The organism is Streptomyces sp. URMC 123 (genome assembly GCF_051386515.1).
Taxonomy (GTDB): domain Bacteria; phylum Actinomycetota; class Actinomycetes; order Streptomycetales; family Streptomycetaceae; genus Streptomyces.
This window is the reverse complement of record NZ_JBPQTV010000001.1, coordinates 1-55568: the sequence shown is the minus strand read 5'-3', so window position 1 is coordinate 55568 and position 55568 is coordinate 1. Positions and strand designations below refer to the sequence as shown.

Below are 55568 nucleotides of genomic sequence, written 5' to 3'. Positions count from 1 at the left end.
ACGGCCGACGCCACCGGGGTCGGAGATCTGCTGGAGATCGAGCGGCTGGGCCGCCGGGCGCCCCGGGCGCACCCCGGTCTGAATGTGACGGTGGTCAGGCCCGCCATCCTGGTCGGCGGCACGGACACGGCCCTGACCCGTTACTTCGAGTCGCCGCGACTGCTGGTGGTCGCCGGCTCCCGCCCCACGTGGCAGTTCTGTCATGTGGAGGACCTGGCCGCAGCACTGGAGTACGCCGCCCTGGAGAAGGTGGAGGGCGAGCTCGCGGTCGGCTGCGACGGCTGGCTGGAGCAGGAGGAGGTCGAGGAGCTCACGGGCATCCGCCGGATGGAGCTCCCGTCCTCGGTGGCCCTGGGCGCCGCCTCGCGGCTGCACCGGCTGGGCCTCACGCCCTCCCCGGCGGGCGACCTGGCCTACACGATGCACCCGTGGGTGGTCAGCGGCAGCCGGCTGCACGACGCCGGCTGGCGGCCGAAGTGGACCAACGAGGAGGTGCTCGCGGAGCTCCTGGAGGAGGTCGCGGGCCGGCACACGGTCGCCGGGCGCCGGCTGGGCCGCAAGGACGCCACGACGCTGGGCGCGGCGGGCGCGACGGTCGCGCTGGTCGGCACGGCGGCGCTGGTGCGCAGGGCCCGCAAGGCGCGGCGCAGGCTCTGAGGCTCGGCGCAGGCTCCGAGGCCCGGCGCAGGCGCTGACGGCCGCGGGCCGGGCCGCGCCGTACGGGGCCCGTGGGGGCGTGCGAGCCGGATCATTGTTCCCCGCCGGGTGCCTGGGGCACGATGGTCCGCATGGTAGGCACGTACGATCATCAGGGGGCGCGGGCGCACCCCGATCCGATCCGGCTGCTGGCGGTCCGCGAGGCGCCCCTGTCGGTGGACGAGGTCTTCGCCGCCGTCGGCGACGACGCCGCGGGCGGTACGGCGCTCTTCGTCGGTACGGTGCGCGACCACGACGGTGGCGCGGGGGTCACCGCGCTGGGGTACTCCGCGCACCCGACCGCCGAGGCGGAGCTGCGCCGGGTGGCGGAGAAGGTGGCCGCGGACTTTCCCGTTCGGGCGATGGCGGCCGTGCACCGTGTCGGTGATCTTGTCGTGGGGGATCTGGCGGTGGTCGTGGCCGTCTCCTGCCCGCACCGCGCCGAGGCGTTCGCCGCGTGCCGCCGGCTGATCGACGACCTCAAGCGCGAGGTCCCCATCTGGAAGCACCAGTCCTTCACGGACGGCACAGAGGAGTGGGTCGGCGCGTAGCGCCTCCGTGTGGGGTGGTGGTCGGGCGACGGGTGGGCGCGTAGCAGAAGCGCTATGCACCCACTCCAGGGGGCGCACGGAGCACATCCGCGCCGTCACGCGCGCGCAACGCGCCGCCCCGTACTCCAATACGCCCGTCACCGTGGCTCTTCCGGCTCTCTCGCCTGCTCCTTCCGGATGGTTCCCTGTTGTGTGACTCCACCCCCGAGGGAAGCGTTCATCGTGCGGATGGTTAATCTGCTCATCGGTCAGTCGTGATTGTTTGGGGTCGGGAGGCCGGCATGGCGGCGCTCGCTTGGTTGCTCATTCCGGTGGCGGCGGCGCTCATCGCCGCCCTGTGGGCGAGCTGGGCCGCCCGGAACCGCAGGATCGGCGACGTGGCCGAGCTGGCCGGTTACGCCCGTTTCCGGGAAGCGATGGAACGTTCCCGCTCGGGTTCGGACGCCGCCTGAGCCTCGTGGCCCCCGCGTGTCGCCCGTAGGCCTGTCCCGCACCGGCCCGGCGGGCGCGCTGTCGGACCCGTCCCGTACTGTCGTTCCATGCCGCGCCGCACCGTGACGATGCTCGCCTCCACCCTGATGTTGATCGCGCTGCTGTGTGTCGGGGTGCTGATTCCCGTGCCGTATTCGGAGATGTCCCCGGGCCCCACGGTGAACACCCTGGGTGACCACGGCGGCGAGCCGGTGCTGCAGATCTCGGGTCACGAGACCTACCCCGCGACGGGCCACCTCAATATGACGACGGTCCGCGTGACCGGCGCCGAGTACCGGATGAACCTCCTGGAGGCGGTCTACGGCTGGCTGTCGCACGACGACGCCGTCGTGCCGCACGACACCCTCTACCCCCGCGGCCAGACGGCCGAGCAGGCCAACCAGGAGAACGCCGAGGAGTTCAGCCAGTCGCAGGAGAGCGCCAAGGCGGCCGCCCTGCGCCAGTTGAAGATCCCGGTGGGCTCCCGCGTGGTGGTCGCCTCCGTCGTCAAGGACAGCCCCGCCCAGGGCGCGCTGCACGCCGGGGACGTCATCAAGGCCGTGGACGGCGAGCCGGTCGAGGCCCCTGGCGATGTCGTCAAGCTGGTCACCAAGCACAAGCCCGGCGAGAAGGTCGACTTCTCCGTGATCCCGGCCCAGGACGCCGCCGCGGCGGAGAAGGCGCGCAAGGAGCCCGGGGGCGCCCGTACGGTCACGATCACCACGGACAGAGCTCCGGACGGCGACCGCGCCATCGTCGGCATCAAGGCCGACACCGACCACACGTTCCCCTTCGAGATCGACATCAAGCTGGCCGATGTGGGCGGCCCCAGCGCCGGCCTGATGTTCGCCCTCGGGATTGTCGACAAACTGACCCCCGGCAACCTCACCGGCGGGAAGTTCGTGGCCGGCACCGGCACGATCGACGACAAGGGCAAGGTCGGTCCCATCGGGGGCATCCAGATGAAGACCGTCGGCGCCCGGGCCAAGGGCGCGGAGTACTTCCTGACCCCCAAGGACAACTGCGCGGCCGCCGCCAAGGACGTGCCCGAGGGTCTCACCCTGGTGAAGGTGGACACCATCGAGGACGCCGTGACGTCCCTGGAGCGCATCAGCGCCGGCAGCACCGAGGGGCTGCCGCGCTGCACGGCGAGCTGAGCGGCACGCCACGAGCGGCCCGAGGCGCGTACGACGTCCCTGGACCGTACGACGCCACGGCCCGGGTCGTACGACGGCCCGGGTCGTACGACGCGACGGGCCGGGCCGGGACCGTACGGCGGCCGACCGGGGCCGTCAGTCCGCGAAGGTCGCGGCGAGCGCCTCGGCCAGGCCCGGAACCAGATCGGACCCGGTGAGCACCTCGGTGGGCGAGTCCTTCTCGCGCAGCCGGATCGCGGACTCCCGCGCGCCGTCCCGCAGCACCGCCACGGTCATCCGGACCTCGCGCCGCTCCGGGTGGGAGGCGACCCACGCGGCCAGCTTCTTCTCGCTCAGCCCCTTGGGAACGGTGCCCTCCGCCGACGGCGGCAGCATCAGCCGCTCCACGGTCAGGGCGCACCCCGTCACCGCGTCCGGCCAGGCGATCGTGGCGAGGAACTCGTCGAGCGCCGCGCCGGCCGGCAGCTCGTCCTGCTCGATGGGGGTCAGCGAGCCGGCCGCGGCCTCCTCGTCGAGCCCGAGCTGAGCGGCGAGCTCCGGCTCCCGGCCGCGCAGCCGCGCCGTGTCGACCAGGGCGAAGAGCCGGGCGGGCTGGTCCCAGCCGAGGCCCGAGGCGTATTCGTCGATCTCCAGCACGGCTCGGGTGAGCGGGCTGGCGGCCATCGGGGTCGAGGGAACGGGCGACTGGGGGTCCGGAGTGCCGGGGGAAAGGTTGGGCATGTGAATATCCTGCCTCCTTCGCCCCCCGAAATGGGAACTGGGTAAAGCTTGAGTAAGTTGCATGAGTGGGCCTCTACTATCGCGGGGCCCGCTCATACGACAGCGAAACTTCGAGGTGCGCACCTTGGCTTTCCAGATGCCGGACCGCGGCGGAGGCCCTACAGGGCCGCGGATCAGAGTCGGCCGACCGTCCCGGCGGGTCCGGACCCTGCTCATGACATTGGGCGTGCTGGCCGTGCTGGCCATGCTCTTCGTCATGTTCGCCGGGTTCTGGACGGACTGGCTCTGGTATCGCTCGGTCCACTACTCATCGGTCTTCACCACCACCCTGTGGACCAAGATCGGCCTGTTCTCCGTCTTCGGTCTGCTGATGGCCGTCGCCGTGGGATTCAACATCTGGCTGGCGCACCGGCTGCGGCCGCCGTTGAGCGCGATGTCGCTGGAGCAGCAGAGCCTCGACCGGTATCGCATGGGCATCGCGCCCTACAAGAAGTGGGTGCTGATCGCCGTCACGGCGCTGGTCGGCCTCATCGCCGGTGCCGCGGCCTCCGGTCAGTGGCGGACCTGGCTGCTGTGGGTGAACGGTGTGCCCTTCGGCGAGAAGGACGCCCACTTCCAGAAGGACGTGGCGTTCTACGCCTTCGACCTGCCCTGGTACCGCTTCCTGCTGAGCTTCGGCTTCGCGGCCGCGGTGCTCTGTCTGGTCGCCGCCGCGCTGGTGCACTACCTGTACGGCGGGCTGCGCATCACGAGCCCCGGCTCGCGCGCCACCGCCGCCGCCACCGGCCACCTCTCGGTGCTGCTCGGCATCTTCGTCTCGCTCAAGGCGGTCGCCTACTGGCTCGACCGCTATGGGCTGGCCGTCAAGTCCAGTGACCTCAAGTCCACGCACGGGTGGACCGGTCTGCGCTTCGTCGACGCCAACGCGTACCTCCCGGCGAAGACCATTCTGTTCTGCATCGCCGTGATCTGCGCGGTGCTGTTCTTCGCCACCCTGTGGCGGCGCACCTGGCAGCTGCCGGTCATCGGCTTCGGCCTGATGGTGCTGTCCGCGATCCTGATCGGCGGCCTCTACCCCGCGATCGTGCAGAAGTTCCAGGTCCAGCCCAATGAGCAGGCCAAGGAAGCGCAGTACATCGCGAAGAACATCGAGGCCACGCGCGCGGCGTACGGCATCGACAAGGCGCAGGTCACCGACTACCCCGGGATCAGCGACACCAAGGACGACAAGCAGCTGCGGGCCGATGTGGACGCCACCGCCAGCATGCGGCTGCTCGACCCCAACATCGTGTCGCCGACGTACCAGCAGCTCCAGCAGGTGCGTGGCTACTACGGCTTCCCCAGCACCCTGGACGTCGACCGCTACAAGGGCCAGGACGGCAAGGACCAGGACACGGTCATCGGTCTGCGCGAGCTGAACATCAACGGCATTCCCGAGCGCAACTGGATCAACGACCACTTCAAGTACACCCACGGTTTCGGCGTCGTGGCGGCCAAGGGCACCACGACCCAGAGCGGCGGTGCCCCGGAGTTCACCGAGTCCGAACTGCCGGCCAAGGGCAGCCTCAGCCCCTACGAGCAGCGGGTGTACTACGGCGAGAAGACCACGCAGTACTCCATCGTGGGCGGTCCGCAGAAGGAGCTGGACTACTCCGACGACAGTGGCGAGAAGCCGTACAGCTACACCGGCAAGAGCGGGGTGAGCCTCTCCAGCCCCGTCAACCGGGCCGCGTACGCCGTCGCGTTCGGCGAGCCGCAGATCCTCTACTCGGGAGCGATCGGCAAGGACTCGCGGATTCTCTACAACCGCACGCCCAAGGAGCGCGTCGAGTCCGTCGCGCCGTGGCTGACCATCGACGGCGACGCCTATCCCGCGGTCGTCAACAACCGCATCCAGTGGATCGTGGACGCCTACACCACGTCCAACGGCTACCCGTACTCCTCGCGTACGACGCTGGGTGACACCACGGCCGACTCGCTGACCAACGGGCAGCGCGCCGTGGTGGCACAGCAGAACCAGGTCAATTACATCCGCAACTCGGTGAAGGCCACCGTGGACGCCTTCGACGGCACGGTGAAGCTCTACGAGTGGGACACCGAGGACCCGGTGCTCAAGACCTGGAAGAAGGCGTTCCCGGGCACGGTCGAGCCCAAGAGCGCCATCGACCCGGAGCTGATGCGCCATCTGCGCTACCCGCAGGACCTGTTCAAGGTCCAGCGGGAGCTGCTCACCCGCTACCACGTGACCAGCCCCGCGCAGTTCTACAGCGGCAGCGAGGTGTGGCAGGTGCCGGACGACCCGACGCAGAAGTCGGGCAACGCCGTGCCGCCGTACTACCTCAGCATGCGGATGCCGGACCAGAAGGCCCAGACGTTCTCGCTGACCACGACGTTCACGCCCAACCGGCGGGAAAACCTCGGCGCCTTCATGTCCGTGGACGCCGACGCCACCAGCGGCGAGTACGGCAAGATCAGAATTCTGAAGCTGCCGTCGAACAGTCCGGTGTCGGGACCGCAGCAGGTGCAGGCGAAGTTCAACTCCGAGACCGAGATCGCCAATGAGATCAACATTCTCAAGAGGGGCGACTCCGAGGTCGAGTACGGCAACCTGCTCACGGTGCCGCTCAGGGGAGGCCTGCTGTACGTCGAACCGGTGTACGTCCGGGGCGCGGGGGCCAACTATCCGCTGCTGAAGAAGGTGCTGGTGTCGTACGGCGACAAGACCGCGTTCCGGAACACCCTCGGGGAGGCGCTGGACGAGGTCTTCGGCACCAAGGGGCCGGAGCCCACGAAGCCGCCGGCCGAGGGCACCACGCCGCCGCCGGTCACCGACCCGACGGTGAAGCAGGCGGTGGAGGACGCCCAGAAGGCGTTCGACGCGGGACAGAAGGCGCTGGAGCAGAAGAACTGGGCCGACTACGGCAAGGCCCAGGACGACCTGAAGACGGCTCTGAAGCGCATCGCGGAGGCGGAGCAGAGGGCGGCGCAGCGGAGTGGCGGCGGCTTGCGGCTCGGCGGTCAGCAGTCCGGCGGCTAACCCCGAGCGGCTGACTCGCCGAAGTCGCACCCGGTCGGCCGGTCGGCGCACCGCCGCCGGCCGGCCCGGCCGGGACGGGGCCGAATGCCCCCGCCGTCCGGCCGGTGAGGGCATCACCCCACGTCGTGGTACGGTTGAGACACAACGACGCGGGGTGGAGCAGCTCGGTAGCTCGCTGGGCTCATAACCCAGAGGTCGCAGGTTCAAATCCTGTCCCCGCTACTGGAGAAAGGCCCGGAGTCAATCTGACTCCGGGCCTTTCGCTTGTGTGGGGGACACCGTGGCTCAGGCGTTTGGTGAGTTGTCGTGTCGGGAAGTCGACAAAACGCCGAAGTGACTTCACTGGCTGCGGTATACCAGGTGTACGCGGGTTGCAGGTGGTGCGACGATGGCCCTTATGGGGGACAAGGCAGAACTGTTGGGCTTCGCCTCCGATTGGGTGGTGAAGAGCGAAGGCGGAGCGGCGGCGGACACGGAACGGCCGGTGGACGACCCCGGCCGGGTGACCGCCTACGAGTCGCCGGTCACCACTTCGCGCTGCCCCGAACCCCGCTCCGCCGACGCCCTCACCACGGACGCCGAGGAGGAGACCCGCCACCGCCTGGCCGCCGAGCTCGGCGACACCGCCTCCATGAGCGTGCTGGGCGCCCTGCTGCTGCGCCGCGGCGACCTCGACGGCGCGGAACCCCATCTGCGGGCCGCCACCACCGCCGGTGACCGCGCCGCCGCCAACAACCTCGGGGTCCTGCTCCATCAGCGCGGACGTGCCGAGGAGGCCGCGGGCTGGTGGCGGATCGCCGCCGTCGCCGGTTCTGCGGCGGCCGCCCACGCCCTCGGCCGGCACTACCGCGAGCGCGGCGACGAGCCGGCGGCCGAGTATTGGCTGCGCCAGTCGGCGGAGTCCGGCCACGCCCTGGGCGCGTACGCCCTCGCCGACCTGCTGGAGCACCGCAGCGACGTCGGCGCCGAGCGCTGGTTCCGCGCCGCCGCCGAGCACGGCCACCGCGAGGCGGCGTACCGCCTGGCCCGCATCCTCGACCAGCGCGCCCACGAGCAGCGCCTGCAGGAGCAGGGCCTGGACGAGCCCGCCGGCCCCCACACCCTCGGAGGCCGCGCCTCCCAGTGCGGCCCCGGCACGCTGGGCGGCCGGGCCTCCCGCGGCGCGTCCGACGCCTCCCCGGCCGCCGACGGCCGGCCGGCCGGCCCGGGGGAGTCCGAGGCCGAGCAGTGGTACCGGCAGGCCGCCGCCCGCGGTCACCGGAGGGCCGCCCTCCACCTCGGCACGCTGCTGGAGGAGCGCGGCGACATCCAGGAGGCCGGCCGCTGGTATCTGACCTCCGCCAAGGACGGCGAGCCGCGGGCCGCCTGCGCGCTGGGCTTCCTGCTGCGGGACGCCGGTGACACCGACAGCGCCGCCGTGTGGTGGCGCCGCGCGGCGCAGCAGGGCGACGGCAACGCCGCCAACGCGCTCGGCGCCCTGCACGCCGACCGCGGCGAGCCGCAGACCGCCGAGCGGTGGTACCGCGTCGCCCTCGACGCCGGGGACATCAACGGCGCGTACAACCTCGGGCTGCTCTGCGCCGAGCAGGGCCGCGGCGCGCAGGCCGAGCAGTGGTACCGCCGCGCCGCCTACGCCGGCCACCGGGAGGCCGCCAACGCCCTCGCCATCCTGCTGCTCCAGCGGGGGGACGCGGCGGGGGCCGAGCCCTGGTTCTCCAAGGCCGCCGAGGCGGGCAGCGTGGACGCCGCGTTCAACCTCGGCATCCTCTACGCCTCGCGCGACGACGACCGTACGGCGCGGCAGTGGTACGAGCGCGCGGCCGCGGCCGGGCACACCGAGGCCGCCCTCCAGGTCGCCATGGCCCTGCTGCTCGAGGGCGAGGAGCGGGACGCGGAGCGCCATCTGCGCCTCGCCGCCGACGGCGGCAGCGCGGAGGCCGCGTTCCGGCTCGGCACCCTCCTGGAGGAGCAGGACCGCCGCTCGGCGGCCGGCGGCGACGCGGCCGACGCCTGGGCCGAGGCCGCCGCGGACGGCGGCGGCCCCGCCGAGTGTGAGGAGTGGTACGAGCGGGCGGCGCGCCAGGGGCACCGGCGCGCCCAGGTGCGCGTCGGCATGCTGGCCGCCGCGCGCGGCGACGTGGCCGAGGCGGCCCACTGGTACCGCATGGCGGCGGAGGCCGGGAGCCGCAACGGCGCCTTCAACCTGGGGCTGCTGCTCGCCCGCGAGGGCAGCGAGTCCGAAGCGGCCTTGTGGTGGACCCACGCGGCGAACGCGGGGCACGGGCGCGCCGCCCTGCGCCTGGCGCTGCTGGCCGCGCGCCGCGGGGCGCTGGCGGAGGGCCAGCGGTGGTGTGCCCGCGCGGTGGAGCTCGGGCCGGCCGAGGTCGCGGAGCGGGCGGCGCGGCTGCGCGACGCCCTCCAGCAGGAACTGTCGGCCTGAGCGTGTCGCCCTGGCCGACCCCTCGCGCGGTCCCCGGCCCGCCGGGGCTCCGGCCGCCCGGCCCTGCGTCGGAGGGCCCCTCCGTATGGGATTTGCGCTGGTCGCAAAGGTGCGGTTATAGTTGAGACACAACGACGCGGGGTGGAGCAGCTCGGTAGCTCGCTGGGCTCATAACCCAGAGGTCGCAGGTTCAAATCCTGTCCCCGCTACGAGAGCCAAGGCCCGAATCCTTCAGGATTCGGGCCTTTGGCCTATGTATGGCCCGCGCCTGCGCGGCCCCGCGCACGGCGTTGTCGATACGGCCCGCCCCACCAGGGCTTCTACCGCGAACCCGCGCGTGTCGCGATCTCGACCTGACATGGTCCGGAAAGATCGTCGCGCCCGTCCGGCCCCACCTGCCAGCATGATCCCGTGACCCCGTCGCGGGGCGGCCCGGCCGGCCGCGCGACGGCCAGGATCGGGCCGCGGGAGGCGCGGGTGGGGGAGCCGGAACAGCCGGGGAAGCCGGTCGTGCGCCGCCGCTGGTCGCCGTCAGGCGGCCGGGGAGCAGGACGGGCACAGCCCCCGGTAGGTGACCTCCACGTCGGAGACCGTGAAGCCGAAGCGCTCGGCGTCCGGCAGATCCGCCAGCGGGTTGCCGCGGGGGTGCACATCGCGCACGGTGCCGCAGCGGGCGCACACCAGATGGTGGTGCGGCCGGTGGGCGTTGGGGTCGTACCGCATCGCCCGTCGATCCGTACTGACTTCGATCACCTCGCCCAGCGAGACCAGCTCGCCGAGCGTGTTGTAGACGGTCGCGCGGGAGATCTCGGGCAGCCGCTCCGCGGCGCGGGCGTGCACCTCGTCGGCGGTGAGGTGGACGTGGTCCCCGTCGAGAACCTCGGCCACGACCCGTCGCTGCGCCGTCAGCCGCCAGCCGCGTGCTCGAAGTCGTTCCAGCAGGTCACTCATGACATTCAGCCTAACAGCGAGAGGGCGTACCCCGAACAGGTACGGTCTTTGTTCTCATCTTGACTTGGACTGAGTCCAATGTAGGATCTGTTTTGACGCAAGCCAAGTGGCAGGACGCAACGCAGGAGGCACAGGTGACGGTGCAGGACTATGCAGCGGAATCGACGGGGCCGCTGACCACGGAGTCCGGTGCTCCGGTAGCGGACAACCAGAACAGCGAGACCGCCGGTCCCGGCGGCCCGGTCCTGGTCCAGGATCAGCTCCTGCTCGAGAAGCTGGCGCACTTCAACCGCGAGCGGATTCCGGAGCGCGTGGTGCACGCCCGGGGCGCCGGCGCGTACGGCACGTTCACCGTGACGGCCGATGTCTCGCGCTACACCCGGGCGAAGTTCCTGTCCCAGGTGGGCAAGGAGACCGAGGTCTTCCTCCGCTTCTCGACGGTCGCCGGCAACCTCGGCGCGCCGGACGCGGTGCGCGACCCGCGGGGCTTCGCGGTGAAGTTCTACACCGAGGAGGGCAACTACGACCTCGTCGGCAACAACACCCCGGTGTTCTTCATCAAGGACGCCATCAAGTTCCCGGACTTCATCCACACCCAGAAGCGCGACCCGTACACCGGCTCGCAGGAGGCGGACAACGTCTGGGACTTCTGGGGCCTGTCGCCCGAGTCCACGCACCAGGTGACCTGGCTCTTCGGTGACCGCGGCATCCCGGCGAGCTACCGCCACATGGACGGCTTCGGCTCGCACACGTTCCAGTGGAACAACGAGGCCGGCGAGGTCTTCTGGGTCAAGTACCACTTCAAGACCGACCAGGGCATCAAGTGCCTGACGCAGGACGAGGCCAACAAGCTCGCCGGTGAGGACCCGGACTCCCACCAGCGCGACCTGCGCGAGGCCATCGAGCGCGGGGACTACCCGACCTGGACCGTCGGTGTGCAGATCATGCCCGCCGCCGAGGCCGCGACGTACCGCTTCAACCCGTTCGACCTCACCAAGGTGTGGCCGCACGCGGACTACCCGGTCATCGAGATCGGCAAGCTGGAGCTCAACCGCAACCCGCAGAACATCTTCGCCGAGGTCGAGCAGTCGATCTTCTCCCCGGCGCACTTCGTGCCCGGCATCGGCCCCTCGCCCGACAAGATGCTCCAGGGCCGCCTCTTCGCCTACGGCGACGCCCACCGCTACCGCGTCGGCGTCAACGCCGACCACCTGCCGGTGAACCGGCCGCACGCCACGGAGGCCCGTACGCACAGCCGTGACGGCTTCCTGTACGACGGCCGCCACCAGGGCGCGAAGAACTACGAGCCCAACAGCTTCGGCGGCCCGAATCAGACCGGCCGGCCGCTGTGGCAGGCGGTCCCCGTCACCGGGGTGACGGGCGACCACGAGGCGCCCGTGCACGCCGAGGACAACGACTTCGTTCAGGCGGGCAACCTCTACCGCCTGATGACGGAGGAGGAGAAGGAGCGCCTGATCGCCAACCTGGCGGGCTTCATCGCCAAGGTCTCGCGCGACGACATCGCCGAGCGCGCGATCAACAACTTCCGCCAGGCGGACGCTGACTACGGCAAGCGGCTGGAGGCCGCTGTCCAGGCCCTGCGAGGCTGACGGACCGCTTGCCGTATCCGGGGGCCCACTGGCGGATGATGTCGCGGACGGACACGATGCCCACGGGCTCGCCGCCGTCCATGACGATCAGATGCCGGAAGCCGCCGTGGGCCATGGCGTCGGCAGCGTCCTCCAGGGTCCACTCCGGCGCGGCGAAGACGACGTCGGTCGTGGTGTGGTCGTGGGCGAGCTCGCGGTCCGGGTCCTCGCCGAGGCCCACGGAGTTGAGGATGTCGCGTTCGGTGAGGATGCCCAGACCGCAGGTGTCGGGGTCGAGGACGACGGCCGCTCCGATGCGGCGCGCGGACATCAGAGCCGCCGCCTGACGGAGCGTATGCGTGGGTCCGATGGTGAGAACCACCGAGCTCATGGCGTCACGGACGAGCATGGACGTCAGCCACCTCCTTCGCGAAGCCCTGGGGAAGGGTTTCACAAATTCACAAACGGGGGCTCTCATCGTCACACGGTGACCGAGGGTCAACAAGAGGGCGTGCGCGCCCAGTAGTGCCGGTTCAGTAGCGCTGGTTCAGATAGCCCAGCAGATCGTTGTGGAGCAGGCCGTTGGAGGCCGCGGCGTTGCCCCCGCCGGGCCCGCGCGCCCCGTCCAGGCTGGTGAACTCGCCGCCCGCCTCCTGCACGATGATGGCGTTGGCCGCCATGTCCCACAGCGACAGCTCCGGCTCGGCGCAGATGTCCACCGATCCCTCGGCCACCATCATGTACGGCCAGAAGTCCCCGTAGCCCCGGGTGCGCCAGCAGTCGCGCGTCAGATCCAGGAAGCCGTCGAGGCGGCCCTGCTCCTCCCAGCCGCTCAGCGAGGAGTACGCGAACGACGCGTCCTCGATCCGGCTCACCTGGGAGACGTGCAGCCGGGTCGCGGAGGACAGGCTCCGCCCGCTGTAGGCCCCCGCGCCCTGCGCCGCCCACCAGCGCCGCCCCAGCGCCGGCGCCGACACCACGCCCACGACCGGCTGGTAGCCGCTCTCGCTCTGGACCATCAGGGAGATCAGCGTGGCCCACACGGGCACCCCGCGGACGTAGTTCTTGGTGCCGTCGATCGGGTCGATGATCCAGCGCCGCGGCCCGGTGCCCTCGCTGCCGTACTCCTCGCCGAGCACGGCGTCCCGGGGGCGGGCCCGCTGCAAGGCGGAGCGGATCAGCTCCTCGGCCGCCTTGTCCGCCTCGCTGACCGGCGTCATGTCCGGCTTGGTCTCGACCTTGAGGTCGAGCGCCTTGAACCGCTCCATGGTCGCCGCGTCCGCGGCGTCCGCCAGAACGTGGGCCAAGCGGAGATCATCGTGATAGTCGGGCATGAGCGAACAGTATCGAGCGGAATAGGCCCGGACCACACGGCCGTGGCCGGACGGGGCCCGCTCTGCTCCGTCAGAGCTATTGACACTCCCTGGCGGCGCGTCAATCCTGTGGCGCACAGCCGCCACGCACGCAGCGTGGCCGGGGAGGCCACCATGCCTACAGCACGTGATTCCCTGCTCGACGCCGCCTTCGCGGCGCTCTCCGCCCGGCCGTGGCCCGCCGTCCGGATGGTCGATGTCGCGGCGGCCGCCGGCGTGTCGCGGCAGACGCTCTACAACGAGTTCGGCAGCAAGGACGGACTCGCGCGGGCGCTGGTGCGCCGCGAGACCGAGGCGTATCTCGCCGGGGTGGAGCGGGCGCTGACGGAACCGGAGGACGCGGGCGCCACCGAACGGCTGGCCGCGGTGGCGGAGTGGACGGTCCGCGCGGCGCGGACCAACCCCCTCGTACGCGCGGTGCTCACGGGCTGTTGGGGCGAGCGGCTGCCGGCCCCGGCGACGGCGCCCACCGCCGTCCTGCCGGTCACGGCCCGGCTGCCCGGCCAGCGGCGCGCGGACGTGGCGCCGCCGTCCCCGACGGAACTGCTGGGGCAGGTCTGCGACCGGGCGGTGGCCGTGCTGGACGGGGGCCGGCCCCGGGACGCGCGGGAGGCGCTCTCCCGGGCGTCGGAGGCGGCCGTACGGCTCTCGCTCTCCTATGTGCTGGCGCCGGCGGCGCCCGGCGACATGTCACGCCTCATCAGAGCCGCGCTCACCCACCCCGCGGCCCGCCGGCGCGCGCCGTGGCCACCGGGCAGCGCCTCGTCCGGCTGAGACGCCGAGACCCTTCCAGGGCGACGGGCACCGGCACGCGCCCCGGGGGCTCAGTGCGAGCCGGACAGCTGGAGGCCGATCACGCCCACGATCACCAAGGTGATCGACACGATCTTCAGGGTGGAGACCAGGTCGCCGAGGAAGACCATGCCGTAGATCGCCGTCCCCGCCGCGCCGATGCCCGTCCACACCGCGTACGCCGGCCCCACGTCGAGCTTGCGCAACGACAGCGTCAGCAGGCCGAAGCTGCCGAGCGCGAAGGCACCGAAGGCGATGGTCGGCCAGAGCCGGGTGAAGCCGTGCGAGAGCTTGAGGCACACCGCGAACCCCGTCTCCAGGAGTCCGGCCACCACCACCAGCAGCCACGCCATCAGTTGTGTCCTCCCACGTCGCTGACTGCTCGTTGAGCGCACGTCCGCCGCGTTCGCCTCGATCGCCATGAGCACCGCCCGAGCTCGGGGCGCCTGGCGATGTGGCCCGGCGGGTCGCCGGACTCTCCCCCCAAGACGCGTCACCGGGGTTACTGGTTGATCGGCAGATTGATCGCCGAGGTTGACCTTGGTGCGATTATGCATTTACCGCCCCGGAGTGGCGGCAAACTTCCAATGATCAGTCATCTTCGATCAGTCAGGCCCGAGCCGCCCGCGTGTCGCTCTCGACCGGGCCGCGAGCCGCTCTCCTGCCCGACGGTCAGTCGCCTTCGCGGCGCTCGCGGGTCGACAGCAGCCGGCGCAGCGAGTACAGCCGCGCCTGCTCGGCGTGCCCGGCGGCGACCCAGTCGTCCAGGGCGCAGTCCGGTTCGTCGTGGCTGCACGCCCGGGGGCACTCCTCGGTGCCCGGTACGAGGTCGGGGAAGGCGTGGATGACCCGCGAGGGGTCGATGTGGTTCAGCCCGAACGACCGGACGCCCGGGGTGTCGATCACCCAGCCCGAGCCGTCGGGCAGGGGCAGCGCCAGGGCCGAGGTCGTGGTGTGCCGGCCCCGGCCGGTGACCGCGTTGACGTGCCCGACGGCCCGCTGCCGGTCCGGCACCAGGTGGTTCACCAGCGTGGTCTTGCCGACGCCCGAGTGCCCGACGAAGGCCGTGATCCGGCCTCCCAGCCGCTCCCGCACCCGGTCCGCCGCCGCGCCGTCGGCCAGCTCCTCGCGGTTGGTGACCACATAGCGCGTGCCCAGCGGCGCGTAGGTCTCCAGCAGCTGGTCCGCCGGGGCGAGGTCCGACTTGGTCAGCACGAGGAGCGGCTCCAGCCCCGCGTCGTAGGCGGCGACCAGACAGCGGTCGATCAGCCGCGGCCTCGGCTCGGGATCGGCCAGGGCGGTGACGATCGCGAGCTGATCGGCGTTGGCGACCACCACGCGCTCGTACGGATCGTCGTCGTCGGCGGTCCTGCGCAGTACTGATGACCGCTCCTCGACCCGCACGATCCGGGCGAGGGTGTCCTTGGCGCCGGTCAGATCACCGACGATGCCGACGCGGTCGCCCACCACCACGCCCTTGCGGCCCAGCTCGCGGGCCTTCATGGCGGTCACCGTGCGGCCGTCGACCAGACAGGTCAGCCGGCCGCGGTCGATGGTCAGCACGAAGCCCTCGGCGGCGTCCTCGTGCTTGGGGCGGATGTGGGTACGCGGCCGGCTGCCCTTGCGGCCGGGCCGGACGCGTACGTCGTCCTCGTCGGTGTGCTTGCCGTAGCGACGCATGGTGCTGGTCAGGCTCTCCGGGCCGGGGCGGCCGTGCGGGCGCCGCTGTCGAGCATCCCGGTCCACAGTCCTGTGAAGTCGGGCAGGGTCTTGCCGGTGGTCGCCACGTTCTCGACCTGGACGCCCTCGACGGCCAGGCCCAGGACGGCCGCGGCGGTGGCGAGCCGGTGGTCGTCGTAGGTGTGGAACACCCCGCCGAGCAGCGGGCGCGGCCGGATGCGCAGACCGTCCTCGGTCTCGGTGACGTCGCCACCGAGCGCGTTGATCTCCTTGGTGAGGGCGGCGAGGCGGTCGGTCTCGTGCAGCCGCAGATGCGCGACGCCGCGCAGTACGGACTCGGAGTCGGCCAGGGCCGCCACGGCCGCGATGCCCGGGGTCAGCTCGCCGACATCGCCGAGATCGACGTCGATGCCGCGGACGCGGCCACTGCCGGTGAAGGTCAGCCCCTCCTCGGTCAGCTCGCAGCTGCCACCCATCTCGGTGAAGATCTCCCGCAGCGCGTCACCGGGCTGGGTGGTGCGGGCCGGCCAGTCGGGGATCGTCACCCGCCCACCGGTGATCAGCGCCGCCGCCAGGAACGGCTGCGCGTTCGACAGATCCGGCTCGATGGTCAGGTCCCGGCCCAGCAGCGCGCTCGGCGACACCCGCCAGACGTTGCGCTCGCCACCCGAGTCCGGGGTGTCCACCTGCGCGCCCGCGGCCCGCAGCATGTCCACGGTCATCCGGATGTGCGGCAGGGAGGGCAGGGCGGCGCCGACGTGGCGGACCTCCACCCCCTGGTTGAAGCGCGGCGCCGACAGCAGCAGGGCGCTGACGAACTGCGAGGACGAGGAGGCGTCGATCTCCACGGCGCCGCCGTCCAGCGCACCCGCGCCGTGCACGGTCATCGGCAGGGCGCCGCGGCCGTCGTCGTCGATCCGGGCGCCCAGCGCCCGCAGCGCGTCGATCACGCCGTGCAGGGGGCGCTCGTACGACCGGGGGTCGCCGTCGAAGCGGACGGGGCCGTCGGCGAGGGCCGCGACCGGCGGCAGGAAGCGCATCACGGTGCCGGCGTTGCCGACATCGACGGTGGCCGGGCCGTGCAGCCCGGCGGGGATGACGCGCCAGGCCTCGCCGCTGCCCTCGGGGCCCATCCCCTCCTCGATGCCCACGCCCAGCGCGCGCAGCGCCTCGGCCATCAGCAGGGTGTCACGGGAGCGGAGCGGGCGGCGCAGCCAGCCCGGTTCGGAGGAGAGCGCGGCCAGCACCAGGGCACGGTTGGTGACCGATTTTGAACCGGGCACGCTGACGGTCGCGTCAACGGGTCCGGACGCGAGCGGAGCGGGCCAAAGAGCGGTGTGCACGGGATTACCGGTCATGGCCTTCACTTTAGTGGCTCAGGCCAAGGAGTAATCCTGATCAAAAGCGGAGAAACCGCAACGAAAGCGAGTGGAGGGGCGGCCACCGGCCGAGCGGTGCTCCAGCGGTGGCGTGGTCAGAGGCATCTCCCACCTCCCGCCTCTCGGTGGCTCTCGGCGGCCCTTGGCCCGTCAGAGGCCGAGCAGCCAGCGCCCGCCGCCGATCAGCGAGCAGAGCGCCACCGCGTGGAACAGGAACAGCCACAGCCCCGCCGGCACGTTCGTCAGCCGGGAGAGCTGATCGGCGTCCGAGTCCGGGGCCGCCCCGCCGCGCCGCTTGCCCTGGAGTTCGAAGACCGGCCGCACCCCGCCGAGCAACAGGAACCACACCACCGTATAGGCGAACCCGGCCTGGACCTCCGGCTCGGTCAGCCAGGAGACGAGGAAGAACGCCGCGCCGGTGAGGACGACGGTCAGCACGCCGTAGGCGTTGCGGATCATGACCAGCATGGCGGCCAGCAACAGTACTGAGCCCCACAGCAGCGCGGTGATGTGACCGGCGGCGAGCAGCCAGGCGCCGCCCAGGCCTATCAGGGACGGTGCCGTGTAGCCCGCCGCGGCGGTCAGGATCATCCCCAGTCCTGTCGGCTTGCCGCGGGAAACGGTCAGCCCCGAGGTGTCCGAGTGGAGCCGAATCCCTTCGAGCCGGCGGCCGCTCAGCAGCGCGACGAGGCCATGGCCGCCCTCGTGCGCGATGGTGACGGCGTTGCGGCTCAACCGCCAGGCGCCGCGCGGCAGTACGGCGGCGAGCGCGAGCACCCCCGTCACCGCGACCAGCCAGACGGGCGGGTGCGGCTGCGAGCCCATGACGCGGTCCCAGAGCTCGGTGAGGGAGGTGGTGTCCGTGCGTGCCGCGGTGCTCGCGGCGGCCGTGCTGTCCATGGGGGTGGGGCTCTCTTGTGGGGAAGTACGGGCGTCGTGGCAGTGTGGCAGCTATGTGCGGTCGATACGCAGCGAGCCGGAAGCCGGAGGACCTCGTCGGGATATTCGACGTGGCGAAGTGGGAGCCGACGGAGACCATCGCCCCGGACTGGAACGTGGCCCCGACGAAGAGCGTCTACGCGGTGCTGGAGCGCCCCGAGCGGGGCAGCGGCTCGCGGGAGCCGGTGCGCCAGCTCAGGACCCTGCGCTGGGGGCTCGTGCCCGGCTGGGCGAAGTCGCCCGACGTCGGGGTGAAACTGATCAACGCCCGGGCGGAGACGGTCCACGAGAAGCCCTCGTTCCGGCAGCCCTTCGCCCAGCGCCGCTGCCTGCTCCCGGCCGACGGCTACTACGAGTGGGCCACCGGCACGGCCGAACGGCGGCTGGAGGAGCAGGGCAAGCGGAAACGGGCCCGCAAGCAGCCGTACTTCGTCACCCCTGTCGACGGGTCGGTCATGGCACTGGCCGGCCTGTACGAGTTCTGGCGGGACCGGACGCTGCCCGACGACCATCCGCAGGCGTGGTGGGTGACCTGCACGGTGGTCACCACGGAGGCGGAGAGCGAACCGCTGCCCGGGGGCGGCGCGGGGGAGGGCGGTCCGGTGTCGCTCGCCGACATCCACCCCCGGATGCCGCTCGTGCTGCCGAGGGAGCGGTGGGAGCGGTGGCTCGACGCGCGGTGCACGGACCCCGACGACCTGCGTTCGCTGCTGCAGCCGCCGCCACCGGGGCTCGTACGGGCCTATCCGGTGCCGACGGAGGTCAGCGATGTGCGGACGAACGGCCCGCAGCTGGTGACGGAGATCGAGGCGCCGGAGGAGGGCACGCTGTTCTGAACGGGGCGCCGGGCGCCTCGTGGGCGCTTCCTCGGGCGAGGATGGGCCCCATGAGCGAGCACCTCACCGCGACGGACGCCGAGACCGTCGCCACCCCCGCGGGCGACGCCCGCGTCCACTGGCACCGTGCCCCCGAGCCCCGTCTCGCCCTCGCCCTGGGCCACGGGGCCGGCGGCGGGATCGAGGCGAAGGACCTCCGGGCCCTGGCCGCCGGGCTGCCGGCGCGCGGCGTCACGGTCGCCCTGGTGGAGCAGCCCTGGCGGGTCGCGGGCAAGAAGCTGGCACCCGCCCCGAAGGCCCTGGACGCGGCCTGGACGGCCCTGTGGCCGGCGCTGGAGCGGGCGGGCGTCCCCGTCGTCGCCGGCGGGCGGAGCGCGGGCGCCCGGGTCGCCTGCCGCACGGCGCGCGACCTCGGCGCGCACGCCGTCCTGGCCCTCGCCTTCCCGCTGCACCCGCCCGGCAGGCCGGAGCGCTCCCGCGCGGACGAGCTCGTCGGGAGCGGGCTGCCCACGCTCGTCGTGCAGGGCGGCAATGACCCTTTCGGCCGCCCCGCGGAGTTCCCGTCGCTGCCGAGCGGTGGAGAACTGGTCGAGGTGCCGCACGCCGATCACGGTTTCGCGGTGCCCCGGAAGGCGCCGCTGACGGGCGAGGAGGCCATGGAACTGATCACGGGGGCGGTGGCCGGCTGGCTGGACGGTTTCGGCGTCTGAAACCGGGACGGCCTCCGCGTCCGGAGCCGGGACGCCGGAACCGGGAGGGCCTCGGCGTCCGAAACCGCTGCTGGCGGCCGGGAATGCCACAGCGGCACACCGTGTTGTCCGAAGCGTCCGTGTCCCACGGCACACCGCACGAGGAGAGGGAGTCCGCCGCATGGGTTCGATCCATTGCCCGCCCCGCCCGCAGGCCATGACCATGGCCCAGTGGCCTCAGCCGTCGGTGACGGGGGGCGCTCTTATTGGAGCGGCGGGTGGACCGGATCGTCGTCTATCCTCCGATTCGAGCGGGTCCGCATTCGGTCTCGCCACGGCGTTGGAGGAGGTGGGTCCGGTCGCTGGCACGGACGCGGGGGCCGATGACGGCCAGGCGGCCCAGGCACGGGAGACGGCCGAGACCGCCGAGGTCACCGAGACGACGGGCGAGCGCAACGCGCGCTTCGAGCGCGACGCCCTGACCTTCCTCGACCAGATGTACTCCGCGGCGCTGCGCATGACGCGCAATCCCGCCGACGCCGAGGACCTGGTCCAGGAGACGTACGCGAAGGCCTACGGTTCCTTCCACCAGTTCCGCGAGGGCACGAACCTCAAGGCCTGGCTCTACCGCATTCTCACCAACACCTTCATCAACTCCTACCGCAAGAAGCAGCGCGAGCCCCAGCGCAGCGCGGCGGAGGAGATCGAGGACTGGCAGCTCGCCCGCGCCGAGTCGCACATGTCGACCGGCCTGCGCTCGGCCGAATCCCAGGCGCTCGACCACCTGCCGGACTCCGACGTCAAGGAGGCCCTTCAGGCCATTCCGGAGGAATTCCGCATCGCGGTCTACCTGGCGGATGTCGAGGGGTTTGCGTACAAGGAGATCGCGGACATCATGGGAACCCCCATCGGCACGGTGATGTCGCGGCTGCACCGCGGCCGCCGCCAGCTGCGGGGTCTGCTTGAGGATTACGCCCGGGAGCGCGGGCTCGTTCCCGCCGGGGCGGGCGCCGCGTCGACCGAGTCGCACGACAGGAAAGGCTCGGGCTCATGAGCTGCGGAGACCCGCACGAGACGGACTGCGCGGAGATTCTCGACCACCTCTACGAGTTTCTCGACCACGAGATGCCGGAGGGCGAGTCCGCCAAGTTCGAGGGGCACATCGACGAGTGCTCGCCGTGCCTGGAGAAGTACGGCCTGGAGCAGGCCGTGAAGAAGCTCGTGAAGCGGTGCTGCGGGCATGACGACGTCCCCGCCGACCTGCGGGCGAAGGTCATGAGCCGGATCGAGCTGATCCGGGCCGGCGAGGCGGTGCCGGAGCAGTCGGTGCTGGAGCAGGCGGTCGCCGAGCGGCGTGCCGCCGCGGCCGCGGCCGCGCAGGGCCGCCAGGCGGAGCGGACCACCGCCCCCTCGGCGCCCTCCGGCCCCGGGGAGCCCGTGGCCGACCAGGCGGCGGACTCCGTCTGACGTCCGATCTCCGGGCCCGCCGATCTTCGGGACCGGCCCCTGGGCCGGCCACCGTCCGGCCCCTTTCCGTCCGGCGAACCGTTTCTGTGGACCGCTCCGGCGGACTCTTCCGAGTGGGCACTCCCGTGACCTGATCCGGGGTGCTGACGCGGTACGCGTGCCCACTCCGCGCCCGCCCCGCCGCCGTGCCACCGCCCGCCGTCAACCGCGCGCGTACGCCGCCCCGTTGGCCCTCTCAGGGCCGACCTCATGGCCGACGCGGGCAGGCCGCTCACCGCCCCTCCTCTCCCCGCCCGACCACGCCCCGCTCCCGTACGGCGGGCGCCTGCCCCCGTACGGCCACGGCATGCCTCCGCACGGCCGGAGCCCCCCGATGTTCCCCGTCTCGCCCGGTCGCGCCCCGTCGCGCGAGTGAGCGAACCCATGGGTAATGAGCGGCTCTCAAGACGGGCATGGTTGGATGCGAAGAAGAGGCGCTGAGGGGGGTATACAGGCGGCAGGGAGCAAAGGTGGGCGTCGGCACCCAGGCGGGAACCGCGGTCGGTGCCCGGGCCCGCGCCCGGGCTGAGACGGCGGCCGATCTGTGGCAGGTTGGCACCGGGGTGGCCGAGGGGGGTGTGGTGCGGTAGGGGGACGTCCTGGCCGCCATCGGCTGATGGCGGCGGCCGGCACTCGCCCGGCACACAGGCGGCACAGGAGAAGCGACCGGCAGGCGGGAATTGTGAGGATCTTCGGCAAGGTACGGCATCGGCCCTCGGCTTCGTGGCGGCAGGCGACCGACCGTGCGTTCACGCTGATCGGGGACGGCCGGTACGAAGACGCCAGCGCACTGCTGACCCGCGCCGCCGACCTGGAGCCCTGGCTCTCGGAGTCCTGGTTCAACCTGGCCCTGCTGCACAAGTTCCGGCACGACTGGGAGCAGGCGCGCGCGGCCGGGCTGCGCGCCGTCGCCCTGCTGGACCGGGACGCGGGGGCGCCCGACTGGTGGAACGTGGGGATCGCCGCGACCGCCCTCCAGGACTGGCCGCTGGCCCGCAGGGCCTGGCAGGCGTACGGGCTGAAGGTGCCCTCGGACGGGTCGCCGTCCGCCCCGCCGGTCGGCATGGAGCTGGGCAGCGCCGCCGTCCGGCTCTCCCCGGAGGGGGAGGCCGAGGTCGTCTGGGGCCGCCGGCTCGACCCCGCCCGGATGGAGGTGCTCTCCATTCCGCTGCCCTCGTCCGGGCGGCGCTGGGGCGAGGTGGTGCTCCACGACGGGGTGCCGCACGGCGAGCGCACCACGGCCGCCGGGCCCTCGTACCCCGTCTTCGACGAGATCGAGCTCTGGGCGCCCTCACCGGTGCCCACGTGGGTCGTGATGCTGGAGGCCGCCACGGAGGCCGACCGGGACGCCCTGGAGCGGCTGGCGGCCGACGCGGGCTTCGCGGCGGAGGACTGGTCGTCGTCGGTGCGGCTGCTGTGCCGGATGTGCTCCGAGAGCCGGATGCCCAGCGACGAGGGCGAGGGCGAGCGCCATCTGGACCCGCACGACCACAGCGAGCCGGGCCACCCCGGCCCGCTCGGCCACCGGACCGAGGGCGAGCTCTGGGTTCCCGAACGCGAGTGCGGTATCGCCGCCCCGCCGGGGCTGGTGCGGGGGCTGCTCGACGGCTGGGCCGCGGACAGCCCGGACACCCGCGAGTGGCGGGACCTCGAAGAGGTCTGCTGACCGACGCGCCCATGACGCGGAGCGACCGCGTTACGGCGTTCCGAGCCCGAGCCGTACTCTGTACGGGCGGAGCGCGCCAGGGTGAGCGCATCGCATCACGGAGTGAGGAAGGCGTACGGCGGACATGGCGCAGCAGGACAGCGGGGGGCAGCAGGTGACGGAGGAGACGTCGGCCTCGGAGTTCATCGATGACACGGTGGACGCCGACGAGCGGGAGAAGGCGCACCGCGAGCGCGGCACGGCCCGGCCGATCACCGTCGTGGGCAACCCCGTACTGCACAAGCGGTGCAAGGACGTGGAGCGGTTCGACGACGACCTGCTGCGGCTCGTGGACGACATGTTCGCCAGCCAGCGGGCCGCCGAGGGCGTGGGCCTCGCCGCCAACCAGATCGGTGTCGACCTGCGGGTCTTCGTCTACGACTGCATGGACGACCAGGGCGTGCGGCACGTCGGCGCGATCTGCAACCCCGTGATCGAGGACCTCCCGGCCGACCGCAGGGTGCTGGACGACTCCAACGAGGGCTGCCTCTCCGTCCCCACCGCCTACGCCCCGCTGGCCCGCCCGGACTACGCGATCTGCCGGGGCCAGGACCTGGAGGGCAAGCCGATCGCGGTCGAGGGCACGGGCTACTTCGCCCGCTGCCTCCAGCACGAGACGGACCACCTCGACGGCTACCTGTACATCGACCGGCTCTCCAAGCGGGACCGCAAGGACGCGCTGCGGCAGATGGCCGAGGGCACGCCGCGCTACGAGACGGTCCCCAACGACTGACGCGCGTACGGCGAAGGGCCCCGCTCTGGATCACCGGAGCGGGGCCCTTCGCTTACGCCCGGCAGAACCCGAGCCCGCGGCCGCCGCCCCGCGTCGCCACGGGGCGGCGCGGGGCGGACGGCGGGATCAGCAGACCCGTGCGATCGGTCCGGGGAACGTGATCAGAAGTCCTCATCGAAGTCGACGGAACCCTCGACGGCCACCTGGTACGCGGACGGGCGGCGCTCGAAGAAGTTCGTCAGCTCCTGGACGTTCTGGAGCTCCATGAAGGAGAAGGGGTTCTCCGAGCCGTAGCGCGCCGGCAGGCCCAGGCGGCGCAGCCGCTGGTCCGCCACGCACTCCAGGTACTCGCGCATGGAGTCGGTGTTCATGCCGGCCAGGCCGTCACCGCACAGGTCGCGGGCGAACTGGAGCTCGGCCTCCACGGCCTCCTCCAGCATGGCCGTGACCTGCTTGCCCATCTCCTCGTCGAAGAGGTCGGGCTCCTCCTGGCGCACGGTGTCCACCACCGAGAAGGCGAAGTCCATGTGCATGGACTCGTCCCGGAACACCCAGTTGGTGCCGGTCGCCAGGCCGTGCAGCAGACCGCGGGAGCGGAACCAGTACACATAGGCGAAGGCGCCGTAGAAGAACAGGCCCTCGATGCAGGCGGCGAAGCAGATCAGGTTGAGCAGGAACCGGCGGCGGTCGGCCTTCGACTCCAGGCGGTCGATCTGCTCCACGGAGTCCATCCACTTGAAGCAGAACTGCGCCTTCTCCCGGATGGAGGGGATGTTCTCCACGGCCGCGAAGGCCGCCGCGCGGTCGTCCGGGTCGGGGAGGTAGGTGTCCAGCAGCGTCAGATAGAACTGGACGTGCACGGCCTCCTCGAAGAGCTGGCGCGACAGGTACAGGCGCGCCTCCGGGGAGTTGATGTGCTTGTAGAGGGTGAGCACCAGGTTGTTCGCCACGATCGAGTCACCGGTGGCGAAGAAGGCGACCAGGCGCCCCAGCAGGTGCTGCTCCTCGGGGGAGAGCTTGGCCAGGTCGGCCACGTCGGAGTGGAGGTCGACCTCCTCGACCGTCCAGGTGTTCTTGATCGCGTCACGGTAGCGCTCGTAGAACTCGGGGTAGCGCATGGGCCGCAGGGTGAGTTCGAACCCCGGGTCGAGCAGGTTCTTGCTCGCCGACGCGGTCTTCTCGGGGGACGGGGTGGTCATTACTGGCATGCCTCGCAGGACTCGGGGTTTTCCAGGGAGCAGGCGACGGCGTCCGCGGCCTCGGCCACCTGCTGAACGGGGAGGGGGGCCGCGGCACGCGCGGACTGGGCGATCCGGGTCGCCGGGCGCGAGCGCAGGTAGTACGTGGTCTTCAGGCCCTTCTTCCAGGCGTAGGCGTACATCGAGCTGAGCTTCCCGATGGTCGGCGAGGCCATGAAGAGGTTCAGCGACTGGCTCTGGTCCAGGTACGGCGTACGGTCCGCGGCCATGTCGATCAGCGCGCGCTGCGGGATCTCCCACGCCGTGCGGTACAGATCGCGGATCTCCTGCGGCACCCAGGCGAAGTCCTGCACGGAGCCGTTGGACTCGCGCAGCGCCTCCCGGGTCTGCGCGTCCCACACGCCCAGCTTCTTCAGGTCGTTCACCAGGTACGAGTTGACCTGGAGGAACTCACCACTGAGCGTCTCGCGCTTGAACAGGTTCGACACCTGCGGCTCGATGCACTCGTAGACACCCGCGATGGAGGCGATGGTCGCCGTCGGGGCGATCGCCAGCAGCAGGGAGTTGCGCATCCCGGTGGCGGCGATACGGGCACGCAGCGCCGTCCAGCGGTCCGTCCAGCGCTGCTCCACGCCGTAGTGGTCGGGGTGGAGCACACCGCGCGCGGCGCGGGTGGCGGACCAGGCCGGGTGGGGCCCGTGGCGCTCGGCGAGGTCGCAGGAGGCCTCGTACGCCGCGAGCATGATCCGCTCGGCGATGAGGGTGGAGAGCCGGGCGGCCTCGGGCGAGTCGAACGGCAGCCGGAGCTGGAAGAAGACGTCCTGGAGGCCCATCGCGCCCAGGCCGACGGGGCGCCACTTGGCGTTGGACCGCGCGGCCTGCTCGGTCGGGTAGAAGTTGATGTCCACGACGCGGTCGAGGAAGGTGACGGCGGTCCGCACGGTGGCGTCCAGCCGCTCCCAGTCGATGGCCTCGTCCAGCGAGTGCTCCCCGGGCCGCACATGGGCACCCAGGTTGACCGAGCCGAGGTTGCAGACGGCCGTCTCGCCGTCGTTGGTGACCTCCAGGATCTCGGTGCAGAGGTTCGAGGAGTGGACCACGTTGCCGGGCTCGGCGGTCTGGTTCGCCGTACGGTTCGCGGCGTCCTTGAACGTCATCCAGCCGTTGCCGGTCTGCGCGAGGGTGCGCATCATGCGGGCGTACAGCTGGCGCGCCGGGATCGTCCTGCGGGCCAGGCCCTGCGCCTCGGCCTCGCGGTAGGCGGCGTCGAACTCCGCGCCCCACAGGTCGACCAGGTGCGGCACATCGGCGGGCGAGAACAGCGACCAGTCGGTGTCGGCGTCGACCCGGCGCATGAACTCGTCCGGAATCCAGTGGGCGAGGTTCAGGTTGTGGGTGCGCCGCGCCTCCTCACCGGTGTTGTCGCGCAGCTCCAGGAACTCCTCGATGTCGGCGTGCCAGGTCTCCAGGTAGACACAGGCGGCGCCCTTGCGGCGGCCGCCCTGGTTGACCGCGGCGACCGAGGAGTCGAGGGTGCGCAGGAAGGGGACGATGCCGTTCGAGTGACCGTTGGTGCCGCGGATGAGCGAGCCGCGGGAGCGGATGCGGGTGTACGGCAGGCCGATGCCGCCGGCGTGCTTGGAGAGCCGGGCGACCTGGTGGTAGCGGTCGTAGATCGAGTCCAGCTCGTCCAGCGGCGAGTCCAGCAGATAGCAGGAGGACATCTGCGGGTGACGGGTGCCGGAGTTGAAGAGGGTGGGGGAGGAGGGCAGGTAGTCCAGCCGGCTCATCAGCCCGTAGAGCGCGGCCACCTCGTCCACGGCGCGGTCGCTGTCGTCCTCGGCCAGGCCGGCGGCGACGCGCAGCATGAAGTGCTGCGGGGTCTCGATGACCTGCCGGGTGATGGGGTGGCGCAGCAGATAGCGGCTGTGCAGGGTGCGCAGGCCGAAGTAGCCGAAGCGGTCGTCGGCGCCGCCCGCCAGCGCCTCGTCCACCAGGGCGTCGAGCCGCCGGGCGTGCTGCCGCACGAACGCGGCCGTGCCGTCGGCGATCAGGCCCTCGCGGTGGCCGACGGCCACCGAGGCGGAGAAGGACACCGCGCCCTGGCCGGCGGCCTCGTCGGCGATGGCGCGGGAGAGCAGCCGGGCGGCGAGCCGGGAGTACTCCGGGTCCTCGGAGATCAGACCGGCCGCGGCCTCGGTGGCGAGCGACCGCAGCTCCGCCTCGTCGGAGCCGGCGTGCCGGCCCCGCAGCGCGGCCGCGGCGACCCGCCCGGGGTCCGTCGAGGGCAGATCGGCGGTGAGGTCGGTCAGGGTGCGCAGCAGCGCGGTCCCGGGACCGTCGGCGCTCCGGTCGGACGCGTGCTGTGCCGCGGACGCGTCTGAAACAGGATCGGCGGGCGCGATGGTCACGTGGTGCTCTCCCTCGCTCGGCTGGGGGCCGCGTGGGGGTGCGGGGAGCGCTGACGGCACAGGGCACGGCGTTCCTGGGGAACGGGCGCGTTCTCGCCACACAGCGTCCACCGGCCCAACCCGCGAGGCCCGGACGTCACGACGCCCGGTCGGTCGATCCGGGCGTGACTGTCGGCAGGTCCTCGGACTTGGGTGCGCAAAACATGCACTTCCACACCGTTGCGGGACAGTTCCGGATTCCCACCGGATTCCCCTGCGGCGACAGCGAGCACGAGCATACATCTTGTGTCGTGGGTCAGGTGCGGCACCAGATGTTGTGTCGTGGGCTGCGTGCTCGGCCGGGCGTGCGGTTTGCAACGGGGAAGGGGCGCCGCCCCTTCAGAGAGGGAGCGGCGGCCCGGGTGCGAACGGTCGACCGTGTCTTTTTCGGTCAGCAGCAGCGGAAGCCCTCGCGTGGATCGGCCTCCCGGGCGTCCATCCGGCGGCGCTCGAACTCGCGCCGACCGAGGACGTCCGCGCGTGGGTCTCGGGCGCGCGCGTGGGCGACATAACGGTCGTACGCGGCCTCGCCGGACGCCTCGCGCCAGAACCAGCGGAACCGGGCGGCGGCCCTCCGGATCGACGACAGTACGGTGCGAGGGCCGGCGGCCTTCCGGATCGACGACAGTACGGTGCGAGGGCCCGGAACCCTCCCGCCCGACGGCAGTACGGTGTCCCCGCTCATGGCGTGTGCCCCGTACGGGTGCCGGTGCCGCCCTCGCTCCCCGCGCCCGCCGCGGCCAGTTCGGCCTTCTCCTCCCGGGTCGGGAAGAGCGCGGCCGGGGCGACGAGCGTGGACTTTACGTACGGCGTCTCCTTGAGCGGCGCCGCGGCGGGGTTCCGGACGGCCTTGACGCACATGCGCGCGGCGTCCGCGATCACCACCAGGATCAGGAGCGCGAAGAGGGCGGAGAGAACCCCGTCCACCGTGGAGTTGGTCACCACGGTGTGCATGTCGTCCAGGTTCTTGGCGGGCGGCAGCACCTTGCCCGCCTCGATGCCGTCCTGGTACTTGTCCCGCTGGGCGAAGAAGCCGACGCGCGGGTCGTCGGAGAAGACCTTCTGCCAGCTCGCGGTGAGGGTGACCGCCGCGTCCCAGACCAGCGGGATGCCCGTCACCCACGCCCACTTGAGGCGCCCCGACTTCACCAGCAGGGTGGTGCAGACGGCGAGCGCCACCGCGGCGAGCAGCTGGTTGGCGATGCCGAAGAGCGGGAAGAGCTGGTTGATGCCGCCCAGGGGGTCGTGGACGCCCACCCACAGGAAGTAGCCCCAGGCGCCCACGACGACCGCGCTGGCGAACCACAGGCCGGGCTTCCAGGTGATGTCCTTGAAGGGCTTGTAGAGGTTGCCCAGGGTGTCCTGGAGCATGAACCGGCCCACCCGCGTTCCCGCGTCGAGGGTCGTCAGGATGAAGAGCGCCTCGAACATGATGGCGAAGTGGTACCAGAACGCCTTCATGCCGTGGCCGCCGAAGACCTGGGAGAAGATCTCCGACATGCCGATCGCGAAGGTGGGGGCGCCACCGGTCCGCGACAGCAGGGTCTGCTCCTCGACGGCCTTGGCGGCGGCCGTGAGCTGGTCCGGGGTGATGGTGTAGCCGAGGTTGGCGACTGCCTGGGAGGCGGACTGCACGGAGTCGCCGATGACGCCGGCGGGGGCGTTCATCGCGAAGTACAGCCCCGGGTCGATGACACAGGCGGCGATCAGCGCCATGATCGCCACGAACGACTCCATCAGCATGGAGCCGTAGCCGATCATCCGGATCTGGGTCTCCTTCTGGATCATCTTCGGGGTGGTGCCCGAGGAGACCAGGGAGTGGAAGCCGGAGAGCGCGCCACAGGCGATGGTGATGAAGACGAACGGGAAGAGGGAGCCGGCGAAGACGGGCCCGTCGCCCCGCGCGGCGAAGTCGGTGATCGCCTCCATCTTCATGGTGGGCAGCGCCACGACCACGCCGATGGCCAGCAGACAGATGGTGCCGATCTTCATGAAGGTCGACAAGTAGTCACGCGGCGCGAGCAGCATCCACACCGGCAGCACCGACGCCACGAAGCCGTACACCGCCATCGAGACGACCAGCGTGCTCGGCTCCAGGGTGAAGGCGTCGGCCCAGGAGGACTCGGCGACCCAGTTGCCGCCCACGATCGCGAGCAGCAGCAGCGCCACGCCGATCACGGAGACCTCGGTGACCCGGCCGGGCCGCAGCACCCGCAGGTACACGCCCATGAACAGCGCGATCGGAATGGTCATCGCGATGGAGAAGGTACCCCAGGGGGAGCCGGCCAGGGCGTTGACGATGACCAGCGCCAGCACGGCCAGCAGGATGATCATGATGGCGAAGACCGCGATCAGGGCCGCCGCACCGCCGAGCGGGCCGATCTCCTCACGGGCCATCTGCCCCAGCGACTTGCCGTCCCGGCGCGTGGAGAAGAACAGGGTCACCATGTCCTGCACCGCGCCGGCGAAGATGACACCGGCCACGATCCAGATGGTGCCGGGCAGATAGCCCATCTGCGCCGCCAGCACGGGGCCGACCAGCGGGCCCGCGCCGGCTATGGCCGCGAAGTGATGGCCCAGCAGCACCCGGCGGTCGGTGGGGTGGAAGTCGACGCCGTCGTCGTGGCGTTCGGCCGGGGTGGCGCGGGTCTTGTCGACCTTGAGCACCCGGCGCGCGATGAACCGGGAGTAGAAGCGGTAGGCGATGGCGTACGAGCCCAGGGCGGCGGCCACCATCCAGGCGGCCGAGACCTCCTCGCCGCGCGACAGGGCGAGCACGGCCCAGGCGGCCGCGCCGATGAGGGAAACGGCGGTCCAGATGGCCATGGACCGTGGGGACACGCGGCGCTGGGGGGTCTTCGGTGGTGCTGGCTCTGGCATGGCACGTGCTCCGTTCCCGCTTGGTGATCTCCCTCGTAACGTGCGGGAAATCTAAGCCAGCGCTCTTGCCACCGTCACTACCCGTCCGCATACCGGTACGGCTACGGTGACGAAGTCGCAGGTGGGCGGGGGCCGTCAGTCGGCGGGACGCTGGAGCCGGGCGACGAACTTGTAGCGGTCGCCGCGGTAGACCGACCGCACCCACTCCACGGGGCGGCCCTCCGCGTCCAGGGAGTGGCGCGAGAGCATCAGCATCGGCAGGCCCACGTCCGTGCCCAGCAGCCCGGCCTCGCGCGGGGTCGCCAGGGAGGTCTCGATGGTCTCCTCGGCCTCCGCCAGCCGCACGTCGTAGACCTCCGCCAGAGCGGTGTAGAGGGAGGTGTACTTCACCAGGTTGCGGCGGAGCGCCGGGAAGCGCTTGGTGGACAGATGGGTGGTCTCGATGGCCATGGGCTCGCCACTGGCCAGCCGGAGCCTTTCGATCCGCAGGACGCGGCCGCCGGTCTCGATGTCGAGCAGGGAGGCCAGCCGGTCGTCGGCCGTCACATAGCCGATGTCGAGGAGCTGGGAAGTGGGCTCCAGGCCCTGGGCGCGCATGTCCTCGGTGTAGGAGGTCAGTTGCAGGGCCTGGGACACCTTGGGCTTGGCGACGAAGGTGCCCTTGCCCTGGATGCGCTCCAGCCGGCCCTCGACCACCAGTTCCTGGAGCGCCTGGCGCACGGTGGTGCGGGAGGTGTCGAACTCGGTGGCGAGCGTGCGCTCCGGCGGGACGGGCGTTCCGGGCGGCAGGGTTTCGGTCATTTCCAGCAAATGGCGCTTGAGCCGGTAGTACTTGGGCACGCGCGCGGTACGGGTGCCGTTCCCGCCCTCGGCCGCGGCCGGACCGCCGCCCGCGTCGGTCTTCATGACCAGCCTTCCCGGCTCCTGTCCTGCTGCCTGTCCTGCTGCCGTCACCGGCTCCTCCGTCTTCAGCGGCTCACATCGTGGCACGGCCTTGGACCCGGGCGGCCTCATCGCGCGGATCAGCCCAGATGTCGGTCCGGTAACGGAGCCGACAGCGACTCTTATACACCCTTGACACCCCAAAAGGTCTAGGCCAAGCTGCGGGCACTGGTCTAAACCATTAAAGACCACATCCAGCCTGTAGGGGAGAGTGCTGTGCGGCGTGGACTCATAGCGGCGACGGGTGTCGTGGCGATGTTGGCGAGTGTCGCGGCCTGTGGGTCCGGCTCGGGTTCCTCCGGTGGCGACGACAAGACGCTGACCGTGTGGTTCATGGACGGGTCCAACCCGGCGCAGTGGACGAAGGACGTCACGGCCGAATTCGAGAAGAAGACCGGCGCCAAGCTGAAAATCGAAGTCCAGAAGTGGAACGGCATTCAGCAGAAGCTGACCACGGCGCTGTCGGAGGCCAACCCGCCGGACGTCATCGAGCTCGGCAATACGCAGACCGCCGCGTACGCCGCCTCCGAGGGCCTCGCCGATCTCGGCGAATTCAAGAAGGAACTCGGCGGCGACCAGTGGCTGGAGTCGCTGAACAAGCCCGCCGTGCACAACGGCAAGCAGTACGCCGCCCCGTGGTTCGCCCTCAACCGCGTGGTGGTCTACAACAAGAAGATCTGGGCCGACGCGGGCGTCACGGAGACCCCCAAGACGCGCGAGGACTTCTTCAAGGCCCTTGACAAGATCAAGGAGACCGGCAAGGAGCCGCTCTACCTGCCGGGCCAGAACTGGTACGTCCTCAACGGCCTGACCGTCGAGAAGGGCGTCGACCTCGTCAAGAAGGACGGCGCCAAGTGGGTCAGCAACCTCGACGACCCCAAGGTCGGCGAGGCCATGGAGATCTACCGGAAGTTCCAGTCCTACTCCCAGGCCCCCAAGGACAAGGACGAGAAGCTGCCCGATCAGGGCACCGTCTTCGCCAAGGGCAATGTGGGCGCCTTCATCGGCATGGGCTGGGAAGCGGCCGGAGCCATCAAGGCCAACCCGGCCATCGAGAAGGAGATCGGCTACTTCACCATCCCGGGTGAGACCGCCGACAAGCCGGCCGGTGTCTTCCTGGGCGGGTCGAACCTCGCCATCGCGGCAGGCAGCAAGAAGCAGGAACTGGCCCGGGAGTTCCTCAAGATCGCTCTCTCCGACACGTTCGAGGGCCGGCTCGCCAAGGAGGCGGGCGTGATCCCGAACAAGGAGGCGCTGAAGGGCAACCTCAAGGGCCACGCCGCCGCCGAGGCCGCCGCGCCCGCCGTGCCCTTCGGCGGCACCACCCCGCTGATCCCCGAGTGGGCCGCGGTGGAGAACGAGCCGAACCCCATCAAGGGCTACATGACCGCCGTGCTGAACGGCCAGAGCCCCGCCGACGCGGCCAAGGCCGTCGAGGGCGAGATCAACAAGCGGCTCGCACAGAAGCAGTGACCCGTCGGGTTCCGTCACGGACCGGTTCGCCGGTCCGCGGCGGAACCCGTCCCCTTGGCACGGCCGGCGCGACGGCGCGCGCGGCACGGGAGGAAGACCGCAGCATGTCCGTTCAGTCCCAGGAGGCCGGGACCGTCACCCCGGCGGGAACGGCGAAGAGATCGGGGCCCCCGGGGGCCTCCCCCGGCCGGCGCACGGGCCCCGGGCGCCGGTCCCTGGCCACGCCGTATCTGCTGTTGCTGCCCGCGCTGGCCGCCACCGCGGTCTTTCTCGGCTGGCCGCTGATCCGCAACGCGATGATCTCCTTCCAGGAGCTCAACCGGCGGCAGCTCATTCTGCGCCTGACCGAGTGGGTCGGCTTCGACAACTACGCCGACACCCTCTCCAACGAGGAGTTCTGGCGGGTCACCGGGCGCTCGGTGGTCTTCACCGGCGTCAATGTGGTCCTGATCATGGTGGCGGGCACGCTGATCGGCCTGCTGCTCGCCCGGCTCGGCACCCGGATGAGGCTGCTGCTCTCGGTGGCACTGGTGCTCACCTGGGCCATGCCGGTGATCGCCGCGACCACGGTCTACCAGTGGCTCTTCGCCGGCCGCTTCGGCGTCGTCAACTGGGTGCTGGACGCGCTCGGCTGGCACTCCATGGCCGACCACAACTGGCTCGGCAGCCAGCTCTCCACCTTCTTCGTCATCACCCTGCTGATCGTCTGGCAGTCCGTCCCCTTTGTGGCGATCAACCTCTACGCGGCGACGACGACCATTCCCAAGGAGCTGTACGAGGCGGCCCGCATGGACGGCGCCGGCACCTGGAAGATCTTCACCTCGGTGACCTACCCCTTCCTCAAGCCGTTCTTCCTCGCCACGACCTTCCTCGAGGTCATCTGGGTCTTCAAGTCGTTCGCCCAGGTCTTCGCGATCAACAAGGGCGGGCCCGACCGGCTCACCGAGACGCTCCCCGTCTACGCCTTCGTGGAGGGATTCGGCAATCAGCGCTTCGGTATGGGCGCGGCCATCTCCCTGCTCACCATCCTCATCCTGCTGGCCCTGATGTCCTATTACCTCCGCGTCGTTCTGAAGAATGAGGAGGACGAGCTGTGAAGCGCTCGCTCCTCGGCCGGATCTGGCCGAACGCGACGGCGATCGTGCTCTTCATCGTCTTCGCCTTCCCCGTGTACTGGATGTTCAGCACGGCCTTCAAGCCGACCGGCGACATCATCGCCGAGGACCCGGTGTGGTTCCCCTTCGACGCCACCCTGGAACACTTCGAAACGGCCGTCTCCGCGGAGAACTTCTGGACGTTCCTGCGGAATTCCATCGTGGTGACGGTCGCCGCGGTGGTCCTGTCCCTGCTCATCGCGCTCTTCGCGTCCTTCGCCATCGCGCGCATGCGATTCAAGGGGCGCAAGGGCGTCATCCTCACCTTTATGATCGCGCAAATGGCCCCCTGGGAGGTCATGATCATTGTGATCTACATGATCGCGCGCGACGCGGACGTCCTCAACAGCCTTGTGCCGCTCACCCTCTTCTACACCGTCATGGTGCTGCCCCTGACCGTTCTGACGCTCCGCGGCTTCATCGCCGCCGTGCCCAAGGAACTCGAGGAATCCGCCATGGTGGACGGCTGTACCCGGATCATGGCCTTCCGAAAGGTCATCTTCCCGCTGCTGGCACCCGGGCTGATGTCCACCTCGCTCTTCGGCTTCATCACCGCGTGGAACGAATTCCCGCTGGTGCTGGTCCTCAACAAGGAGGCCGAATACCAGACGCTGCCCCTGTGGCTCTCCGGTTTCCAGAGCGCGTTCGGCGACGACTGGGGCGCCACCATGGCCGCCGCCTCGATCTTCGCCCTGCCGATTCTGATCCTCTTCCTGTTCCTGCAACGCAAGGCGGTCGGCGGCCTCACCGCCGGCGCAGTGAAGGGATGACAGTCCTCCCATGACGACCCTCGCCAGCGGCACCACCCCGCCCTCCCGCAAAACGACCGCCCAGGCCCCGGACGCGCTCACCCGGGACGCGCTCACGGTTCTCCAGCCCGGCTTCACCGGAACCAGCGCCCCCGACTGGCTGCTGCGCCGCATCGGCGAAGGGCTCGCCTCCGTCGGCCTGTTCGGACGCAACATCACCTCGCCCGAGCAACTCGCGGCGCTCACCGCCCGACTGCGCGCGGAGCGCGAGGACATCCTGGTCGCCATCGACGAGGAGGGCGGAGACGTCACCCGGCTGGAGGCCCGCGCCGGCTCCTCCTTCCCCGGCAACCTCGCCCTCGGCGCCGTCGACGACACCGACCTGACCCGGGCCGTGGCCCGCGAGCTCGGGCGCAGGCTCGCCGAGTGCGGCGTCAACTTCAACTGGGCCCCCTCCGCCGACGTCAACTCCAACCCCGACAACCCCGTCATCGGCGTACGGTCCTTCGGCGCCGATCCCGCGCTCGTCGCCCGGCACACCGCCGCCTATGTGGAAGGGCTGCAGTCCGCCGGGGTCGTCGCCTGCACCAAGCACTTCCCCGGCCACGGCGACACGGACGTGGACTCCCACCTCGACCTCCCGCGCATCAGCGCCGGGCTGGACACCCTCCACTCCCGCGAACTCGCCCCCTTCCGGGCCGCCGTCGCCGCCGGCACCCGGGCCGTGATGAGCGCGCACATCCTGCTGCCCGCGCTGGACCCGGCCCGGCCCGCCACGCTCAGCCCCGCCGCCCTCACGGGCCTGCTGCGCGCACCGGCCGACCAGGGCGGCCTCGGCTTCGACGGACTCATCGTCACCGACGGCATGGAGATGCGGGCCATCTCGGGCACCTACGGCATCGCCCGCGGCAGTGTGCTCGCCATCGCCGCCGGCGCCGACGCCATCTGCGTCGGCGGGGGACTCGCCGACGAGGACATCGTGCTGCGGCTGCGCGACGCGCTGGTGACCGCCGTGCGCGACGGGGAACTCGCCGAGGAACGGCTGGCCGAGGCCGCCGCCCGGGTGCGGGCGCTGGCCACCTGGACCTCGGGGCCCGGCGCGGTGGAGGGGACCGCGCCGGCCCCCGAGATCGGTCTCACCGCCGCCCGCCGCGCCCTGACCATCAGTCGCCGAACCACCCATCAACCCCTGACCGCACCTCCTTTTGTCGCCGCCTTCACCCCGGTCGCGAACATCGCCGTGGGCGACGAGACGCCCTGGGGACTGGCCGCGGAGCTCGAACGGCTGCTGCCCGGCACCGCGACCGCCGACTACTCCGCCGCGACCATGGCCGAGCTCGGTACGCCCGCAATGATCGCAAATGTGCTCACAGCGGCGGCGGACCGTAGGATCGTCGCAGTGGTACGCGACGTCCACCGCCACCCCTGGATGGCCGACGCACTCGGCGCCCTGCTCGCCGCCCGGCCGGACACGGTCGTGGTCGAGATGGGAGTGCCCCAGGCGCCGCCCGCCGGAGCGCTGCACATCGCGACTCACGGCGCCGCCCGCGTCTGCGGACGGGCCGCCGCGGAGGTCGTCGCCGGCAAGGGGGCCGGCGGCTGACGGCCGCGGGAGCACCAACCGTTCGACCCACGCCAACTGGAGGCACCCAGCATGTCCGCCACGACTCCGACCCAGCACAGCGAGCAGCCGGGCCGGATCATGTCCGGCGAGATGGCCGAGCAGCCCGCGGTGCTGCGTCGCATCCTCGACGAGGGCGCGCCGAAGATCCGCGAGGTCGCCGAGCAGGTCGCGGCACGCAACCCCCGCTTCGTGCTGCTGACCGCGCGCGGCACCTCCGACAACGCCGCGCTGTACGCGAAGTACCTCCTCGAGGTGCGGCTGGGCAAGCCCTGCGGTCTGACCTCCATGTCCACCACCACGGCGTACGGCGCCCAGCCGGACCTCACCGATGTGCTGGTCATCACCGTCAGCCAGTCCGGCGGCTCCCCGGACCTGGTGGCCTCCACCAAGGCGGCCCGTGAGGCGGGCGCCATCACCCTCGCGGTGACCAACAACGCCGACTCCCCGCTGGCCGCGGTCTCGGAGTTCCACATCGACGTGCTGGCCGGTCCCGAGAAGGCCCTGCCGGCGACCAAGACCTACACCGCCGAGCTGCTGGCGCTCTACCTCTTCGTCGAGGGCCTGCGCGGTGGCGACGGCTCCGCCGCCAAGGCCCTGCCCGAGCTCGCCCAGCAGATCCTCGACCGCAAGGACGAGGTCAAGGCGCTGGCCGGCCGCTACCGCTTCGCCGAGCGCATGGTGCTCACCTCCCGCGGCTACGGCTACCCCACGGCCAAGGAGGCCGCGCTGAAGCTGATGGAGACCAGCTACATCCCCGCGCTCTCCTACTCCGGCGCCGACCTGCTCCACGGCCCGCTCGCCATGGTCGACAACATCTCGCCGGTGATCGCGATCGTCACTGACGGCAAGGGCGGCGAGGCACTCCAGCCTGTGCTCGACCGGCTCCGTGGCCGAGGCGCCGACCTGGTCGTGATCGGCAGCCAGTCCGAGGTGGCCAAGGCCTCGGCCGGTTTCGCCCTGCCCACCGAGGGTGTGGCCGAGGAGGTCCAGCCGATCCTGGAGATCCTCCCGCTGCAGATGCTGGCGTACGAGGTCACCATCGCCCGTGGCCAGGACCCGGACGCCCCCCGCGCCCTGGCGAAGGTCACCGAGACCCGCTGACCCGAACCGCTGCCGTCGGCCCTCGCTCCCCCGGTGGAGCGGGGGCCGACGCGCTTGCGGCATCAGCGCCTCGGAGCCCCGCGCCACGCCTCAGAGCGCGGCATCAGCGCCCCGGGGCCCGGTGCCACGCCTCAGAGCAGCGTGCCGCCCGTGGCGTCTATCCACTGCCCCGTGATCCAGCGGCTGTCGTCGGAGGCGAGGAACGCCGCGATGTCGGCGACGTCCCGCGGCTCACCCACCCGCCCGAAGGCCGACATCGCGGAGGCCTGCTCCCAGGCCTCCGCGCTGCCGCGCAGCCAGCCGGCGTTCATATCGGTGTCGATGACACCCGGCGCCACCGCGTTCACCGTGATCCCCCGGGGAGCGAGCTGCTTGGCCAGCGTCGCGGTGAAGACGTCGAGCGCGCCCTTGGTCATGGAGTAGGTGATCAGCTCCGGCATGGCCGCGCCATGGGTCAGCCCCGTGGACACATTGACGATCCGACCGCCGTCCCGCAGGCGCTCCAGGCCCAGTTTGGTGATGAAGAAAGGCGCCTTGGCGTTGATCGCGAAGATCCGGTCGAAGTCGTCCGCCGAGACGTTCTCGATCCGCTCCCGGACTCCGTCGATCCCGGCGTTGTTGACCAGGATGTCCAGGCCCGGAGCGGCCCCGAGGCGCGCGAGCCCCTCGTCGAACGCCGCCCACAGCGCCTCGGCGTCACCGGCCGGCCCCAGCTCCGCCCTGAGGGGGAAGGCCCGCCCACCGGCGGCCTCGATGGCCGACACCGTCTCCTTCGCCGCCGTCTCGTCCCGCCCGTAGTGCACGCCGACCAGGGCGCCGTCCCGGCCCAGCCGCTCGGCGATGCCCCGCCCGATTCCCCTGCTGCCGCCGGTGACCAGCGCCGTCTTACCCGTGAGCGTGCCCATGGCCGCGCCCCCCTCTTCTTCTGTAGGAGTCGTTACAGAAAGACCGTAGCAGCATTTCCTATCGCTCGCTACAGAAAATCTCGCCGCGGCTTAGGATGGGCGCATGGCGACGACGAGCAAGCGGGGGCGACCGCGTTCCTTCGATCGCGAGGCGGCGCTCAAGGCGGCCCTGATGGAGTTCTGGGACCGCGGCTACGAGGCGGTGTCCATCGCCGATCTCACCCGGGCCATGGAGATCAAGGCCCCGAGTCTCTACGCCGCCTTCGGTGACAAGAAGACGCTCTTCGAGGAGGCCGTCGAGGCGTACGTGCGGGACTTCGGCGGCTACGTCCAGGCGGCGCTCGAGGAGGAGCCGACCGCCCGCCGGGCGGTGGAGCGACTGCTGCGCGAGACGGCCGCGCAGCACACCCTCCCCGGGTACCCCCGCGGCTGCCTGGTGGCCAGCGCCGCGACCAACTGCACCCCACAGTCCGCGGATGTGGGGGAGGGCCTCGCGGAGCGCCGCAGGGCCAACGTCGACCGGATCGAGGCCCGCATCCGGGCGGATGTCGTGGCGGGGGAGTTGCCCGCCGACACCGACGCGCACGGTCTGGCCGTGTTCACGGCCGCGGTCATCGGCGGGATGTCCCAGCAGGCGCGGGACGGAGCGGACCGTACGACCCTGGAAGGTGTCGCGCGCACCGCGATGCGGGTCTGGCCGGAGCGGCGCCGGGGCTGACGGCCGGCGGGGCGGCCCGGACGCAAACGTACATCGGGCCGCGGCGCACGGGCAGGACCCTCAACCTGCCCGGCACCGCAGCCCGAATCGACGTCGGCCCGTCAGCGGTGCGGGGCGTGCGGGCCCCGCGGCGGATCGGGCCGACCAGGAGGCCGTGGCGCAGTCAGGGCGGAATGCGCGTCGGGCCTCGTCCGCCCTCCTGTGCGGGGAGGGCGGGGTCATGGGTGCGTCGCTCGGAGAGAGCGCCGGCGTAACGGATGAAGCGCGCGAGACGGAGTGCCTCGGTCGCGCTTCCGGCCGCTTCGCCCCTTCGCGCCGCGGCCTGAAGGCCGAGCCTAGAGGCTAGCGCCCGAAAGAGTGAAGCATCGACCATTGTGGACTAGACCATTCGTCACTGTCCATGGTTTTCCCGGCGAAAAACGACCGTTTTCCGAGGAGCGGTGACCGCTTCGCTCGGCGGAACCGGTCACACACTGTGAAGAAACGTGTCCGCGCGCCACCCGGGTAGGCTCGCCGGTGTGCCGTCCATGAACGATCTCGTACGCCAGCACACCGCCCTCGACGACGCCGACCTGGAGTGGTTGCACCTGCTGGTCTCGGAGTGGCAGTTGCTCTCCGACCTCTCCTTCGCCGACCTCGTGCTGTGGGTTCCGACCCTGGACGGCACCCGCTATGTCTCCGTGGCGCAGATGAGGCCGAACACCGGCCCCACCTCGTACCAGGACGACATGGTGGGCCACCTCGTGCCCCGGGGCCGCCGGCCCATGCTGGACGCCGCGCTCGACGAGGGGCGGATCGTCCGGGAGGGCGACCCCGAGTGGCGTGAGGAAGTGCCGGTGCGGGTGGAGTCCATTCCGGTCCGCCGGGAGGGCCGCGTCCTCGGCGTCATCGCCCGCAACACCAACCTGCTGACCGTACGGACCCCCAGCCGGCTCGAACTGACCTATCTGCAGAGCGCCTCCGACCTGGCGCAGATGATCGCCGCGGGCGCCTTTCCCTTCCCCGACCAGCAGGTCGACATGGACGCCTCGCCGCGCGTCGGCGACGGCCTCATCCGGCTGGACGCCGAGGGCGTGGTCCAGTACGCCAGCCCCAACGCCCTTTCCGCCTACCACCGGCTGGGGCTCGCCGCCGATCTCGTCGGCCACCACCTGGGCCAGGCCACCGCGGAGCTCGCCCCCTCGCGGGCCCCGGTGGACGAAGCGCTGGTCACCCTCGCGAGCGGCTGGGCGCCGCGGGAGACCGAGGTGGAGAACAACGACTGCGTCGTCCAGCTGCGGGCCATCCCGCTGAAGCCCAAGGGCACCCGCATCGGCTCCCTCGTCCTGCTGCGCGACGTCACCGAACTGCGCCGCCGTGAGCGCGAGCTGATCACCAAGGACGCCACCATTCGGGAGATCCACCACCGAGTGAAGAACAACCTCCAGACCGTCGCGGCCCTACTGCGCCTCCAGGCCCGCAGGATGGAGTCCGACCAGGGGCGCGAGGCTCTGGAGGAGGCCGTCCGCCGGGTCGGCTCGATCGCCATCGTGCACGAGACGCTCTCGCAGAATCTGGACGAGCGGGTCGAGTTCGACGAGATCGCCGATCGCGTGCTGGCCATGGTCGCGGAGATTTCGCCGGGACGCGTCGCGGGCCGCCGCTCGGGCCGCTTCGGCATCCTGGACGCGGAGGTCGCCACGCCCCTGTCGATGGTGCTCACCGAGATCCTGCAGAACGCACTGGAGCACGGGTTCGGGCCGGGGGAGACGGGCACGGTGGAGGTCACCGCGGTCCGCGGCGGCACCCGTACGGACGCCCGCCTGCTCGTGACCGTCCAGGACGACGGCCGCGGACTGCCCTCCGGCTTTGACCCTCAGGTCGCCGGAAACCTCGGCTTGCAGATCGTACGAACACTGGTGGAGGGGGAGTTGGGCGGAACCTTCGACATGGTGCCGGTGCCGGAGGGCGGCACTCGCGTTCTGCTCGACATCCCCGTGCGCGGCGAGAAGAACTGACCGCGAACAGCGCTGAGCCCTCGGGTCCGTACTGATGAAGTACGAACCCGAGGGCTCAGAAGCTTATGTCGCGATACGCATGTGGATACTGCGCGCTGCGGCTCGGGGGACGGGAGGTGCGTACGGGCCGTCAGCGATAACCGCTGCTGAGGCACACGCGCCGCCCTGGCACAGGGGTGTGTCAGGCGCTGGCGTTGCGCGCCCGGTTGCGAGCGGCGCGGCGCTTCATAGCGCGGCGCTCGTCCTCGCTGAGGCCACCCCACACGCCGGAGTCCTGGCCGGACTCCAGCGCCCACTGCAGGCACTGCTCCATGACGGGGCAGCGACGGCAGACGGCCTTGGCTTCCTCGATCTGCAGCAGCGCAGGACCGGTGTTGCCGATGGGGAAGAAGAGCTCGGGGTCTTCCTCGCGGCAAACGGCGCGGTGACGCCAGTCCATGGCTGCTCCATCTCCTTGTGTTGCGGTGGTTGCTTGTGAATGTGAACGCTTTCACGAATCCCCCCGCAAGGGAAGGGGCCGACGTCCAGTTGCCTGGTGCGGTCCCAGTGGGAAGAGGGGGAGGATTCGGGCTCTCAAGGGGGCCATGTGCGAGGCCGTCCCGATCGCCATGAAGAGACTCGCAAACCTCGGCGGCGGATACAACCCCTTCTGGAAAGTTTTTTTTGAATCCTTGGTGTCGCCTCCGTCACAGCCGTACTTCCAGGGGGTGGAGGCTGGCCTAAACGTTCGAGTGAAAGGACTTTCGTCCCTTCCGCTCACACAATCACACGCAGTGCACGGCGTACGCCTGTGAACGTCACGCTCGTACGGAGCCCTAGGTGGTCGCCGTCCATCTGAAAGGGCAGAGGCACCTGGGATTGCAAGGTGAAGTCCGTCAGATCGTGCAGCGACAGGGCGTGCTTTCCGCGCGGTCCGCGCTCCGGGGAGGAGGTGAGCAACTGGGCGATCGAACGGGTGGCGGCCGCCGTGGAGAGCCGGTGGAGCCCGAAGATGTCCAGGGCCGTGTCGAAGGACGCCTCGGGCGAGGCGTACACCGGGCGATTGCCCAGATAGGTCCAGGGGGCGGTGTTGCAGACTATCGACAGCACCAGCCCGTCGACCGGCTCCTCGCCGGGGCGCTCCAGGGTGATGGGGCCGTGCCGCCGGTGCTGCTCGCCGAAGAACTGCCGGACCACCTGGCGCACGTAGAGACCATGGGTCGAGCGCTTGCCGCGCTCGCGCTGTTGTTCGACCCGGCCCACGACGCCGGCGTCGAACCCGAGGCCGGCGCAGAAGGTGAACCAGCGGGCGGGTGCCGCCTCGTCGTCGGTGCCCGGAGTGCCCGACGCCAGCCCCAGCCCGACGGTCCGCTCGCTCCGGTCGCGCAGCGCGTCCAGCAGTGCCCCGGTCGCCTCCACGACCTCATTGGGCAGCCCCAGGGCACGGGCGAACACATTGGTGGAGCCGCCGGGCACCACGGCGAGCCGGGGGAGCGCCTCCGGGGCGGGGCCGTGGTGCAGCAGCCCGTTGACGACCTCGTTGACGGTGCCGTCGCCGCCGAGCGCCACGACGAGCTCGGTCTCGCCGCCCTCGGCGGCCTGCCGGGCGAGGTCCCGGGCGTGTCCCCGGTACTCCGTGGTCGCCACCTCCAGCTTGAGATCGCTGGCCAGGGCGTGGATCAGGACGTCCCGGGTGCGGGCACTCGTCGTCGTTGCCGCCGGATTGACCACGAGGAGTGCACGCATGCCCAGCAGACTACCTACCTGCCGGTACGGCGGCCCAGCCCGCGTCCCCTGATGTCCCGGCGGTGTCCCCGAGGGCGCGGGCTACCCTGCTGGGATGAGCAGTGAGCAGAAGCCGACCCCCGACCGTGCCCCCGCCGAACCGCGCCCGGCGCGGTTGACGGCCGCCGCGGCGCTCGCCGGCGTCGAGGGGCTGGCACTGGCCGCCCTCGGGGTCTATCTGCTGGTGATGGGGCTCCTCGGCGACCCCGACAGCCCCCGCCAGGCCGAGACCGGTGGCCTGACGCTGCTGGCCTTGGCCGCGCTGCCGCTCGTCGCGGCGCGCGGGCTGCTGCTGTGCCGGCGCTGGAGCCGCGGACCGGCACTGATCACTCAGCTGATGGCCGTCCCCGTGGTGTGGACGCTCGTGGACACCGGTGGCGCGCTGGTCGCCGCGGGCGTGGCGCTGGCCGTCGCCGCCGCGACCGTACTGGTCCTGCTGATCAACCCGACCGCCACCCGCGCCCTGGGCATCGGCGTCACCGACGCCTAGGGGCGCACGTCGGGCGTCACTATCGGTCCTCGAACCGTCGCTCCTCGGGCCGTCACTCGCTGGCCCGTCACGCCTCGGCCCGTCACTCCTCGACCAGGAGCTTGTCCCGCAGCTGGGCCAGCGTGCGGGCCAGCAGCCGTGAGACGTGCATCTGGGAGATGCCGACCTCCTGCGCGATCTGGGACTGGGTCATGTTGCCGAAGAACCGCAGCAGCAGGATCTTCTTCTCCCGCGGCGGCAGCTCCTCCAGCAGCGGCTTGAGCGACTCGCGGTACTCCACGCCCTCGAGGGCGTCGTCCTCGGCGCCCAGGGTGTCCGCGACCGCCGGCGACTCGTCGTCGGTGTCCGGCACGTCCAGGGAGAGGGTGCTGTAGGCGTTCGCGGACTCCAGCCCCTCCAGCACCTCCTCCTCGGAGATGCCCAGGTGCTCGGCCAGCTCATGGACGGTGGGCGAGCGGCCGTGCTGCTGGGAGAGCTCGGCCGTCGCGGTGGTCAGCGAGAGCCGCAGCTCCTGGAGCCGGCGCGGCACGCGCACCGCCCAGCCCTTGTCGCGGAAGTGGCGCTTGATCTCCCCGACGACCGTGGGCGTGGCGTAGGTGGAGAACTCCACCCCGCGCTCCGGGTCGAAGCGGTCGACGGACTTGATCAGCCCGATGGTGGCGACCTGCGTCAGGTCGTCCAGCGGCTCGCCCCGGTTGCGGAAGCGGCGGGCGAGGTGCTCCACCAGGGGCAGATGCATCCGCACCAGATGATTGCGCAGCTCCGCCCGTTCCGGGGAGCCGTCCGGCAGCTTGCGCAGCTGGATGAAGAGGGCACGGGCGCCGCTGCGGTCATGGGGGTCCGGAACGCCGGGGAGCTCCTGGGCCTCGGCGGACTCGGAAGACTCTCGCGGCTCACGCGCCCCCTGCGGGGCCCGCGAGTCCTGTGCGCCCTGCCGCTGCTGCTGGTCCATGTGGTCCGCCCGCTCCGCCTGCTGCTGCTCCGGGATGGCCGCACCGGGCATCACCCGCGCGCTGAGCCTCTCGTTCTGCACCGGCCTGCCCGTCCCGTCCGTCACGGCTGGCCGGGACCCGCGCCGCGCTTCTTGTGCAGACTGATGCTGACCGTACGGTCATCGGCCACCGTCGAATCGACCTCTCCGGCGAGCGCCGAGAGCACGGTCCAGGCGAAGGTGTCCCGCTCGGGGGCGCGGCCATCGGTGGTGGGGGCGGACACCGTGACCCGCAGCGCGTCCCCCACCAGCCGGAAGACGCAGCTGAGCACGCTCCCCGGCACGGCTTGCTGGAGCAGGATCGCGCACGCCTCGTCCACGGCGATGCGCAGATCCTCGATCTCGTCGAGGGTGAAGTCCAAACGGGCCGCGAGTCCGGCCGTGGCCGTACGCAACACCGACAGGTAGGCACCCGCGGCCGGCAGCCGGACTTCCACGAAGTCCTGGGTCCCGGGCTCGCCTGCGATCTGGGACACCCTCACCTCCAAGGTGACACAAACTGGTTGAGCTGTTCCCGATGCCGGTCCGGGGCCCCTGCGGAAGGGGGGCTTCGGGGCCGGCACGGCGCATGGTTCGGCAGCGACGCTATCGCGATCTGTGGGCCGGTGTCTTCTGGGACGAGCATGGCCGCCGTCGAGGGCGTCACTGGCGTCCGTGCATCACTCAGCGTTACATATTGTACGCCTATGGGTACGGACAGTGGCTAGAGGGCTGCGGGCCCAATTCGCGACGGCGGTGCTCGCGTTGACCGGCCGGCGCGGAGCTCAGTGATCCGTTCCGATGATCCGCTGGTCGACGAAGCACCAGCGCCAGCTCTCGCCGGGCTCGAAACTGCGCATCACCGGGTGCCCGGTGTCCTCGTGGTGCCGACTGGCGTGCCGCAGGGGCGAGGAGTCGCAGCACCCCACGTGTCCGCAGCTCAGGCAGAGTCGCAGATGGACGGGGTGGCTGCCGGCCGCCTGACATTCCGGGCAGGTGTCGGTCAGGGGTGCCGGCTCGGGGCGCGGCAACTCTGCGATATGCGGACAGTCGCTCATGATGGCCAGGGTAGATCGAGGGACGGACGGGATCGCGGCGACGGGGGACGACGGGTCATGAACGCACTGCCCTTGCTCATACTGGTCGCGGGAAGCGCGGCGGTCGCCGGCGCGGCCCGCCGCACCCCCGTGCCCCCGCCCCTGCTGCTGGTGGCCGCCGGACTCGCCGTCTCCTCCCTGCCCTGGGTGCCGGAGTACGCCCTCGATCCGGAGATCGTGCTCCCCCTGCTGCTGCCGCCCCTGCTGCACACGGCGGCCCTCGACAGCTCCTATCTGGGGCTGAGGGCCAATGTGCGGCCCGTGGCGCTGCTCTCCGTCGGCTATGTCCTGTTCGCCACGCTCGCCGTCGGATACGTGGCGTATCTGGTGGTGCCGGGCCTGCCGCTCACCGCCGCGCTGGTGCTGGGGGCCGTGGTCGCGCCGCCCGACGCGGTGGCGGCCACGGCCATCGCCCGCCGCATCGGGCTGCCCAGCAAAATCACGACGATTCTCCAGGGCGAGTCGCTCGTCAACGACGCGACCGCGATCACCGCGTACAAAGTGGCCCTGGCGGCCGCGGTCGGTGAGGGAGCGAGCTGGTCCGGGGGCCTGACGGAGTTCGCCCTGGCGGCCCTCGGTGGCGCCGGGGTCGGGCTGCTGCTCATGGTGCCGCTGCACTGGCTGCGCACCCGGCTGCGCGACTCCCTGCTCCAGAACACCCTCTCGCTGCTCATCCCCTTCGCGGCGTACGCGGCGGCGGAGCAGGTGCACGCCTCGGGAGTCCTGGCCGTGGTGGTCGTCGGTCTCTTCCTCGGCCACCGCTCCTGGCAGGTCGACTTCGCCACCCGGCTCCAGGAGGCCGCGGTGTTCACCATGGTCGCCTTCGTCCTGGAGTCGGTCGTCTTCGCGCTGATCGGGTTGCAGCTGCCGATCGTGCTGCGGGGCCTCGGGGAGTACGCGGCGTTGGAGGCGGTCTGGTACGCCGTCGCCGTTCTGCTCGCCGTGATCGTGTCCCGGTTCGTCTGGGTCTATCCGGCGACCTACCTCCCCGGCCGGTTGCTGTCCCGCCGCCGGACGGGCCGCGACGGGCAGGGCGGTGCCGGCGGCCCGGGCGGTGTCGGCGGCCCGGGCGGTGCCGGCGATCCGGGCGGTGTCGGTGAGAGGCTGCCCTGGACGCACCCCTTCGTGGTGTCCTGGGCCGGAATGCGCGGCGTGGTCTCGCTGGCGATCGCCTTCTCCATCCCCGAGACGGTCCACGGCGGCGGGCCGTTCCCGGCCCGCGAGCTGATCCTGTTCCTGACCTTCTGCGCCGTCCTGGGCACCCTGGTCCTCCAGGGGCTGACGCTGCCCCCGCTGATCCGGCTGCTCCGCCTGCCCGGCAGGGACCGCCAGACGGAGACCCTGCTGGAGGCCCAGGCGCAGAGCGAGGCGTCGAACGCGGCGCGGCGGCGGCTCGACGCGCTCCTCGCCGACCCGCGCAACGCCCTGCCGCGCCCCCTGGAGGACCGGCTGCGCACGGCGCTGGAGCGGCGGCGCAACGCCGTCTGGGAGCGCCTCGGAGCGGTCAACGAGGTCACCGGGGAGTCCGCGGACGACACGTATCGGCGGCTCGCCCGCGAGGTGATCGCGGCGGAGCGCCAGGTCTTCGTCGCCCTGCGCGATCAGCGGCGCATCGACGACGAGATGCTGCGGACGCTGTTGCGGAGGCTGGATCTCGAGGAGGCGGCGGCCTATCGGGAGGAGACGGCCTGATCGGCGGTGCCGGTCACCACGGCCGCGAGGGCCGTGCCCCGGGGGAAGGCGCCCTCGCTGGCGAGGGTCAGCAGGCCGTGCAGCATCTTGCCGACGTAGATCCGGTCCACGGACAGACCGTGCCGCTCGCCGAAGTCCGCGCAGAACGCGTCGAGTTCCTCGGGCACCTTGGCGTAGCCGCCGCAGTGGAAGCGGTCGTCGAGCCGCCATGTGCCCGTACGGCCGCCGAAGGCCTCTCGCTGGAGCCGCTCTATCTCCTTGTCGAGAAATCCGCCCTTGAGGACGGGGAAGCCCAGGGCGCGCTGCTCCGGCGCCAGACCGGCGGCCAGGCCGGCGAGCGTGCCGCCCGTGCCGCAGGCGACGGCGACCACGTCCGCCGCTCCCCGCAGCTCCCGGCCGAGCTCCGCGCAGCCCGCGGCCGCCGCCGCGTTGCTGCCGCCCTCCGGGATCACGAAGGCGTCGTCGAACCGCGCGCACAGCCGGGCCGTCACCTCGGGCTCGGCCTTGCGGCGGTAGGTGGCGCGGTCGATGAAGACCAGTCGCATGCCGTTGGCGACGCAGTGGGCCAGGGAGTCGTTGAGCGGGCGGTCGGCGAGCTCGGCTCCCCGGACGACGCCGACGGTGGCCAGGCCCAGCAGGCGCCCCGCCGCGGCGGTGGCGCGCAGGTGGTTGGAGTAGGCCCCGCCGAAGGTGAGCAGGGTGGAGCGGCCCTCGGCGAGGGCGGTGCGCAGATTCGGCGCGAGCTTGCGCCACTTGTTGCCGGGCAGCTCCGGATGGATCAGATCGTCCCGCTTGAGCAGCAGGCTCACTCCGTACTGCTCGAAGCGCTCGTCCTCGACCGGCTGGAGGGGCGACGGCAGTCGCGGCCGCAGCCGGCCGAGGTCGGGGGGTGGGGGGATCGATGGGTGCGCGCCGGTCACACGTCCATTGTCGCGCGGGACCGGGCGGCGATCACCCGGTGGTGATCATCCGGCGGTGCACCCGGATGTCACCAGTAGTGCTCATGACAACCGATCGCGGATGCGTGTCCGCATCGCGCTCATGGTGAAGCCGCGGGGGTCGATCTTCCCGGGCTGCCATTCGAGATGCCCGATCACGGACCGCTCGGTCCAGCCGTGGTGACGGCAGACCGCCGCCGACGCCTGCTCGATGGCTTCGAGCTGTGCGGCGGGCCAGGGGTCCTTGCCGTCTCCGAGGTTCTCGCACTCGAAACCGTAGAAATGGCGGTTTCCGTCGGTGTTGGTCTCATTGTCCGGCGGAAGCGGGAAGCTCTCGGCGATGACGGCGCGTAAGACGTCGTCGTCTCCCGCGCCGGCGTGGTTGGCTCTTCCGTAGCCGACGAGGTGAATCGTTCCGTCTTTGGCGATGACGCCATGGCAGAGCGGACCGGGCAGGCCCGCGTAACCGTCGCGGCAGATCCGTACGGTGGCCGCGGTGCCCTTGGTGACGGTGTGATGGATCATCACGCCGTGGACGGGGCCCCAGGGGCCGACGTGATTGCGGTTGTGATTGCGCCAGTCTCCGACCTCGACGACCTTGAGGCCTTCGCGCTTGAGCATCTCCAGAAATCGGTTCGCGGACATGGGTGGGGCCATGCCGCCTCCTTCGCAGAGCGCGGCGCCCGCCTGACGCGGGCTGCCTCTCATTCTGCTTGTACCCGACCGGAGACCCGCTGACCACACGCGGACCCATACTCATATGAGGTGTTCACGAGATGCTTCGGCGCTGTTCCGCGCTATTGGCCGGAGCCGGTTCCCGCCCTTCGGCGGCATTGCCCCGGCACACCCGTATCGCGGTAACGGGCGCGCCTATCCTCGGCCGTATCACGGCCCCTGTGGAGATATTCGTGCTTCCGGCCGTGAACCGCTGCCGCAATCGCGGCACGAATGCCGTGGCGTCCGGATTCCGTACGCCCAACGCCGGTGGAGCGGTCCCGGTCACGGGGCCCCGCCGAGGTGGGCATCCTCAGGAAACCCGTTTATCGAGCGTCATTCGCGGGAAATCCGGCGCGCGTGCGGTGGCGTGCCCGTCATGGCATCAGCCGCGTCTCCCGGGCCAGCCAGTCGAGTTGGGTCTGGAGGCCGGGCCGCCACACCTGCCAGCTGTGCCCGCCCGGCAGGGTCACGAACGAGACCCGCATGCCCGCCTTCCGGCACGCTTCGTGGACCGTGCGCTGTTCGGTGGCCGAGGAGCGGTCGTCGGCGCCGGCGACGAACACGCCCGCCGTGTCGGGGAACCGGGTGCGCGCCAGGACGTCCAGCGGGTTGACCCTCGCGTAGGCGGCGCCGTCGCCGCCGAACGCGGTGTCGATCGTCTTGGAGCGGCTGCCCAGGGTCGGCTCCGCCTGCCCCGCGATGTCGATGAAGCGCCCGTACACCTGGGGAGCGTTGACGGCGAGCTGGACCGAGCAGGTGCCGCCGAAGGAGTAGCCGGCCGTCGCCCAGCCGGTCCGGTCCGCGGCAACCTGGAGGTTGGCGCGAATCCAGTCCGGGACGTCCTCCGCCAGATACGTCTGCGCCTTGGCGATGCGGGAGTCCATGCACAGCGTGTTGGCGAAGGTGGAGCCGAGCGCGTCGGCGACCACCACGACCGGGGCCAGACCGCCGTGGGCGGCGGCGAAGGCGTCCATCATGCCCTTGAGCTGACCGGAGTTCACCCAGTCCTCCGGGGAGCCGGGCTGGCCGGTGGTGAGCACCAGTACGGGCAGAGCCGGGCGGGGGTCGGCCCGATAGGCGGGCGGAAGGTAGACATAGGCGTCACGAGCCGCGAAGCCCGACTTCGTACCCGGCACGGGCGTCTTGGACAGGGTCCCTTCCGTGGGCAGTCCTGCCGGAGGGTGCCAGATCTCCGCGAGGCGCTTCCCCTCGGGCACGCGCAGCAGGGGCTTGCGGCTGCCGATGGCCGCGGCGAGGTCGACCGTCTGGTCCGCCCACGGGCCGGGCATGGTGCGGAGCGTCGGGTACTGCGCGAAGTGGCGGTTGATCCCGGACAGCCCGAGGAGCACCACCAGCGCCGCGGCGACGGCGGCCGCGGCGCGCGACCGCCAGCGCAGCCGCGGCAGCCGGAAGGCCGCCAGGCAGACCCCGAGGATCGCCACTCCCAGCCAGACGACGACCTCCAGGGGGAGCTCGTCGGGGAAGGGCTGCCACCAGTCCTCCACGGTGACCTTCAGCAGCAGGGTGAGCACCCCCGCCAGCACCACCGCCACCGGCCCCCAGCGCAGCAGCCACGCCCGGTCCCGGGAGAAGCAGAGCGCCACCAGGGCACAGAACCCCACGACCTGCACGACCAGGGGGACCGCGCCGTGGATCAGCGACCAGTCCAAGGGGCCTGCGGCCAGCTGACGAGGACGCATGGCACGAGCCCATCAGCGTCCGCCGCCCGGCACATCCCGGCGGGAGCCGGACGGGTGAGCGCGGGCAGCGTGCCATGGGTACCCGCGCTCTCCGCCCGAGGCGTTCGAGCCCCCGGCCCCTCGCCGCACCGCGCGCCCAGTACTGTCGCCAGTTCCGGCGCCGTCAGTCCTGACCGAGCCAGAGGTCCGGGCCGAACACCTCGTAGTGCACATCGGCGGCGGGCACGCCACGAGCCAGCAACTGTGCCCGCACGGCTCGCATGAAGGGCAGGGGGCCGCAGAGGTAGGCCCGTACTCCGTCGGGCAGCTCGATGCCCGACAGGTCGACGAGCCCGGTGCGGTCGGCCGGCCACGTACCGTCCGGCCGCTCGTACCAGAAGTGCGCCGTGCCCCGCGCCAGCTTGGTGGTGAACACCTGGTGGTCCACGCGCAGAGCGTGCTCGGCGGGGGAGCGGTCGCCGTGGACGACGGTCACCGCCCCCTGATGCCCGATGTCGGCCAGGTGTTCGAGCATTGCCAGGATCGGCGTGCAGCCGATGCCGGCCGAGACGAGCAGTAGGGGGCTCTCGGGGTCGAGGCCGTCGAGGGTCAGATCGCCGTACGGGGGCGAGAGCTCGAGGCGGTCGCCCACGCGTGCCCGCGCGTGCAGGTGGTGGGACACCTCGCCGTCCGGCGCACCCCGGCCGTGCACCCGTTTCACGGTGATCGACCGTACGGGCGAGCCCGGGGCGCTCGACAGGCTGTACTGACGGATCTGCCGGGCGCCGTCGGGGAGGGTGACGCGTACGGAGACGTACTGGCCGGGGGCGAAACCCGGTGCGGGGCGTCCGTCGGCCGGGCGCAGCCGGAACGTGGCCACATCCGGCGTCTCCTCGATCCGTTCGGTGATCTCCCAGGGGCGCCAGCTGTCGCCGGCGAGCACGCCTCGCTCCGCGTAGAGCCGGGCCTCGATGGCGATGAGCGCGTTGGCCATCAGCCAGTAGACCTCGTCCCAGGCGGCCGCGACCTCGTCGGTCACCGCGGCGCCCAGGACCTCGGCGATGGCCGCGAACAGATGGGTGTGGACGATGCCGTACTGGTCCGGGGCGATGCCGAGGGAGGCGTGCTTGTGCGCGATGCGGGAGAGCATCGTGTCCGGGCGGGTCTCCGGCCGTTCGACGAGCGCGGTGGCGAAGGCGGCGATCGACCCGGCGAGGGCCTGGCGCTGGCTGCCCGACGCCTGGTTGCCGCGGTTGAACAGATCGCGCAGAAGATCGGGATGGGCGGCGAAGAGCCGGTCGTAGAACCGTTCGGTGATGGTGTCGATGGCGGCGCCGACGGCCGGGAGGGTGGCGCGCACGGTCGCGACGGACTCCGGGGACAGCATGGCGGCTCCTTTAATGAGTATGTCAGATGCGTATTTCGGCGGGCCTGGATCTGTGGTTCGGTGGGATGTTCCGGTCGGCTGCTCCGGTCGCCGCTGCGACCGTCGTTCCGGTCCCCGCTCCGCTCCCCGTGCCGGTCGCTGCTCCGCCGCGGATGGGGCGCGGCGGGGAGGGCGGGCAGGCCGCGGGCGGGCCGGGCTCAGCCCGGTGGCGCGGAGGAGTGTCCGGTGAGGCTGAGCAGCAGCGGCCGCGTGGGCGACTCCACCAGTTCCTCGACAGTGAGGGGGTCCAGCGTCGCGAAGAACGCCTCCTGGGCCCCGCGGAGGGCGCCCCGCAGACGGCAGGCCGAGCGCAGCGGGCAGGGTGTGGCGCCTTCGCACTCCACGACGTCCCCCACCCCCTCCAGTTCACGAACGAGCCGCCCCACGGAAGCCGTGCGGCCGGCCGCCGTGAGCGTCAGTCCACCGCCCCGTCCCCGCCGGGCCTCGACCAGCCCGAGGTGCTGCAGCCGGGAGACGACCTTGGCGGTGTGGGTGTACGGCACCCGCATCACCCCGGCGACCTCCCGGGTCGTGGGCAGGTCGCTGTCGCCGACCGCCAGGCGCATCATCACGCGCAGCGCCAGGTCGGTGAACTTCGTCAGCCGCATGGGCCCCACTCTAGGAAAGTTGCATGGCCCATGCGTATTAGGGGGCCGGAAGTGTGTCACTCGAGCCCGGCTGGGGAGGCCCTCGACCTTCTCCGCGAGCCCCTGGCCTTCTCCGCGAGGGCGTGATCTATTCCCACCCATTTGTGTAGTGGCCCGCCGAAGCGCGTTGCTGCCACGATGAATTGCGGGACAGCGCATGCCGCGCGAAGCAGAGCAGGGGGGGGCGGGGTATGGACACGTTTACGCAGCACCGGGAGGGGCGGGAGGCCGCGGATCTTCTGGAGCGGTCACGGACGGCGGTGGACCCGGTGCTGAGAGGCGCGGTGCGGTCGCTGCCGGAATCGATGCGGCGCATCGCCGCGTATCACTTCGGCTGGCAGGACGCGGACGGTTTACCCACGTCGGGCCATGCGGGCAAGGCGATTCGGCCGGCGCTGGTGCTGGCGGCGGCGCGGGCGGTCAGTGGGCGGACGGACAGCGCGGAGCAGGCCGTGCGGCCCGCCGCGGCGGTCGAACTGGTGCACAACTTCACTCTGTTGCACGACGACGTCATCGACCACGACCGGACCCGTCGGCACCGGCCCACGGCCTGGACCGTGTTCGGGGTGGCCAACGCGATACTCGCGGGGGACGCGCTGCACGCCCTGGCGGTGCGGATACTGGCCCAGGACGCTCACCCGGCGGCCACGGAGGCGGCCGGTCGGCTCTCCGCCTGTGTGCTGGAGCTGTGCGACGGCCAGTACGCGGACTGTGCCTTCGAGCATCGGCCCGAGGTCACGCTGGAGGAGTGCCTGTCCATGGCGGAGGCCAAGACGGGGGCGCTCCTCGGGTGCGCCTGCGCGCTCGGCGCGCTGTACGCCGGGGCCGAGCCGGCGGCGGTGAAGGCCATGGACGCCTTCGGCAGGGCCGCGGGGCTCGCGTTCCAGCTGATCGACGATCTGATCGGGATCTGGGGGGACCCCGCCACCACGGGGAAGCCGGCCGGGGCGGATCTCGTGGCGCGCAAGAAGTCCCTGCCGGTGGTGGCCGCGCTGACGTCCGACAGCCCCGCCGCGGCGGAGCTGGCCGCCCTCTATGCCGCCGAGGGGCCCTTGGACGACATCGCGCTGCGCCGGGCCGCCGAGGCCGTGGAGGCGGCGGGCGGGCGGGACTGGGCCCAGAGCGAGGCGTGTGTGCGGATGGCGGCGGCCATCGACCATCTGGCGCGGGCCGTTCCGGACCTCGGAGAGGCGGGTGATCTGTTGTCCCTGGCCGAGTTCGTCACACGGCGCAGCCGCTGAGCTGAGCCCTAGGGGCAGCGGATGACCTGGCCGGCGTACGAGAGGTTGCCGCCGAAGCCGAAGAGGAGGACGGGTGAGCCGGGCGAAATCTCACCGCGCTCCACCAGCTTGGCGAGGGCGAGCGGGATGCTGGCGGCCGAGGTGTTGCCGGAGTCGACGACATCCCGGGCGACGACCGCGTTCACCGCGCCGATCTTCTGGGCGAGCGGTTCGATGATCCGCAGATTGGCCTGGTGGAGGACGACGGCGGCCAGCTCCTCCGGCCGCACCCCGGCGCGCTCGCACACCGTGCGGGCGATCGGCGGCAGGGCGGTGGTGGCCCATCGGTAGACGGACTGGCCCTCCTGGGCGAATCGGGCGGGGGCGCCCTCGATCCGCACGGCGTGCCCCATCTCCGGCACCGACCCCCAGACCACCGGCCCGATCCGGGGCTCCTCGGCGGCGACGACCACGGCCGCCCCGGCACCGTCGCCGACCAGCACACAGGTCGTGCGGTCGGTCCAGTCGGTGACGTCGGAGAACTTCTCGACGCCGATGACCAGGGCCTTGGTGGCGGAGCCGGCCCGGATGGCGTGGTCGGCGGTGGCGAGCGCGTGGGTGAAGCCCGCGCAGACCACATTGATGTCCATGACGGCGGGGGAGGACAGGCCCAGCTGGGCGGCGACGCGGGCCGCCGTGTTGGGGCTGCGATCCACGGCGGTGCAGGTGGCCACGAGCACGAGATCGATCTCGTCCGCGGAGAGACCGCTGCCGGCCAGGGCCTTGGCGGCCGCGGCGGCCGCCATCCGGTCGACGGTCTCGTCGGGCGCGGCGATGTGCCGGGTCCGGATGCCGACGCGGCTGCTGATCCACTCGTCACTGGTGTCGACCATCGCCGCCAGGTCGTCATTGGTGAGGACCGTGGCGGGCTGATAGTGGCCGAGAGCCAGTACACGCGAGCCGGGGTTCATGGGCAGCTCCTGGTGTCGGGATCGTGACCGTCGAGGTCGTGAGGGGCGAAGCGAAGGGAGGCGAAGCAGAGGAGGCGGAGGTGGGGGCGAAGCGGAGGATGACGTGAGGCGAGGGGCGAAAGAAGAGGCGAGGGGAGTGACGAGGGGGGAAGCGCCGGTGGGCTGAAACGCCCGCCACCTGGCCGAACACCATCGATCCGCTGTGTCCGGCGGATTCCGATGAGTGCTATGGACAGATCTACCAGTTTTGGGGTTCGCGCCCCTGGACGTGATGCGGGGTGGGCCAATCTTCGGCGCCAGGATCTGGCGGGACCCCACTGTCACCGCGCCTGGCCAAGGCGGTGGCGGCGGCTTACCGTGGAGGCATGGCCAGGGAAGGTGAACGGCACGGTACGTCGGCCGCCGACCAGTGCCCGGTCTGCGGGCAGCCCGTGAGGCCGGTCGTGGTCAGCCGCCGCAAGGTTCTGGGAGCGTTTGTTCCCGTCTGGGGCCCGGGGACGTGCGCGAACCCGGAATGCCCCCGTAATGCCGCGACGGAAGCGGCGAAGAACGCCATGACCGCCACGGGTGGGGCCAACCAGGGGCCGGCCTGATCCGCTCGGGGTTCCGTCCGACCGGAGCGACGTTCGCGGTGGTCATCGCGCAGCGGTCCTCGCGAGGGGCTGCCGCCTGCTCTCGCATGGGGTGGCGGCGAGAGAGGGCACGCGCGGGTACGGAGCCGCTCGCTGAACACACAGCGTGACGATGGGCAGGCCACTGGGCGCCCGCACGTATACACGAAGTGTATAGTTGGTGCATGTCTATCGGGCACACACTGCTGGGGTTGCTGGAGTCCGGGCCCCGTCACGGCTATGACCTCAAGCGCGCCTTCGACGAGCGATTCGGGCAGGACCGCCCGCTCCACTACGGGCAGGTCTACTCGACGATGTCCCGGCTGCTCAAGAACGGCCTGGTTCAGGTCGACGGCATCGAGGCCGGGGGTGGCCCGGAGCGCAAGCGCTATGCGATCACCGAGGCGGGCATCACCGATGTGGCCGGCTGGCTGGCGACCCCGGAGAAGCCCGAGCCGTATCTGCAGAACACCCTCTACACCAAGGTGGTCCTCGCGCTGCTCACCGGCCGCAGCGCCGCCGAGCTGCTGGACACCCAGCGCTCGGAGCATCTGCGGCTGATGCGGGAGCTGACCCGTCGCAAGGCCACCGGTGACCTCGCCGACCAGCTGATCTGCGACCACGCGCTGTTCCACCTGGAAGCGGACCTGCGCTGGCTGGAGCTGACCGCCGCCCGCCTGGAGCAGCTGGCCATGGAGGTGTGCGGATGACTGCGGACGGTGCCTCGCTCACCGCCGTGGACCGCCGCACTGGGCGCGAGGTCGTCGGCGGCGCGTAACCCGGCCCGATCGGTCGAGCCGGGCTTCACCCCGGCCCCGGCTCAGTCGCCGCCTCCTCCGCCGCCGCCACCGCGAACAGATGGGCCATGACGGCGTCCAGCGGGTCGGAGTTCTCATGGCGTACGCGTGCG

The 55568-nt window shown here is 71.3% G+C and carries 50 protein-coding genes, 2 tRNA genes and 1 riboswitch (1 of these 53 running past the window's edge); of the genes, 27 read left to right on the top strand and 25 right to left on the bottom strand.

Going from position 1 to position 55568, the window contains the following annotated elements; genetic code table 11:
- From ACSNOD_RS00260 to ACSNOD_RS00245, 4 genes are all read left to right on the top strand, one after another.
- Positions 1 to 657, top strand: partial view of an NAD-dependent epimerase/dehydratase family protein gene (locus ACSNOD_RS00260; RefSeq protein WP_436764608.1) — the 3' portion only. The gene continues 453 nt to the left of window position 1, outside the view; 657 of the gene's 1110 nt are visible here — the last part of the coding sequence; its start codon lies beyond the left edge, outside the window; it ends in the stop codon at positions 655 to 657.
- Positions 658 to 779: 122 nt separating this feature from the next.
- Entirely contained in the window at positions 780 to 1247 is a 468-nt protein-coding gene (locus tag ACSNOD_RS00255; protein WP_436764607.1) for a molybdenum cofactor biosynthesis protein MoaE, read from the top strand.
- 281 nt (positions 1248 to 1528) lie between these two features.
- Positions 1529 to 1699 (top strand): hypothetical protein, encoded by a 171-nt coding sequence (locus ACSNOD_RS00250; RefSeq protein WP_436764606.1) that lies wholly within the window; start codon positions 1529 to 1531, stop codon positions 1697 to 1699.
- A gap of 87 nt (positions 1700 to 1786) precedes the next feature.
- Positions 1787 to 2875, top strand: a complete 1089-nt coding sequence (locus ACSNOD_RS00245) for a YlbL family protein (RefSeq protein ID WP_436764605.1) — start codon at positions 1787 to 1789, stop codon at positions 2873 to 2875.
- Between the two features lie 135 nt (positions 2876 to 3010).
- On the opposite strand, the gene ACSNOD_RS00240 is transcribed toward ACSNOD_RS00245, so the two are convergent.
- A complete protein-coding gene (locus ACSNOD_RS00240) occupies positions 3011 to 3595 on the bottom strand; it encodes a PPA1309 family protein (RefSeq protein ID WP_436764604.1) in 585 nt (194 codons plus the stop codon).
- Between the two features lie 136 nt (positions 3596 to 3731).
- Between ACSNOD_RS00240 and ACSNOD_RS00235 the strand changes: the two genes are divergently transcribed.
- The 4 genes from ACSNOD_RS00235 to ACSNOD_RS00220 all read left to right on the top strand — a co-directional run bounded on the left by ACSNOD_RS00235 (position 3732) and on the right by ACSNOD_RS00220 (position 9281).
- The gene (locus ACSNOD_RS00235; RefSeq protein WP_436764646.1) at positions 3732 to 6632 is read left to right on the top strand and encodes a UPF0182 family membrane protein; all 2901 of its coding nucleotides are present in this window, start codon (positions 3732 to 3734) and stop codon (positions 6630 to 6632) included.
- 148 nt (positions 6633 to 6780) lie between these two features.
- Positions 6781 to 6854 (top strand) — tRNA-Met (locus ACSNOD_RS00230).
- Positions 6855 to 7263: 409 nt separating this feature from the next.
- Positions 7264 to 9072, top strand: a complete 1809-nt coding sequence (locus ACSNOD_RS00225; protein ID WP_436764645.1) for a tetratricopeptide repeat protein — start codon at positions 7264 to 7266, stop codon at positions 9070 to 9072.
- A 135-nt stretch (positions 9073 to 9207) separates the two neighbouring features.
- Positions 9208 to 9281 (top strand) — tRNA-Met (locus ACSNOD_RS00220).
- A 322-nt stretch (positions 9282 to 9603) separates the two neighbouring features.
- Here ACSNOD_RS00220 and ACSNOD_RS00215 read toward each other — a convergent pair.
- Positions 9604 to 10023, bottom strand: a complete 420-nt coding sequence (locus ACSNOD_RS00215; protein WP_436764603.1) for a Fur family transcriptional regulator — start codon at positions 10021 to 10023, stop codon at positions 9604 to 9606.
- A 134-nt stretch (positions 10024 to 10157) separates the two neighbouring features.
- Between ACSNOD_RS00215 and ACSNOD_RS00210 the strand changes: the two genes are divergently transcribed.
- Positions 10158 to 11633 (top strand): catalase, encoded by a 1476-nt coding sequence (locus ACSNOD_RS00210; RefSeq protein WP_436764602.1) that lies wholly within the window; start codon positions 10158 to 10160, stop codon positions 11631 to 11633.
- Here ACSNOD_RS00210 and ACSNOD_RS00205 read toward each other — a convergent pair.
- Positions 11560 to 12021 carry a CBS domain-containing protein gene (locus ACSNOD_RS00205; protein ID WP_436764601.1) on the bottom strand — a complete coding sequence of 154 codons (462 nt, stop codon included), beginning with the start codon at positions 12019 to 12021 and terminating at the stop codon, positions 11560 to 11562. The two genes, ACSNOD_RS00210 and ACSNOD_RS00205, sit on opposite strands and share 74 nt — an antisense overlap.
- Before the next feature lie 124 nt (positions 12022 to 12145).
- Positions 12146 to 12946 carry a histidinol-phosphatase gene (gene hisN / locus ACSNOD_RS00200; RefSeq protein ID WP_436764600.1) on the bottom strand — a complete coding sequence of 267 codons (801 nt, stop codon included), beginning with the start codon at positions 12944 to 12946 and terminating at the stop codon, positions 12146 to 12148.
- A gap of 153 nt (positions 12947 to 13099) precedes the next feature.
- Here hisN and ACSNOD_RS00195 point away from each other — a divergent pair, with 153 nt between their 5' ends.
- A complete protein-coding gene (locus ACSNOD_RS00195) occupies positions 13100 to 13759 on the top strand; it encodes a TetR/AcrR family transcriptional regulator (RefSeq protein ID WP_436764599.1) in 660 nt (219 codons plus the stop codon).
- Positions 13760 to 13809: 50 nt separating this feature from the next.
- Here ACSNOD_RS00195 and ACSNOD_RS00190 read toward each other — a convergent pair whose 3' ends face one another.
- From ACSNOD_RS00190 to ACSNOD_RS00175, 4 genes are all read right to left on the bottom strand, one after another.
- Positions 13810 to 14130, bottom strand: coding sequence for a DMT family transporter (locus tag ACSNOD_RS00190; protein WP_436764598.1), 321 nt, complete (start codon positions 14128 to 14130; stop codon positions 13810 to 13812).
- Between the two features lie 319 nt (positions 14131 to 14449).
- Entirely contained in the window at positions 14450 to 15457 is a 1008-nt protein-coding gene (gene rsgA, locus ACSNOD_RS00185; RefSeq protein ID WP_436764597.1) for a ribosome small subunit-dependent GTPase A, read from the bottom strand.
- A gap of 8 nt (positions 15458 to 15465) precedes the next feature.
- Positions 15466 to 16815 carry a 3-phosphoshikimate 1-carboxyvinyltransferase gene (gene aroA, locus ACSNOD_RS00180; RefSeq protein ID WP_436764596.1) on the bottom strand — a complete coding sequence of 450 codons (1350 nt, stop codon included), beginning with the start codon at positions 16813 to 16815 and terminating at the stop codon, positions 15466 to 15468.
- 171 nt (positions 16816 to 16986) lie between these two features.
- Complete coding sequence (locus tag ACSNOD_RS00175) at positions 16987 to 17736, bottom strand: M50 family metallopeptidase (protein ID WP_436764595.1); 750 nt, start codon at positions 17734 to 17736, stop codon at positions 16987 to 16989.
- Positions 17737 to 17789: 53 nt separating this feature from the next.
- Here ACSNOD_RS00175 and ACSNOD_RS00170 point away from each other — a divergent pair, with 53 nt between their 5' ends.
- From ACSNOD_RS00170 to def, 6 genes are all read left to right on the top strand, one after another.
- Positions 17790 to 18611 (top strand): SOS response-associated peptidase, encoded by an 822-nt coding sequence (locus ACSNOD_RS00170; RefSeq protein ID WP_436764594.1) that lies wholly within the window; start codon positions 17790 to 17792, stop codon positions 18609 to 18611.
- A 50-nt stretch (positions 18612 to 18661) separates the two neighbouring features.
- Positions 18662 to 19321 carry an alpha/beta hydrolase family protein gene (locus ACSNOD_RS00165; RefSeq protein WP_436764593.1) on the top strand — a complete coding sequence of 220 codons (660 nt, stop codon included), beginning with the start codon at positions 18662 to 18664 and terminating at the stop codon, positions 19319 to 19321.
- Positions 19322 to 19649: 328 nt separating this feature from the next.
- A complete protein-coding gene (locus tag ACSNOD_RS00160; protein WP_436764592.1) occupies positions 19650 to 20354 on the top strand; it encodes a sigma-70 family RNA polymerase sigma factor in 705 nt (234 codons plus the stop codon).
- On the top strand, positions 20351 to 20767 hold the full coding sequence (gene rsrA, locus ACSNOD_RS00155) for a mycothiol system anti-sigma-R factor (protein WP_436764591.1): 417 nt from the start codon (positions 20351 to 20353) through the stop codon (positions 20765 to 20767). Before ACSNOD_RS00160 ends, rsrA begins: the two co-directional genes overlap by 4 nt.
- A 721-nt stretch (positions 20768 to 21488) precedes the next feature.
- Entirely contained in the window at positions 21489 to 22472 is a 984-nt protein-coding gene (locus ACSNOD_RS00150) for a tetratricopeptide repeat protein (RefSeq protein ID WP_436764590.1), read from the top strand.
- A 124-nt stretch (positions 22473 to 22596) separates the two neighbouring features.
- Entirely contained in the window at positions 22597 to 23244 is a 648-nt protein-coding gene (gene def / locus ACSNOD_RS00145) for a peptide deformylase (RefSeq protein WP_436764589.1), read from the top strand.
- Positions 23245 to 23405: 161 nt separating this feature from the next.
- On the opposite strand, the gene ACSNOD_RS00140 is transcribed toward def, so the two are convergent.
- The 5 genes from ACSNOD_RS00140 to ACSNOD_RS00120 form a co-directional block, all read right to left on the bottom strand.
- Positions 23406 to 24443 carry a ribonucleotide-diphosphate reductase subunit beta gene (locus ACSNOD_RS00140; protein WP_436764588.1) on the bottom strand — a complete coding sequence of 346 codons (1038 nt, stop codon included), beginning with the start codon at positions 24441 to 24443 and terminating at the stop codon, positions 23406 to 23408.
- Positions 24443 to 26854 carry a ribonucleoside-diphosphate reductase subunit alpha gene (locus tag ACSNOD_RS00135; protein WP_436764587.1) on the bottom strand — a complete coding sequence of 804 codons (2412 nt, stop codon included), beginning with the start codon at positions 26852 to 26854 and terminating at the stop codon, positions 24443 to 24445. Before ACSNOD_RS00135 ends, ACSNOD_RS00140 begins: the two co-directional genes overlap by 1 nt.
- A gap of 156 nt (positions 26855 to 27010) precedes the next feature.
- Positions 27011 to 27132, bottom strand: a riboswitch (cobalamin riboswitch).
- A gap of 152 nt (positions 27133 to 27284) precedes the next feature.
- Positions 27285 to 27482, bottom strand: coding sequence for a YbdD/YjiX family protein (locus ACSNOD_RS00130; protein ID WP_436764644.1), 198 nt, complete (start codon positions 27480 to 27482; stop codon positions 27285 to 27287).
- 92 nt (positions 27483 to 27574) lie between these two features.
- A complete protein-coding gene (locus ACSNOD_RS00125) occupies positions 27575 to 29773 on the bottom strand; it encodes a carbon starvation CstA family protein (protein ID WP_436764586.1) in 2199 nt (732 codons plus the stop codon).
- Positions 29774 to 29908: 135 nt separating this feature from the next.
- Positions 29909 to 30679, bottom strand: coding sequence for a GntR family transcriptional regulator (locus ACSNOD_RS00120; protein WP_436764643.1), 771 nt, complete (start codon positions 30677 to 30679; stop codon positions 29909 to 29911).
- A 252-nt stretch (positions 30680 to 30931) separates the two neighbouring features.
- Between ACSNOD_RS00120 and ACSNOD_RS00115 the strand changes: the two genes are divergently transcribed.
- From ACSNOD_RS00115 to ACSNOD_RS00095, 5 genes are all read left to right on the top strand, one after another.
- The gene (locus ACSNOD_RS00115; RefSeq protein ID WP_436764585.1) at positions 30932 to 32188 is read left to right on the top strand and encodes an extracellular solute-binding protein; all 1257 of its coding nucleotides are present in this window, start codon (positions 30932 to 30934) and stop codon (positions 32186 to 32188) included.
- A gap of 104 nt (positions 32189 to 32292) precedes the next feature.
- On the top strand, positions 32293 to 33285 hold the full coding sequence (locus ACSNOD_RS00110) for a carbohydrate ABC transporter permease (RefSeq protein WP_436764584.1): 993 nt from the start codon (positions 32293 to 32295) through the stop codon (positions 33283 to 33285).
- The gene (locus tag ACSNOD_RS00105) at positions 33282 to 34112 is read left to right on the top strand and encodes a carbohydrate ABC transporter permease (RefSeq protein ID WP_436764583.1); all 831 of its coding nucleotides are present in this window, start codon (positions 33282 to 33284) and stop codon (positions 34110 to 34112) included. The genes ACSNOD_RS00110 and ACSNOD_RS00105 overlap by 4 nt, the downstream gene beginning before the upstream one ends.
- 10 nt (positions 34113 to 34122) lie before the next feature.
- Positions 34123 to 35694, top strand: coding sequence for a glycoside hydrolase family 3 protein (locus ACSNOD_RS00100; RefSeq protein ID WP_436764582.1), 1572 nt, complete (start codon positions 34123 to 34125; stop codon positions 35692 to 35694).
- Between the two features lie 51 nt (positions 35695 to 35745).
- Positions 35746 to 36816, top strand: coding sequence for an SIS domain-containing protein (locus ACSNOD_RS00095; RefSeq protein ID WP_436764581.1), 1071 nt, complete (start codon positions 35746 to 35748; stop codon positions 36814 to 36816).
- A 131-nt stretch (positions 36817 to 36947) separates the two neighbouring features.
- Here the strand turns inward: ACSNOD_RS00095 and ACSNOD_RS00090 are convergent, their stop codons facing one another.
- Positions 36948 to 37721 carry an SDR family oxidoreductase gene (locus ACSNOD_RS00090; RefSeq protein WP_436764580.1) on the bottom strand — a complete coding sequence of 258 codons (774 nt, stop codon included), beginning with the start codon at positions 37719 to 37721 and terminating at the stop codon, positions 36948 to 36950.
- A gap of 103 nt (positions 37722 to 37824) precedes the next feature.
- Here ACSNOD_RS00090 and ACSNOD_RS00085 point away from each other — a divergent pair, with 103 nt between their 5' ends.
- The gene (locus ACSNOD_RS00085; RefSeq protein ID WP_436764579.1) at positions 37825 to 38439 is read left to right on the top strand and encodes a TetR/AcrR family transcriptional regulator; all 615 of its coding nucleotides are present in this window, start codon (positions 37825 to 37827) and stop codon (positions 38437 to 38439) included.
- Between the two features lie 527 nt (positions 38440 to 38966).
- Complete coding sequence (locus ACSNOD_RS00080; RefSeq protein ID WP_436764642.1) at positions 38967 to 40436, top strand: sensor histidine kinase; 1470 nt, start codon at positions 38967 to 38969, stop codon at positions 40434 to 40436.
- Positions 40437 to 40617: 181 nt separating this feature from the next.
- On the opposite strand, the gene ACSNOD_RS00075 is transcribed toward ACSNOD_RS00080, so the two are convergent.
- Together ACSNOD_RS00075 and ACSNOD_RS00070 are read right to left on the bottom strand one after the other, a co-directional pair.
- Entirely contained in the window at positions 40618 to 40875 is a 258-nt protein-coding gene (locus ACSNOD_RS00075) for a WhiB family transcriptional regulator (RefSeq protein ID WP_003983230.1), read from the bottom strand.
- A 317-nt stretch (positions 40876 to 41192) separates the two neighbouring features.
- Positions 41193 to 42161: a diacylglycerol/lipid kinase family protein gene (locus tag ACSNOD_RS00070; protein WP_436764578.1), complete on the bottom strand. Its 969-nt coding sequence runs from the start codon at positions 42159 to 42161 to the stop codon at positions 41193 to 41195.
- Positions 42162 to 42255: 94 nt separating this feature from the next.
- Between ACSNOD_RS00070 and ACSNOD_RS00065 the strand changes: the two genes are divergently transcribed.
- Positions 42256 to 42690 (top strand): hypothetical protein, encoded by a 435-nt coding sequence (locus tag ACSNOD_RS00065; protein ID WP_436764577.1) that lies wholly within the window; start codon positions 42256 to 42258, stop codon positions 42688 to 42690.
- 82 nt (positions 42691 to 42772) lie between these two features.
- Here ACSNOD_RS00065 and ACSNOD_RS00060 read toward each other — a convergent pair whose 3' ends face one another.
- The 3 genes from ACSNOD_RS00060 to ACSNOD_RS00050 form a co-directional block, all read right to left on the bottom strand.
- Positions 42773 to 43747: an RNA polymerase sigma factor SigF gene (locus ACSNOD_RS00060; protein ID WP_436764576.1), complete on the bottom strand. Its 975-nt coding sequence runs from the start codon at positions 43745 to 43747 to the stop codon at positions 42773 to 42775.
- Positions 43744 to 44157: an anti-sigma regulatory factor gene (locus tag ACSNOD_RS00055; RefSeq protein ID WP_116213824.1), complete on the bottom strand. Its 414-nt coding sequence runs from the start codon at positions 44155 to 44157 to the stop codon at positions 43744 to 43746. Before ACSNOD_RS00055 ends, ACSNOD_RS00060 begins: the two co-directional genes overlap by 4 nt.
- Before the next feature lie 288 nt (positions 44158 to 44445).
- Entirely contained in the window at positions 44446 to 44718 is a 273-nt protein-coding gene (locus tag ACSNOD_RS00050; protein WP_436764575.1) for a UBP-type zinc finger domain-containing protein, read from the bottom strand.
- 57 nt (positions 44719 to 44775) lie between these two features.
- On the opposite strand from ACSNOD_RS00050, the gene ACSNOD_RS00045 reads away from it, so the two are divergent.
- Positions 44776 to 46449 (top strand): cation:proton antiporter, encoded by a 1674-nt coding sequence (locus tag ACSNOD_RS00045; protein WP_436764574.1) that lies wholly within the window; start codon positions 44776 to 44778, stop codon positions 46447 to 46449.
- Here the strand turns inward: ACSNOD_RS00045 and ACSNOD_RS00040 are convergent.
- From ACSNOD_RS00040 to ACSNOD_RS00020, 5 genes are all read right to left on the bottom strand, one after another.
- Positions 46428 to 47369, bottom strand: a complete 942-nt coding sequence (locus ACSNOD_RS00040) for a 1-aminocyclopropane-1-carboxylate deaminase/D-cysteine desulfhydrase (RefSeq protein ID WP_436764573.1) — start codon at positions 47367 to 47369, stop codon at positions 46428 to 46430. The two genes, ACSNOD_RS00045 and ACSNOD_RS00040, sit on opposite strands and share 22 nt — an antisense overlap.
- A gap of 81 nt (positions 47370 to 47450) precedes the next feature.
- Positions 47451 to 48044, bottom strand: a complete 594-nt coding sequence (locus ACSNOD_RS00035) for an N-acetylmuramoyl-L-alanine amidase (RefSeq protein WP_436764572.1) — start codon at positions 48042 to 48044, stop codon at positions 47451 to 47453.
- 434 nt (positions 48045 to 48478) lie between these two features.
- Entirely contained in the window at positions 48479 to 49804 is a 1326-nt protein-coding gene (locus tag ACSNOD_RS00030; RefSeq protein WP_436764571.1) for an alpha/beta hydrolase, read from the bottom strand.
- Between the two features lie 163 nt (positions 49805 to 49967).
- Positions 49968 to 51170, bottom strand: coding sequence for a globin domain-containing protein (locus ACSNOD_RS00025; protein ID WP_436764570.1), 1203 nt, complete (start codon positions 51168 to 51170; stop codon positions 49968 to 49970).
- Between the two features lie 197 nt (positions 51171 to 51367).
- Complete coding sequence (locus tag ACSNOD_RS00020; protein WP_436764569.1) at positions 51368 to 51817, bottom strand: RrF2 family transcriptional regulator; 450 nt, start codon at positions 51815 to 51817, stop codon at positions 51368 to 51370.
- Between the two features lie 230 nt (positions 51818 to 52047).
- On the opposite strand from ACSNOD_RS00020, the gene ACSNOD_RS00015 reads away from it, so the two are divergent.
- The gene (locus tag ACSNOD_RS00015; protein ID WP_436764568.1) at positions 52048 to 53097 is read left to right on the top strand and encodes a family 2 encapsulin nanocompartment cargo protein polyprenyl transferase; all 1050 of its coding nucleotides are present in this window, start codon (positions 52048 to 52050) and stop codon (positions 53095 to 53097) included.
- A gap of 8 nt (positions 53098 to 53105) precedes the next feature.
- Here ACSNOD_RS00015 and ACSNOD_RS00010 read toward each other — a convergent pair whose 3' ends face one another.
- Complete coding sequence (locus ACSNOD_RS00010) at positions 53106 to 54047, bottom strand: beta-ketoacyl-ACP synthase III (RefSeq protein ID WP_436764567.1); 942 nt, start codon at positions 54045 to 54047, stop codon at positions 53106 to 53108.
- A 796-nt stretch (positions 54048 to 54843) separates the two neighbouring features.
- Here ACSNOD_RS00010 and ACSNOD_RS00005 point away from each other — a divergent pair.
- Positions 54844 to 55368, top strand: a complete 525-nt coding sequence (locus ACSNOD_RS00005) for a PadR family transcriptional regulator (protein WP_436764566.1) — start codon at positions 54844 to 54846, stop codon at positions 55366 to 55368.
- Positions 55369 to 55568: the final 200 nt, after the last annotated feature.

Bases quoted from the DNA above. Each gene is read 5' to 3' on its own strand.
- ACSNOD_RS00125 (WP_436764586.1), bottom strand. From the start codon at position 29,773: ATGCCAGAGCCAGCACCACCGAAGACCCCCCAGCGCCGCGTGTCCCCA.
- ACSNOD_RS00175 (WP_436764595.1), bottom strand. From the start codon at position 17,736: ATGGACAGCACGGCCGCCGCGAGCACCGCGGCACGCACGGACACCACC.
- ACSNOD_RS00025 (WP_436764570.1), bottom strand. From the start codon at position 51,170: ATGCTGTCCCCGGAGTCCGTCGCGACCGTGCGCGCCACCCTCCCGGCC.
- ACSNOD_RS00080 (WP_436764642.1), top strand. From the start codon at position 38,967: ATGAACGATCTCGTACGCCAGCACACCGCCCTCGACGACGCCGACCTG.
- hisN (WP_436764600.1), bottom strand. From the start codon at position 12,946: ATGCCCGACTATCACGATGATCTCCGCTTGGCCCACGTTCTGGCGGAC.
- ACSNOD_RS00035 (WP_436764572.1), bottom strand. From the start codon at position 48,044: ATGGCCCCACCCATGTCCGCGAACCGATTTCTGGAGATGCTCAAGCGC.
- ACSNOD_RS00215 (WP_436764603.1), bottom strand. From the start codon at position 10,023: ATGAGTGACCTGCTGGAACGACTTCGAGCACGCGGCTGGCGGCTGACG.
- ACSNOD_RS00170 (WP_436764594.1), top strand. From the start codon at position 17,790: ATGTGCGGTCGATACGCAGCGAGCCGGAAGCCGGAGGACCTCGTCGGG.
- ACSNOD_RS00095 (WP_436764581.1), top strand. From the start codon at position 35,746: ATGTCCGCCACGACTCCGACCCAGCACAGCGAGCAGCCGGGCCGGATC.
- ACSNOD_RS00075 (WP_003983230.1), bottom strand. From the start codon at position 40,875: ATGGACTGGCGTCACCGCGCCGTTTGCCGCGAGGAAGACCCCGAGCTC.
- def (WP_436764589.1), top strand. From the start codon at position 22,597: ATGGCGCAGCAGGACAGCGGGGGGCAGCAGGTGACGGAGGAGACGTCG.
- ACSNOD_RS00120 (WP_436764643.1), bottom strand. From the start codon at position 30,679: ATGAAGACCGACGCGGGCGGCGGTCCGGCCGCGGCCGAGGGCGGGAAC.
- ACSNOD_RS00110 (WP_436764584.1), top strand. From the start codon at position 32,293: ATGTCCGTTCAGTCCCAGGAGGCCGGGACCGTCACCCCGGCGGGAACG.
- ACSNOD_RS00240 (WP_436764604.1), bottom strand. From the start codon at position 3,595: ATGCCCAACCTTTCCCCCGGCACTCCGGACCCCCAGTCGCCCGTTCCC.
- ACSNOD_RS00020 (WP_436764569.1), bottom strand. From the start codon at position 51,817: ATGCGGCTGACGAAGTTCACCGACCTGGCGCTGCGCGTGATGATGCGC.
- aroA (WP_436764596.1), bottom strand. From the start codon at position 16,815: ATGACCGGTAATCCCGTGCACACCGCTCTTTGGCCCGCTCCGCTCGCG.
- rsrA (WP_436764591.1), top strand. From the start codon at position 20,351: ATGAGCTGCGGAGACCCGCACGAGACGGACTGCGCGGAGATTCTCGAC.
- ACSNOD_RS00235 (WP_436764646.1), top strand. From the start codon at position 3,732: ATGCCGGACCGCGGCGGAGGCCCTACAGGGCCGCGGATCAGAGTCGGC.
- ACSNOD_RS00070 (WP_436764578.1), bottom strand. From the start codon at position 42,161: ATGCGTGCACTCCTCGTGGTCAATCCGGCGGCAACGACGACGAGTGCC.
- ACSNOD_RS00195 (WP_436764599.1), top strand. From the start codon at position 13,100: ATGCCTACAGCACGTGATTCCCTGCTCGACGCCGCCTTCGCGGCGCTC.
- ACSNOD_RS00065 (WP_436764577.1), top strand. From the start codon at position 42,256: ATGAGCAGTGAGCAGAAGCCGACCCCCGACCGTGCCCCCGCCGAACCG.
- ACSNOD_RS00190 (WP_436764598.1), bottom strand. From the start codon at position 14,130: ATGGCGTGGCTGCTGGTGGTGGTGGCCGGACTCCTGGAGACGGGGTTC.
- ACSNOD_RS00205 (WP_436764601.1), bottom strand. From the start codon at position 12,021: ATGCTCGTCCGTGACGCCATGAGCTCGGTGGTTCTCACCATCGGACCC.
- ACSNOD_RS00090 (WP_436764580.1), bottom strand. From the start codon at position 37,721: ATGGGCACGCTCACGGGTAAGACGGCGCTGGTCACCGGCGGCAGCAGG.
- ACSNOD_RS00255 (WP_436764607.1), top strand. From the start codon at position 780: ATGGTCCGCATGGTAGGCACGTACGATCATCAGGGGGCGCGGGCGCAC.
- ACSNOD_RS00010 (WP_436764567.1), bottom strand. From the start codon at position 54,047: ATGAACCCCGGCTCGCGTGTACTGGCTCTCGGCCACTATCAGCCCGCC.
- ACSNOD_RS00015 (WP_436764568.1), top strand. From the start codon at position 52,048: ATGGACACGTTTACGCAGCACCGGGAGGGGCGGGAGGCCGCGGATCTT.
- ACSNOD_RS00245 (WP_436764605.1), top strand. From the start codon at position 1,787: ATGCCGCGCCGCACCGTGACGATGCTCGCCTCCACCCTGATGTTGATC.
- ACSNOD_RS00250 (WP_436764606.1), top strand. From the start codon at position 1,529: ATGGCGGCGCTCGCTTGGTTGCTCATTCCGGTGGCGGCGGCGCTCATC.
- ACSNOD_RS00030 (WP_436764571.1), bottom strand. From the start codon at position 49,804: ATGCGTCCTCGTCAGCTGGCCGCAGGCCCCTTGGACTGGTCGCTGATC.
- ACSNOD_RS00165 (WP_436764593.1), top strand. From the start codon at position 18,662: ATGAGCGAGCACCTCACCGCGACGGACGCCGAGACCGTCGCCACCCCC.
- rsgA (WP_436764597.1), bottom strand. From the start codon at position 15,457: ATGCGTCGCTACGGCAAGCACACCGACGAGGACGACGTACGCGTCCGG.
- ACSNOD_RS00045 (WP_436764574.1), top strand. From the start codon at position 44,776: ATGAACGCACTGCCCTTGCTCATACTGGTCGCGGGAAGCGCGGCGGTC.
- ACSNOD_RS00050 (WP_436764575.1), bottom strand. From the start codon at position 44,718: ATGAGCGACTGTCCGCATATCGCAGAGTTGCCGCGCCCCGAGCCGGCA.
- ACSNOD_RS00140 (WP_436764588.1), bottom strand. From the start codon at position 24,443: ATGACCACCCCGTCCCCCGAGAAGACCGCGTCGGCGAGCAAGAACCTG.
- ACSNOD_RS00225 (WP_436764645.1), top strand. From the start codon at position 7,264: ATGAGCGTGCTGGGCGCCCTGCTGCTGCGCCGCGGCGACCTCGACGGC.
- ACSNOD_RS00100 (WP_436764582.1), top strand. From the start codon at position 34,123: ATGACGACCCTCGCCAGCGGCACCACCCCGCCCTCCCGCAAAACGACC.
- ACSNOD_RS00005 (WP_436764566.1), top strand. From the start codon at position 54,844: ATGTCTATCGGGCACACACTGCTGGGGTTGCTGGAGTCCGGGCCCCGT.
- ACSNOD_RS00085 (WP_436764579.1), top strand. From the start codon at position 37,825: ATGGCGACGACGAGCAAGCGGGGGCGACCGCGTTCCTTCGATCGCGAG.